General features: G+C 67.7%; 61 protein-coding genes (2 of these 61 only partly in view). 41 read left to right on the top strand and 20 right to left on the bottom strand.

The features are described from left to right. Positions 1-124 carry the start of a DMT family transporter gene (locus N792_RS04315; RefSeq protein ID WP_191150501.1) on the bottom strand. 827 nt of this gene lie to the left of the window's left edge, so the window shows 124 of its 951 coding nt (coding positions 1-124); it begins with the start codon at positions 122-124; the stop codon falls past the left edge of the window. A gap of 270 nt (positions 125-394) precedes the next feature. Between N792_RS04315 and N792_RS04310 the strand changes: the two genes are divergently transcribed. Continuing rightward, a complete protein-coding gene (locus tag N792_RS04310; protein ID WP_036192795.1) occupies positions 395-1,261 on the top strand; it encodes a DMT family transporter in 867 nt (288 codons plus the stop codon). Between the two features lie 7 nt (positions 1,262-1,268). Here the strand turns inward: N792_RS04310 and N792_RS04305 are convergent, their stop codons facing one another. The 3 genes from N792_RS04305 to N792_RS04295 form a co-directional block, all read right to left on the bottom strand. Next, positions 1,269-2,150: a DUF72 domain-containing protein gene (locus N792_RS04305; protein ID WP_084105378.1), complete on the bottom strand. Its 882-nt coding sequence runs from the start codon at positions 2,148-2,150 to the stop codon at positions 1,269-1,271. A gap of 286 nt (positions 2,151-2,436) precedes the next feature. Then, on the bottom strand, positions 2,437-2,943 hold the full coding sequence (locus N792_RS04300; RefSeq protein WP_052103429.1) for a VOC family protein: 507 nt from the start codon (positions 2,941-2,943) through the stop codon (positions 2,437-2,439). 3 nt (positions 2,944-2,946) lie between these two features. Further along, the gene (locus tag N792_RS04295; RefSeq protein WP_036192794.1) at positions 2,947-3,252 is read right to left on the bottom strand and encodes a hypothetical protein; all 306 of its coding nucleotides are present in this window, start codon (positions 3,250-3,252) and stop codon (positions 2,947-2,949) included. Positions 3,253-3,361: 109 nt separating this feature from the next. Here N792_RS04295 and speG point away from each other — a divergent pair, with 109 nt between their 5' ends. Next, positions 3,362-3,922, top strand: coding sequence for a spermidine N1-acetyltransferase (gene speG, locus N792_RS04290; protein ID WP_036192792.1), 561 nt, complete (start codon positions 3,362-3,364; stop codon positions 3,920-3,922). A gap of 18 nt (positions 3,923-3,940) precedes the next feature. Here the strand turns inward: speG and N792_RS04285 are convergent, their stop codons facing one another. From N792_RS04285 to N792_RS04275, 3 genes are all read right to left on the bottom strand, one after another. Then, complete coding sequence (locus N792_RS04285) at positions 3,941-4,879, bottom strand: peptidylprolyl isomerase (protein ID WP_036192791.1); 939 nt, start codon at positions 4,877-4,879, stop codon at positions 3,941-3,943. Positions 4,880-5,101: 222 nt separating this feature from the next. Further along, a complete protein-coding gene (locus N792_RS04280) occupies positions 5,102-6,346 on the bottom strand; it encodes a polyhydroxyalkanoate depolymerase (protein WP_036193022.1) in 1,245 nt (414 codons plus the stop codon). Between the two features lie 94 nt (positions 6,347-6,440). Further along, positions 6,441-7,049: a class I SAM-dependent DNA methyltransferase gene (locus N792_RS04275; RefSeq protein ID WP_036192789.1), complete on the bottom strand. Its 609-nt coding sequence runs from the start codon at positions 7,047-7,049 to the stop codon at positions 6,441-6,443. A gap of 87 nt (positions 7,050-7,136) precedes the next feature. Here N792_RS04275 and N792_RS04270 point away from each other — a divergent pair, with 87 nt between their 5' ends. Next, positions 7,137-7,589 (top strand): CopD family protein, encoded by a 453-nt coding sequence (locus N792_RS04270; RefSeq protein WP_036192788.1) that lies wholly within the window; start codon positions 7,137-7,139, stop codon positions 7,587-7,589. A gap of 121 nt (positions 7,590-7,710) precedes the next feature. On the opposite strand, the gene N792_RS04265 is transcribed toward N792_RS04270, so the two are convergent. Further along, complete coding sequence (locus tag N792_RS04265; RefSeq protein WP_084105376.1) at positions 7,711-9,414, bottom strand: alkaline phosphatase family protein; 1,704 nt, start codon at positions 9,412-9,414, stop codon at positions 7,711-7,713. A 153-nt stretch (positions 9,415-9,567) separates the two neighbouring features. On the opposite strand from N792_RS04265, the gene N792_RS04260 reads away from it, so the two are divergent. After that, on the top strand, positions 9,568-10,875 hold the full coding sequence (locus N792_RS04260) for a dicarboxylate/amino acid:cation symporter (protein ID WP_036192786.1): 1,308 nt from the start codon (positions 9,568-9,570) through the stop codon (positions 10,873-10,875). Positions 10,876-10,935: 60 nt separating this feature from the next. Here the strand turns inward: N792_RS04260 and N792_RS04255 are convergent, their stop codons facing one another. Both N792_RS04255 and N792_RS14080 read right to left on the bottom strand, forming a co-directional pair. Further along, positions 10,936-11,424, bottom strand: coding sequence for an NUDIX hydrolase (locus N792_RS04255; protein ID WP_036192785.1), 489 nt, complete (start codon positions 11,422-11,424; stop codon positions 10,936-10,938). After that, positions 11,424-11,564, bottom strand: coding sequence for a hypothetical protein (locus N792_RS14080; RefSeq protein ID WP_191150502.1), 141 nt, complete (start codon positions 11,562-11,564; stop codon positions 11,424-11,426). Before N792_RS14080 ends, N792_RS04255 begins: the two co-directional genes overlap by 1 nt. 264 nt (positions 11,565-11,828) lie before the next feature. Between N792_RS14080 and N792_RS04250 the strand changes: the two genes are divergently transcribed. Beyond that, entirely contained in the window at positions 11,829-12,320 is a 492-nt protein-coding gene (locus N792_RS04250) for an acyl-CoA thioesterase (RefSeq protein WP_036193020.1), read from the top strand. 117 nt (positions 12,321-12,437) lie between these two features. On the opposite strand, the gene N792_RS04245 is transcribed toward N792_RS04250, so the two are convergent. Next, positions 12,438-13,073 (bottom strand): C40 family peptidase, encoded by a 636-nt coding sequence (locus tag N792_RS04245; RefSeq protein WP_224743913.1) that lies wholly within the window; start codon positions 13,071-13,073, stop codon positions 12,438-12,440. A 144-nt stretch (positions 13,074-13,217) separates the two neighbouring features. Beyond that, a complete protein-coding gene (locus N792_RS04240) occupies positions 13,218-13,718 on the bottom strand; it encodes a C40 family peptidase (protein ID WP_052103424.1) in 501 nt (166 codons plus the stop codon). A gap of 162 nt (positions 13,719-13,880) precedes the next feature. On the opposite strand from N792_RS04240, the gene N792_RS04235 reads away from it, so the two are divergent. The 4 genes from N792_RS04235 to hutG all read left to right on the top strand — a co-directional run bounded on the left by N792_RS04235 (position 13,881) and on the right by hutG (position 18,121). Next, on the top strand, positions 13,881-14,360 hold the full coding sequence (locus N792_RS04235) for an FKBP-type peptidyl-prolyl cis-trans isomerase (protein ID WP_036192784.1): 480 nt from the start codon (positions 13,881-13,883) through the stop codon (positions 14,358-14,360). Positions 14,361-14,594: 234 nt separating this feature from the next. Next, on the top strand, positions 14,595-15,851 hold the full coding sequence (locus N792_RS04230) for an NAD(P)/FAD-dependent oxidoreductase (protein WP_036193014.1): 1,257 nt from the start codon (positions 14,595-14,597) through the stop codon (positions 15,849-15,851). A gap of 82 nt (positions 15,852-15,933) precedes the next feature. After that, entirely contained in the window at positions 15,934-17,286 is a 1,353-nt protein-coding gene (gene gorA, locus N792_RS04225; RefSeq protein ID WP_036192782.1) for a glutathione-disulfide reductase, read from the top strand. Between the two features lie 52 nt (positions 17,287-17,338). Further along, positions 17,339-18,121 carry an N-formylglutamate deformylase gene (gene hutG, locus N792_RS04220; protein WP_036192780.1) on the top strand — a complete coding sequence of 261 codons (783 nt, stop codon included), beginning with the start codon at positions 17,339-17,341 and terminating at the stop codon, positions 18,119-18,121. A gap of 199 nt (positions 18,122-18,320) precedes the next feature. Here hutG and parE read toward each other — a convergent pair whose 3' ends face one another. Beyond that, positions 18,321-20,240, bottom strand: a complete 1,920-nt coding sequence (gene parE, locus N792_RS04215) for a DNA topoisomerase IV subunit B (RefSeq protein WP_036192779.1) — start codon at positions 20,238-20,240, stop codon at positions 18,321-18,323. 182 nt (positions 20,241-20,422) lie between these two features. Here parE and N792_RS04210 point away from each other — a divergent pair, with 182 nt between their 5' ends. The 10 genes from N792_RS04210 to N792_RS04165 all read left to right on the top strand — a co-directional run bounded on the left by N792_RS04210 (position 20,423) and on the right by N792_RS04165 (position 29,187). Further along, a complete protein-coding gene (locus tag N792_RS04210; RefSeq protein ID WP_036193012.1) occupies positions 20,423-20,839 on the top strand; it encodes a globin in 417 nt (138 codons plus the stop codon). A 149-nt stretch (positions 20,840-20,988) separates the two neighbouring features. After that, positions 20,989-21,267: a hypothetical protein gene (locus N792_RS13390; RefSeq protein WP_052103423.1), complete on the top strand. Its 279-nt coding sequence runs from the start codon at positions 20,989-20,991 to the stop codon at positions 21,265-21,267. A gap of 266 nt (positions 21,268-21,533) precedes the next feature. After that, on the top strand, positions 21,534-23,207 hold the full coding sequence (gene pyrG / locus N792_RS04200; protein ID WP_036192775.1) for a CTP synthase: 1,674 nt from the start codon (positions 21,534-21,536) through the stop codon (positions 23,205-23,207). Between the two features lie 172 nt (positions 23,208-23,379). After that, entirely contained in the window at positions 23,380-24,213 is an 834-nt protein-coding gene (gene kdsA / locus N792_RS04195) for a 3-deoxy-8-phosphooctulonate synthase (protein WP_036192773.1), read from the top strand. An 18-nt stretch (positions 24,214-24,231) separates the two neighbouring features. Then, entirely contained in the window at positions 24,232-25,518 is a 1,287-nt protein-coding gene (eno, locus tag N792_RS04190; protein ID WP_036192772.1) for a phosphopyruvate hydratase, read from the top strand. A 9-nt stretch (positions 25,519-25,527) separates the two neighbouring features. After that, positions 25,528-25,848 (top strand): cell division protein FtsB, encoded by a 321-nt coding sequence (ftsB, locus tag N792_RS04185; protein WP_036192770.1) that lies wholly within the window; start codon positions 25,528-25,530, stop codon positions 25,846-25,848. Positions 25,849-26,152: 304 nt separating this feature from the next. Next, the gene (gene ispD, locus N792_RS04180) at positions 26,153-26,875 is read left to right on the top strand and encodes a 2-C-methyl-D-erythritol 4-phosphate cytidylyltransferase (protein WP_036192769.1); all 723 of its coding nucleotides are present in this window, start codon (positions 26,153-26,155) and stop codon (positions 26,873-26,875) included. A 363-nt stretch (positions 26,876-27,238) separates the two neighbouring features. Next, positions 27,239-27,718: a 2-C-methyl-D-erythritol 2,4-cyclodiphosphate synthase gene (gene ispF, locus N792_RS04175; protein WP_036192768.1), complete on the top strand. Its 480-nt coding sequence runs from the start codon at positions 27,239-27,241 to the stop codon at positions 27,716-27,718. Further along, positions 27,715-28,785: a tRNA pseudouridine(13) synthase TruD gene (gene truD, locus N792_RS04170; protein ID WP_036192767.1), complete on the top strand. Its 1,071-nt coding sequence runs from the start codon at positions 27,715-27,717 to the stop codon at positions 28,783-28,785. Before ispF ends, truD begins: the two co-directional genes overlap by 4 nt. A 141-nt stretch (positions 28,786-28,926) precedes the next feature. Further along, complete coding sequence (locus N792_RS04165; RefSeq protein WP_036192766.1) at positions 28,927-29,187, top strand: SGNH/GDSL hydrolase family protein; 261 nt, start codon at positions 28,927-28,929, stop codon at positions 29,185-29,187. Positions 29,188-29,222: 35 nt separating this feature from the next. On the opposite strand, the gene N792_RS04160 is transcribed toward N792_RS04165, so the two are convergent. Together N792_RS04160 and N792_RS04155 are read right to left on the bottom strand one after the other, a co-directional pair. After that, the gene (locus N792_RS04160) at positions 29,223-29,777 is read right to left on the bottom strand and encodes a Smr/MutS family protein (RefSeq protein WP_036192765.1); all 555 of its coding nucleotides are present in this window, start codon (positions 29,775-29,777) and stop codon (positions 29,223-29,225) included. A 45-nt stretch (positions 29,778-29,822) separates the two neighbouring features. Then, positions 29,823-30,023, bottom strand: a complete 201-nt coding sequence (locus N792_RS04155; RefSeq protein WP_036192764.1) for a hypothetical protein — start codon at positions 30,021-30,023, stop codon at positions 29,823-29,825. Between N792_RS04155 and surE the strand changes: the two genes are divergently transcribed. From surE to N792_RS04135, 4 genes are read left to right on the top strand one after another with little or no spacing between them, the layout of a single operon-like run. Beyond that, positions 30,022-30,816, top strand: a complete 795-nt coding sequence (gene surE / locus N792_RS04150; protein WP_036192762.1) for a 5'/3'-nucleotidase SurE — start codon at positions 30,022-30,024, stop codon at positions 30,814-30,816. The genes N792_RS04155 and surE overlap by 2 nt on opposite strands. Further along, positions 30,813-31,490 carry a protein-L-isoaspartate(D-aspartate) O-methyltransferase gene (locus tag N792_RS04145; RefSeq protein ID WP_036192761.1) on the top strand — a complete coding sequence of 226 codons (678 nt, stop codon included), beginning with the start codon at positions 30,813-30,815 and terminating at the stop codon, positions 31,488-31,490. Before surE ends, N792_RS04145 begins: the two co-directional genes overlap by 4 nt. A gap of 34 nt (positions 31,491-31,524) precedes the next feature. Beyond that, a complete protein-coding gene (locus N792_RS04140) occupies positions 31,525-32,199 on the top strand; it encodes an exopolysaccharide biosynthesis protein (RefSeq protein ID WP_052103421.1) in 675 nt (224 codons plus the stop codon). 59 nt (positions 32,200-32,258) lie between these two features. Further along, a complete protein-coding gene (locus N792_RS04135) occupies positions 32,259-33,002 on the top strand; it encodes a peptidoglycan DD-metalloendopeptidase family protein (RefSeq protein WP_036193008.1) in 744 nt (247 codons plus the stop codon). A 442-nt stretch (positions 33,003-33,444) separates the two neighbouring features. On the opposite strand, the gene N792_RS04130 is transcribed toward N792_RS04135, so the two are convergent. Both N792_RS04130 and yhbY read right to left on the bottom strand, forming a co-directional pair. Then, a complete protein-coding gene (locus N792_RS04130) occupies positions 33,445-33,819 on the bottom strand; it encodes an Mth938-like domain-containing protein (RefSeq protein WP_036192760.1) in 375 nt (124 codons plus the stop codon). 54 nt (positions 33,820-33,873) lie between these two features. Then, entirely contained in the window at positions 33,874-34,179 is a 306-nt protein-coding gene (yhbY, locus tag N792_RS04125) for a ribosome assembly RNA-binding protein YhbY (RefSeq protein WP_036192759.1), read from the bottom strand. Positions 34,180-34,257: 78 nt separating this feature from the next. On the opposite strand from yhbY, the gene rlmE reads away from it, so the two are divergent. From rlmE to N792_RS04070, 11 genes are all read left to right on the top strand, one after another. Next, positions 34,258-34,890 (top strand): 23S rRNA (uridine(2552)-2'-O)-methyltransferase RlmE, encoded by a 633-nt coding sequence (rlmE, locus tag N792_RS04120; protein WP_036192758.1) that lies wholly within the window; start codon positions 34,258-34,260, stop codon positions 34,888-34,890. An 81-nt stretch (positions 34,891-34,971) separates the two neighbouring features. Beyond that, positions 34,972-36,891 carry an ATP-dependent zinc metalloprotease FtsH gene (ftsH, locus tag N792_RS04115; protein ID WP_036192756.1) on the top strand — a complete coding sequence of 640 codons (1,920 nt, stop codon included), beginning with the start codon at positions 34,972-34,974 and terminating at the stop codon, positions 36,889-36,891. A gap of 81 nt (positions 36,892-36,972) precedes the next feature. After that, complete coding sequence (gene folP / locus N792_RS04110; protein ID WP_036192754.1) at positions 36,973-37,872, top strand: dihydropteroate synthase; 900 nt, start codon at positions 36,973-36,975, stop codon at positions 37,870-37,872. Positions 37,873-38,085: 213 nt separating this feature from the next. Next, positions 38,086-39,594, top strand: coding sequence for a sodium/proline symporter PutP (gene putP / locus N792_RS04105; protein ID WP_036192753.1), 1,509 nt, complete (start codon positions 38,086-38,088; stop codon positions 39,592-39,594). A gap of 86 nt (positions 39,595-39,680) precedes the next feature. Beyond that, on the top strand, positions 39,681-40,661 hold the full coding sequence (gene miaA, locus N792_RS04100; protein ID WP_425478838.1) for a tRNA (adenosine(37)-N6)-dimethylallyltransferase MiaA: 981 nt from the start codon (positions 39,681-39,683) through the stop codon (positions 40,659-40,661). 156 nt (positions 40,662-40,817) lie between these two features. Beyond that, complete coding sequence (hfq, locus tag N792_RS04095) at positions 40,818-41,105, top strand: RNA chaperone Hfq (RefSeq protein ID WP_036192751.1); 288 nt, start codon at positions 40,818-40,820, stop codon at positions 41,103-41,105. A 155-nt stretch (positions 41,106-41,260) separates the two neighbouring features. Further along, a complete protein-coding gene (hflX, locus tag N792_RS04090; protein WP_036192750.1) occupies positions 41,261-42,568 on the top strand; it encodes a ribosome rescue GTPase HflX in 1,308 nt (435 codons plus the stop codon). A gap of 99 nt (positions 42,569-42,667) precedes the next feature. Then, a complete protein-coding gene (gene hflK, locus N792_RS04085) occupies positions 42,668-43,813 on the top strand; it encodes an FtsH protease activity modulator HflK (RefSeq protein WP_036192749.1) in 1,146 nt (381 codons plus the stop codon). Beyond that, positions 43,810-44,673 carry a protease modulator HflC gene (gene hflC, locus N792_RS04080; protein ID WP_036192748.1) on the top strand — a complete coding sequence of 288 codons (864 nt, stop codon included), beginning with the start codon at positions 43,810-43,812 and terminating at the stop codon, positions 44,671-44,673. The genes hflK and hflC overlap by 4 nt, the downstream gene beginning before the upstream one ends. Before the next feature lie 253 nt (positions 44,674-44,926). Beyond that, positions 44,927-45,121, top strand: a complete 195-nt coding sequence (locus tag N792_RS04075) for a DUF2065 domain-containing protein (RefSeq protein WP_332248768.1) — start codon at positions 44,927-44,929, stop codon at positions 45,119-45,121. Between the two features lie 218 nt (positions 45,122-45,339). Then, on the top strand, positions 45,340-46,632 hold the full coding sequence (locus N792_RS04070) for an adenylosuccinate synthase (protein ID WP_036192747.1): 1,293 nt from the start codon (positions 45,340-45,342) through the stop codon (positions 46,630-46,632). Between the two features lie 106 nt (positions 46,633-46,738). Here N792_RS04070 and N792_RS04065 read toward each other — a convergent pair whose 3' ends face one another. Together N792_RS04065 and N792_RS04060 are read right to left on the bottom strand one after the other, a co-directional pair. Next, positions 46,739-47,179, bottom strand: a complete 441-nt coding sequence (locus tag N792_RS04065; protein ID WP_036192746.1) for a type II toxin-antitoxin system death-on-curing family toxin — start codon at positions 47,177-47,179, stop codon at positions 46,739-46,741. A 12-nt stretch (positions 47,180-47,191) separates the two neighbouring features. Next, a complete protein-coding gene (locus tag N792_RS04060; RefSeq protein WP_036192745.1) occupies positions 47,192-47,413 on the bottom strand; it encodes an AbrB/MazE/SpoVT family DNA-binding domain-containing protein in 222 nt (73 codons plus the stop codon). A gap of 198 nt (positions 47,414-47,611) precedes the next feature. Here N792_RS04060 and N792_RS04055 point away from each other — a divergent pair, with 198 nt between their 5' ends. Then, the gene (locus N792_RS04055; protein ID WP_036192744.1) at positions 47,612-48,109 is read left to right on the top strand and encodes a glycine zipper domain-containing protein; all 498 of its coding nucleotides are present in this window, start codon (positions 47,612-47,614) and stop codon (positions 48,107-48,109) included. A 901-nt stretch (positions 48,110-49,010) separates the two neighbouring features. On the opposite strand, the gene N792_RS04050 is transcribed toward N792_RS04055, so the two are convergent. Continuing rightward, positions 49,011-49,481, bottom strand: a complete 471-nt coding sequence (locus tag N792_RS04050) for a hypothetical protein (protein ID WP_036192743.1) — start codon at positions 49,479-49,481, stop codon at positions 49,011-49,013. 367 nt (positions 49,482-49,848) lie between these two features. On the opposite strand from N792_RS04050, the gene N792_RS04045 reads away from it, so the two are divergent. The 6 genes from N792_RS04045 to N792_RS04020 form a co-directional block, all read left to right on the top strand. After that, complete coding sequence (locus N792_RS04045; RefSeq protein WP_036192742.1) at positions 49,849-50,163, top strand: hypothetical protein; 315 nt, start codon at positions 49,849-49,851, stop codon at positions 50,161-50,163. A 51-nt stretch (positions 50,164-50,214) separates the two neighbouring features. After that, positions 50,215-51,699, top strand: coding sequence for a type I restriction-modification system subunit M (locus tag N792_RS04040; protein WP_036192741.1), 1,485 nt, complete (start codon positions 50,215-50,217; stop codon positions 51,697-51,699). After that, a complete protein-coding gene (locus N792_RS13700) occupies positions 51,696-52,886 on the top strand; it encodes a restriction endonuclease subunit S (protein ID WP_084105374.1) in 1,191 nt (396 codons plus the stop codon). Before N792_RS04040 ends, N792_RS13700 begins: the two co-directional genes overlap by 4 nt. A gap of 3 nt (positions 52,887-52,889) precedes the next feature. Continuing rightward, positions 52,890-53,879, top strand: a complete 990-nt coding sequence (locus tag N792_RS04030) for a Fic family protein (protein ID WP_036192740.1) — start codon at positions 52,890-52,892, stop codon at positions 53,877-53,879. Between the two features lie 83 nt (positions 53,880-53,962). After that, positions 53,963-54,379, top strand: a complete 417-nt coding sequence (locus N792_RS04025; RefSeq protein ID WP_156969287.1) for a hypothetical protein — start codon at positions 53,963-53,965, stop codon at positions 54,377-54,379. Next, positions 54,379-54,620, top strand: the start of a protein-coding gene (locus tag N792_RS04020; RefSeq protein ID WP_156969286.1) for a hypothetical protein. 403 nt of this gene lie beyond the right edge of the window; 242 of the gene's 645 nt are visible here — the first part of the coding sequence; its start codon is at positions 54,379-54,381; the stop codon falls past the right edge of the window. The genes N792_RS04025 and N792_RS04020 overlap by 1 nt, the downstream gene beginning before the upstream one ends.

Here is a 54,620-nt window from a genome sequence, read left to right as displayed (position 1 = left end):
TCCGCCACCACACCAGCGGCAGCGCGGGCAAGGTGATCATCTTGCCGAGGATGGCGGTGAAGCCCCACAGCACGACGCAGAAATGAATCTGCAGGAAGGCCTTGCTGGTCTGGGGCATGGACATCGCGACAGTGTGCAGAATCCGGCGGGTAAAAGACGAGTACCTGTTTCGTCCTTTCGCGGGCATCCATTGGCAGGCAGGCGTGTGGGTCGATCGTGGCCGGGCCTCTGGCACTTGCGCGGGCAAGTCGCTCGCGGACAATGATGGGCCGTGACGAGCCGAGCTTCTTCCGTGTCCTCCCCGCATAGCTGCACCGAACCCTGCGCCGGCCCCGATGCCGGCCCCAATGCCGGTTTCGCCGCTGCCGTCTCCGCTACCGATGAGGCCATCCCGATGGTTGCCCGCACCCGCGACTGGGTGACGCCGTTGGAGATCACCGCGCTGGGTGCGGTGTGGGGCGTGTCCTTCATGTTCCAGCGGGTGGCCTCGCCGGAGTTCGGCGCGGTGGCGCTGGCCGAGTTGCGGCTGTTGTTCGGGGCGCTCGTGCTGCTGCCGTTCCTGTGGCAGGCGCGGGCGGTCTTCACCGCCGGCAGGTGGCCGATGCTGGTGCTGCTGGGGCTGGTCAATTCCGCGGTGCCGTTCGCACTGTTCGCCTGGGCGACCCAGCAGGCGCCGGCCGGCATCAGCGCGATCACCAATGCGATGGCGGTGCTGTTCACCGCGCTGGTGGGATTCCTGTTCTACGGCGAGAAGGTCGGGCTCGGCCGGGCCGGGGCGTTGCTGGCGGGTTTTGCCGGGGTGGTGGTGCTGGCCAGCGGCAAGACCGCCGGGGCGAACATCGGCTGGGCGGTGGTGGCTGGGTGTTCGGCGGCGTTCCTGTACGGCGTCGGGGTGCATCTTCTGCGCCGGCATCTGTCCGGCCTGCCGCAGGCGGCGGTCGCGGCGGCGACGCTGGGAACATCGGCGTTGCTGATGCTGCCGTTTGCGCTCGCTCAATGGCCGCAGCAGCCGGTGTCAGGCAAGTCCTGGGCCTCCGCGGTGGTCCTGGGCGTGCTGTGCACCGGGATCTCGTATGCGATGTATTACCGCCTGGTGCAACGCGTCGGCCCCGCGCGTGCGGTGGTGACGACCTACCTGGTGCCATTGTTCGCGGTCGGCTGGGCGTGGTGGCTGCTGGACGAGCCGTTGACGCTGTCGATGGGCATCGCCGGGGTCCTGATCCTGGGCAGCGTGGCGGCCAGCCAGCGGCTCGGGAAGTAGCCGCGGGTCAGCGGCGTAGACGTTCTATCAGCGCCATCGCCGCGGCCGGATTGCGTTCCTTGGCGGCACTGATGAAGTAGACGAACACGTCGCGCGACGGCCTGGTGTGGGGTTTCGCCGGCTCCACTGGCGGGACGATCCGCGGCAGGTCGTCGGGTTCGCCGCCGTCGGCCCAGCATCGAGCGCGGGCGGCCCAGCGCTCGAGGTCGGCCGGGGCGTAGCCGGTGGCGATGTCGCTCTGTGATCGCATCAGCCGCGCGTAGACGAAATCGCCGGTGACATCGGCAAACGACGGGTACCGGGTCGAGTCGGTGAACACCGTCGCCATCGCGTGCCGGCGGATGAGGGCGAGGGCGTCGGCATCCATGAAATCGGGGTCGCGCACATCCAGCACATGGCGCAGGGCGTGGCCGTCCACCGTGGCCGGCAGCAGGTCGAGGAAGGCGGCGAAGTCGTCACGGTCCAACGTGATGCCGGCATCGAACTGCCAGACGATCGGCCCGAGCCGGTCGCCCAGCGCGGTGATGCCGCCGAGGAAGTCATCGACCTGTCCGCCGGTCCGGGCGAGCACGCGCGACTGCATGATCCGGCGCGGCGCCTTGGCCGAGAACAGGAAGCCCGCCGGCGTCTCCGCCGCCCAGCGCGCATAGATGTCCGGCTTCTGGGTGCCGTAGTAGGTGCCGTTGATCTCGATGGTGCTGAGCCGGCGGCTGGCGTATTCCAGTTCGCGGCGCTGGACCAGACCGTCGGGATAGAAGTTCTTGCGCCACGGCACGTAGGTCCAGCCGCCGATACCGACGCGGATGCCGTCCACGGCGGCGACGCCATTGGTGGTGGTTTCGTCTGCGGGGGTGTCGGAACTGTCGGAGAACAGGTCGTTGGGGGTCATCGGGGGCTGGCAGTTGAGAAAGCGGAGAGCGGCTCGGGACAGGACGCGTGGTGGGAGGCGGGGACCGGGGGCGATTGCTGCACCCCTCGGTCAGGGCGTCCTGCCCTGGCTCGGGGACGCAGACCCGCTCCGCGGTCCGGCCCGGCGCAGCGCGCCGGGCGTTCACGCGACCCGCGCGGCAATGCCGCGCAAACGGGTCATGCTCACCCAGGGTCTGCTTTCCGCAATACCCCCGGTCCCCGGCTCCCACGCGGAGTTCCGAATTTTCTGGACCGAAGGTCAAGGGCTAGGTGGTCGATGTAGATGTGGGTGTGGATGTGGATGCGAGCGCCTGGCCGTCCGTATCGCGCCAGGGATCGTAACTGCCGAACCACCACAGGTGGCCTTCGATGTCCCGGCAGGCGTAGCCACGGCCGCCGTAATTCTGGTCGCTGATGCCGATGACGATCTCGGCACCGGCCGCCGTGGCGATGGCCTGGTGTGCATCAGGGTCACGGACGATGACGCAGCAGACCTGGGTCTCGCTGCCACCGATTTCGTCGGGCTGCACGATCAGTTGGCCCCATTGGCGCTGGCTCTCGATCGGCCGGTCATCGATGGCGCGGCTGTCGGCCGAGCTCAGCATCACCATGCCGCCATCGAACACCAGCTGCGCGTGATGGACGACGCGTTCGTCGGCGTGCACCACCCGGCGCTGGAAGCCGAACGCCTCGCACAACCAGTCGATGGCCACGTGGGCGTTGCGATACCGCAGGCAGGGGATGATCGCGCTGTTGCCTCGCTCGCTGCTCATCGGCTACTCCCGGACATCGTCCTCGTCGGTTTCAAATTCGACCAGGACATCCAGGTCGAATGCCAGCGACTCGACCAGTTCGCGGACCCGCGTGACGGCGGTCTCGTTGGGCGCTTCCACCTCGATGAGGTGCATGCCCGGACCTTCGTCGTCGCTCAATCCTGCCGAGCTGGAATCGGGGTCGTCCATGTGCGGCATCAGGTCGTCGATTTCCTCGACATGCTCGATGCCCGGCACGCTGGTCAGCAGGTCGCTGATGGCGCGGACGGCGTCGTCACTGCCGGTGATCCGGATGCGTAGCTGCGGCATGGGGGCGGACCTGGGTGTGGGGACTGTCAGGCTAGGCGGGGGCCGGCCAACGCGACGTGACGGCGCGGACGTCACGTCGCACTGGCAGGGCCGGCGTTATCGTGCGTTTATGGAATCCGACACGCCCATCGTCAGCCTGCGTCCGCTGGAACGCAGCGACCTGCACTTCGTCCACGTGCTCAACAACAACCGCAGCGTGATGGGCTACTGGTTCGAGGAGCCGTTCGAGTCGTTCGTGGAGCTGGAGGAGCTGTACCGCAAGCACATCCACGACCAGTCCGAGCGGCGCTTCATCGTCGAACACGAGATCCTGGAACCGCCCAGCCACGAGCGGGTCGGGCTGGTCGAACTGGTCGAGATCGACCACCTGCACCGGCGCGCGGAGTTCCTGATCATGATCTCGCCGGAACACCAGTCCCATGGCTTCGCCAAGGCGGCGACGCTGGCGACCATCCATTACGCGTTCCGGGTGCTCAATCTGTACAAGCTGTACCTGCTGGTGGACGTCGACAATGCGGTGGCGATCCACATCTACGAGGCCGCCGGATTCAAGCGCGAAGGCGTGCTGGTGGACGAGTTCTTCAGCGATGGCCGCTACCGCAGCGTGATCCGGATGTGCCTGTTCCAGCACGAGGTGCTGGGCAGCGACGAGGCGCGGCGCAACGCCTGATCAGGTGCGCCGTAACACCTAGGGTTTTACCGTCGGCGCGCGAGAGGGCAGCGGCACGTTGCACAGGTCGATGTGTCCGGCCGGAACCTTGTACCAGTCGTCGCGACGGTTGCGGCGTGCTTCGGTGACGGCATCGAAGGTCGCGCTGTCGGTGCGCAGCAGTTCCAGCTGGATGCGCTCGGCTGCGGGCACCTCGCTGGCGAGACGGATCGCCTTGATCGGAGTGCGCTGACCGGGGTCGTCGTACATGCCCATCGGTTCCGGGCCACGCCGGATCACCGACAGCAAGGGCATGCCCTGGATGACGCGCCCGACCAGGGTGATGTTGCGGTCGAGCTGGCGCGGCGACTGGCCGGTGACGACGTAGAGTTCGGCGCCGTTGCTGGAGTCGGCGGCCATGTCGCGGCCGGTACCGAGCGCGCCGTAGCAGTGCGCCATCCACGTCGTGCCGGTGGCCGGGTCGCGCGCCGCGGCGAAGCCGTCGACGAAGCCGACCTGCGGCGCCCAGCCGTCGGTGTCGGGCAGTGCGTGGAAGTTCAGCGCGGGATCGACTCGCTCGAACTCGGCCGGCAGGTGGGCCTTGGCGCCGCCAAGTGACTTGCGTGTCGCCTCGTCCCCGGTGGGATCGCCGAACTGGACCACGAAGTTGTCCTGCGAGCGGTAGATGCTCAGGCCGTCCCAGAACCCTTCCTTGGCCAGCGTGCGGATATTGGCGACGTGTTCCGGGGCGAACTGCGGTGCGAGCTCGATCACCACGCGGCCCGCATCGAGGTCCATGTAGAGGGTGTTGTCAGGATCGGGCGCGCGCCAGTCCGAGGCTGGGGAGGCGTCCAGGATCTGCTGCACCGAAAGCGGCTTGGCGGACTCGTCGGTGGGCTCCGGCGCGGCGGCCGATGTCGCGGAAAAGGCGATCAGGGCGGGCAGCAGGGCACACAACAGCAGGCGCGGGTTCGGCATGGACGGCTCCAGATCGGCAAGGTCGCTCGATTCTGGCGGAAGCCGCGTGCTGGAGCCAGACGCGCCGGTTCCCGCCCCGGCGGTCATCCGGTGCCGAAGCCACTCCGCCCCCGGAGCGACATCAGTCGCGACAGCACGGCGAAACCGGACGTCAGTGCATTCGCGACTGGCGTCGCTCCTGCCGTCAGGGCTGCCCCGCGATGCCCGTCGACCAGGTCGGCTTCAGCCCGCGTATCTGGCGATGAAGTCGCGCACCTGCGGATACACCTGCCCGCGCCAGCGGCGGCCGCTGAAGATGCCGTAATGGCCGGCGCCCTCGACGGTGAGGTGGTGCCGGTCGGGGGTCGCGATGCCGGTGCACAACGCATGCGCGGCGTGGGTCTGGTCTTGGCCGGAGATGTCGTCCAGCTCCCCTTCGATGGTCAGCAATGCGGTGCCCTTGATCGCGGCGGGATCGACCCGCTCGCCGGCCACGTCCCACAGGCCACGCGGCAGCAGGTGCTCCTGGAACACCACCTTGATGGTGTCCAGGTAGTAGCTGGCCGGCATGTCCAGCACCGCGTTGTATTCGTCGTAGAAACGGCGGTGCGACTGGGCGTCGTCAAGGTCGCCGTTGAGCAGGTCCTGGTAGAAGTCCCAGTGCGATTGCGCGTGGCGCTCAGGGTTCATCGCCATGAAACCGCTGTGCTGCAGGAAGCCCGGATAGACCTTGCGGCCGCGGCCCGCGTAGTTCGCCGGCACCTCGTGGATCAGGTAGTCGCGGAACCACGACAACGGCTTGTGGGTCGCCAGATCGTTGACCTGGGTCGGGCTTTCGCGGGTGTCGATCGGGCCGCCCATCATCACCATCGAGCGTGGGGTGGTTTCGCCGCGCGAGGCCATCAACGAAACCGCCGCCAATACCGGCACGGTCGGCTGGCAGACGCTGATCACGTGCAGGTTTTCCGCGCCGATGGTACGGATGAACTCCTGGATGTAGGCGACGTAGTCGTCGAGCGTGAAGTCGCCCTCGGTGGCCGGCACCATGCGCGCGTCGGTCCAGTCGGTGATGTAGACCTTGTGGTCACGCAGCATCGTGCGCACGGTGTCGCGCAGCAGGGTGCTGTGGTGGCCCGACAGCGGCGCGACGATCAGCACCGGCGGCTGGCCCTTGAGCTCGGTGATGTTGCCGGCATCGTCGGCGTATCGCTTGAAGCGCAGCAGCCGGCAGAACGGCTTGTGCAGCATCTCGCGCTCGATCACCGGGTAGGCCGCGCCGTCGATGTCGACCGAATGGATGCCGAAACGGGGTTTCTCGTAGTCCTTGCCGATGCGGTACATCAGCTCGTAGCCGGCGGCCAGTTGGCCCGCCCCGGGCAGTTTGCCGAGCCAGGTGCCGGATGCGCCGAATATCTTCGCGTTGGCGTCGGCCCAGTACGTCATCGGAGCCATCCAGGCGCGGCCGAGCTCATGCATCTGGTAAAGCAACATAGAAGGCCCTGACAGAAATTGGTGCGCTGCAGCGTAACGGATCGGATCGCGGTGCGCGTGAATCGGGGCCTCGCCCGTCAGCCGGCCGGTTTCAACCGGCGGACTCCAGTGCGGCCAGGCCTGCATGCAGACCGGGCCCGAGCCACAGGTGCGAGCCCAGCGGGTGCAGGCCGATGCGGGCGAAACGCTCGCGGTAGAACTTCGCCGGTCGCGCATGGAAGCCGACCGTATCGCCGTCGATGCCGTCGCTGCGGGTGAAGGTTTCCAGGAACGCGCTCCCGCCGCACAGCTCGCCCAGCGCCGGCAGGCCGCGGTCGAGCTCGCGCGTGGGCAGGTAGTGCAGCACGTCGCTGCAGACCAGCAGGTCGACCGGCGCGCAGGGGCGCAGGTATTCGAAGTCGGCAAACGCCGCGTAATGCAGGTTGCGCCGGCTGCCGAAACGGGTGATCGCGTATTCGCTGTTGTCGAAGCCCAGGTACTGCAGCTTCGGCCGCAGCTTCAGCAGCGGTGCGCGCCACGCACCTTCGCCGCAGCCGATGTCGAGCACGCTGCGGATCGGACGTTCCAGGTGGTATTCCGCCGTGGCCACCGCCAGCGCAACCTTGCGTGCCAGCCTCGCCGGACCGCCGATCGCCGCGCTGCGGGCCGCGGGCGCGCGGTACCACTGGTCGAAATAGGCCTGGTCGTATTGCTTGGTCATGGATCGCTCTTTGGGATTGAGGCTCGGCGCGTGTCGCGCGGCGTGCCATCCTAGCGCGCGAATCATTTGCCGAAGGACCCCGACCGCATGAATGCCTACCTCTGGACCAAGACCTTCCACCTCGTGTTCGTGATCGCCTGGATGGCGGCGGTGTTCTACCTGCCGCGGATCCTGGTCAACATCGCCGAGGCGGGAGAAGCGCCGGACGTGCGGTCTCGCCTGACGCTGATGGGACGCCGGCTGTATCGCTTCGGCCACATCATGTTCGGCCTGTCGGTGCTGCTGGGCGTGGTGCTCTGGCTGGGCTACCGCGTCCTGCCGGACTTCCCGACGATGGTCGCGCAGGGCAGCGGTTGGCTGCACGCCAAGCTGGTGCTGGTGGCGGTGTTGTTTGCCTATTACATCTTCAGCGGGCGCTGGCTGAAGGCGGTGGACGCGGGCAAGCCGCTGGCATCGTCGAAGGCCTTGCGCTGGTTCAACGAAGTGCCGGTGCTGCTGTTGGTGATGATTGTCTGGCTGGTGCTTGCCAAACCGTTCTGAGGCGGGGGGCCGGGCCGCCTTCCACGGGAATTGCCTTGATGTAGGAGCGACGTGAGTCGATTGCACGGCGAAACCGGGGCTCGGCGCGTTCGCGACTTACGTCGCTCCTGCATGGGTGACGTCAGGGGCGCTTGGCGGGTATCGCTGCCGGCAACTCCACCGGCACGCCGTCGGCGTTGCAGCTGCCGGCGTCGCATACGGCCTGGCGCAGGAACGGGGTGGACTGCAGCAGGAAGTGGAAGATCACGTTCTGCTCCACGCTGCCGCGCACGGCCTCGCTGCCGGGGCCGCGGGCCCAGATGCCGACGTCATCGCCGCCGTGGGATTCGGCGGTGGTCGGCACCAGCGCTTCCTGCATGTAGTCCGGTGCGGCGGTGTCGACCCGGGTCAGGTCGGGGCGGCCGATGGCGGCCTGGTAGTCCTTCGGCTTGTGCGGGAAGGTCTTCGGCCCGGCCGGCTGGCTGGCGCTGGCACCGGTATAGCCGGGGCCGTTGGCGTAGCTGAGGGTGGTGTAGGGCATGCCGCGTGCGTCCTTCGCCAATGCCAACGTGCCGTCCTTGCCGGTTTCGCGGACCTTGTCGAGGATCGGGTTGCCGCGCGCCGGGTAGCCGACAAAGCTGAGCGTGTGGGCGTGATCGGCGGTGACCAGGATCAGGGTGTCGTCGGCGGAGGTCAGCGCGTTGGCCACCTCGACCGCCTCGCTCATCGCGATGGTGTCGTCCAGTGCGCGGTAGGCATTGCCGTCGTGGTGGGCGTGGTCGATGCGGCCGCCTTCGACCAGCAGCACGTAGCCGTTGGGGTTGTTGGCCAGGCGGGTGATCGCGGCGCGGGTCATCTCGGCCAGGCTCGGCTCGCCGGCCGGATCATCGGGGCGGTGGTGCTCGTACTGCATGTGGCTGGGCTCGAACAGGCCCAGCAGCGGCGCATCGGCCGGTGCGGCGGCGAACTGCGCCGCGTTCCACACGTAGGCGCCGCCCGGATGGCGCTGCTGCCAGGTGGCGATCAGGTCGCGACCGTCCTTGCGGCGGCCGGACTCTTCCGGGTATTCGGGATCGACCTGGTCGGCCGGCATGAAGTTGGTGCGGCCGCCGCCCATCAGCACGTCCAGGCCGTTGCCGTATGGCGACTCGATCATCTGCCGGGCGATGTCCACGCAACCGGCGGCGAGTGCCTCGTCCGGCATCGCGGCATCGCTTTCCCAGTTACGGCTGGCCGAGTGGCTGAAGGTGGCGGCGGGGGTCGCATGGGTGGCGCGGGCGGTGGTGACCACGCCGGTCGCCATGCCGCTGCCGGCCGCGAGTTGCCACAAGGTGGTCATCGGCGCGGCCAGTGCGCCCGCGCAGTCACCGAATGCGGCGGACTGGCCGATGCTGATCACGCCGGCGCGGGTCTTCACTCCGGTCGCCATGGCGCTCATGGTGCCGGCCGAATCCGGGGTCTGCATGTCGGTGTTGTAGGTCTTGCTCAGCGCCGTGGACGGGAAGTGTTCCCAGCTCAGGCGGTGGTTCTCGCCGGGGCCGCCCTTGCGTTGGCCGTCGAGGATGCGCGCGGCGGCCACGGTCGGCAGGCTCATGCCGTCGCCGACGAACAGGATCACGTTCTTCGCCTGCCCGGCCAGTGCACCGCGCTCGGCCGCCTGGGCGGCGCCATCACGGAACCACCAGGCGGCGGTCTCGTCCTGCGGGTGCTCGATCACCGGCACGCTGACGTGGATGGCGTGGCTGGCTGCCGGGACCAGGGACGTGGCAGTCGGCGCGGTGGTCGCGCAGGCGGCGGCGAGCACGGTCGGGAAGAACACGAGCAGGGCGGTGCGCAATGGGGACATCGGCAATGGGGTCATCAATCGGGAGCCTCTGAAGCGGAGCCGCCGATTATGCCGCGCAACTGTTGCGTCGATGCGACCCCGGTGTTGCGGTGATGCGGTGTTTGCGGGCGGTCGTCTCGGCTATCGTGCGGTTCGCTCTGAAAAGGCTTCCCGATGGATCTGGTTTCCCGCTGGTTGCGTATTCCGTTCTGGCAGCGCGTGCTGGCCGGCTTCGTGCTGGGCGCGCTTGCGGGCTGGGCGTTCGGCCCGGCGGCGGAGACGTGGTTCGGGCCACTGGGGGCGGTCTACGTCACCCTGATCAAGATGATCGCGGTGCCGCTGGTGCTGTTCGCGGTGATGAATGCGGTGGCCTCGCTGCACGGCCAGAAGTCGGTGGCGGCGCTGGGCGGACGGACGTTTGCGTGGTTCGCGGCCACGGCCGCGCTGGCGGTCTGCGTCGGCCTGGGCATCGGCTGGCTGCTGCAGCCCGGCCAGGGCGTCACCGGGTTGACGATGGCGGCCGATTACAGCGTGCGCGAGATCCCCTCCGTGGTGCAGGTGCTGCTGGACGTCGTACCGGGCAATCCGTTCAAGGCGCTCAGCGAGGGCAAGATCCTGCAGGTGATCGTGTTCGCCGGGCTGGTGGGGTTCGCGCTGGTCAAGCTGGGCGACAGGACCGCCGCGCTGCGCAAGCTGGTGGGCGAGTCCAGCGAGGTGATGATCCAGGTCACCCGCTTCGTGCTGGAGATGACCCCGCTGGGCACCTTCGGCCTGATCGCCGCGCTGGTCGGGGCGTACGGCTTCGAGAAGCTGCTGCCGCTGGGGATGTTCGTGTTCGCGCTGTACCTGGCGTGCGCGGTGCACATCGTGTTCGTCTATGGCGGGTTGTTGCTCACCCACGGACTCAACCCGGTCAAGTTCTTCCGTGGTGCGGCACCGGGCATGCAGGTCGCGTTCGTGAGTTCGTCGAGCTTCGCCTCGATGCCGGCGGCGATCCGCTCGGTCACCCACAACCTGGGCGTCGACAAGAGCTACGCGTCCTTCGCGGTGCCGCTGGGCGCGAGCATCAAGATGGACGGTTGCGGGGCGATCTACCCGGCGCTGACCAGCCTGTTCGTGGCCCAGTACTTCGGCCTGGACCTCGCCCCGACCCAGTACCTGGTGATCCTGCTGGCCTCGGTGCTGGGCAGTTTCGGCACCGCCGGCGTGCCCGGCACCGCGATCGTGATGGTGACCCTGGTGCTGTCGGCCGCCGGCCTGCCGCTGGAGGGCATCGGCTATCTGGTCGCGATCGACCGGGTGCTGGACATGGCGCGCACGATGACCAACGTCACCGGGCAGATGCTGGTGCCGGTACTGGTCGCCAAGGAGACCGGGATGATCGACATGGCGGTCTACAACGAGGCGTCCAGCAATGTCGGCATTGCCGAGGGCGATGAGTTGCCGGAGCGCGAAGGATTGCCGGGGCGCGAGGCGGCCTGACCCACGCCCTCGCGGGCGCCGGGTTTCACCGGCAGGCGTGCCGCGCGATGCAACAGGCGATCAGGCCCGCGAATACCGCCAGGACACCATCCGGCCGTCGCGGTAGGGCATCACGCCGTGGAACGGCCGCGGGTCGTCGTCGAACACCAGCGGCAGGAATTCGCGGTCGCCTTCCCACATCGGCAGCTCGTACAGGCGCGCCAGCGGCACCCACTCCAGGCTGCCTTCGTGGTTGCTGGTGTGCGCCGTCCCGCTGTAGCGCGTGATCAGGAACACGAAGCCGAACCAGTCCTCGCCCTGCTTGCCGAATCCGGGCCAGTTGATGGTGCCGCGCAGGCTGAGCTCGTCGCAGGTGATGCCGGCCTCCTCGAAGATCTCGCGCTGCATCCCGGCCACCACGTCCTCGTCGCTTTCCACCTTGCCGCCCAGGCCGTTGTACTTGCCCAGGTGCTGGTCGTCGGCACGGGCGTTGCGGTGGATCAGCAGCACGTCGCGGCCGTCGGGCGAGAGCACGTAGCCCAGGGTGGCGACGATCGGGGCGTAAGGCATCAACGGGCTACCTTCTGTCGGGCCGGCTTGCGTCCGGGGAGTTGCCGGTCGAACGCCTTCCCGGACGCGTCGGCACAGGACGTCACGGCGACGGCCGGCAGGGCGGCAATCAGCAGGGTGGTCAGTCGGGAACGGGGCATCGGCGCTGGCAGGAAAACGGATCGACAGTGTCCATGATCGTGCCGGCCGTTGCCATGCAACAACCCTTACACGCGATTCCATGGCCAGACAGAATCCCGGAACCCGTGCGTCCGCCCCGAAAGCAGCGTCGCATGTCGCCGGCAGGCCCGCAGGCGCCGTCCGGCTGCGCATAATCGGCCCATGCCGCCCAGGAGGATTTCGATGACCACATCCACTTCATGCCGCCGCGTGTCCGCCATCGCCGGTTGCGGGCCGGTGTCCGCATGAGCGGCCACCAGCGTGAGCTGACCCTGCGTTTCCTCGCCGAACCGGCCGACGTCAACTACGGCGGCAAGGTGCACGGCGGCGTGGTGATGAAGTGGATCGACCAGGCCGGCTACGCCGCGGCCGTCGGCTGGAGCGGTACCTACAGCGTGACGGTGGCGGTGGGCGGGATCCGGTTCGTCGCGCCGATCCGCATCAGCGACCTGGTGACCGTGCGCACCAAGCTGGTCCACACCGGCACCAGCAGCATGCATTTCGCGGTCGATGTCAGCGCGCGGGACCCGATGGGCGGCGAGACGCGGTTGTGCACCCACTGCGTGATCGTGTTCGTCGCCCTGGACGGGGTGGAAGGCAAGCCGACCGCGGTGCCGGCCTGGGAGCCGGTCAGCCAGGACGATCGTCACCTGGCGGAGTACGCCATGCAGGTGATGGAGTTGAGCAAGGGGATCGAGCAGACCGTGCAGCGTTACCGCGCGGCGGGCGAGTTGTAGCCCGCAGGTCCGTGCCGGATACGAAACAGCCGCCCATCAGGCGGCTGTGCGTGGAATCGTGGTGTACCGGACGGTACGTGAACCGCTCCGGCCCGCGTCATGTTGACCGGTGTCGGCTCAGCTGCCGGCCAGCCGGCGCGCCTGCAGGTACTTGCCGCTCCAGTAGCCCTTCTCCAGGCTGGACACCATCACGTCCTTGCCATTGCTCGGGGCGTGCACGAAACGGCCTTCACCGACATAGATACCGACGTGGTCGACCCGGCCCTTGCGGCCGAAGAACACCAGATCGCCCTCGGCCAGGTCCGCCTTGTCGGCAACCAGTTCACCGGATTTGGCCTGCTCCTTCGAGACGCGCGGCAGGTCGATGCCCAGGGCGCTGCGGAACACGTAGCTGACCAGCCCGCTGCAATCGAAACCCTTGTCGGGCGAGGTGCCGCCCCAGCGGTAGGGCGTGCCAAGCAAGGTCAGCGCGCGCTGGAGGATGTTGCGGGTGCTCTTGTCGGGCGGGGTGTAATCCTCGGCGACTGCAGCGGTCTTGCCCGACGCCAGCATGCCGCTGATGTCGCTGGCCAGGCTCAGTGCCCGGTCCGGCATGCTCATCGCGTCGGGCATCAGCACCGGCAGGTCGGCCATGACGGCCGGCTCGGCCGTCTGGGTGGCGAATGCCGGTGCGGCCGGAACGGCCAGCAGACAGGCAAGAAGGAAGGAGAAGCGTACCGGCCCGAATCGGGAAACGATGGCAGCTGTGCGCACTGGGCGGCTGGTCTGGGTTGTCGTCACGCGCTCGTCACTGTTTCAACACCGGGCGATCATGCACGTCGAATCCGGTGTGTTGGTTCATATTCCGTTAAAAAATAGTTAATTTCCGGAAGGATTTGCCCGGAATTGGGCGGTTGGTCAGTTAACGACCCGTTTTGCGCCGCTGTAGTTGTCCCGCCAGTAGGCCGCATCCAGATGGTCGAGTCGGACCGTGCCGCCCGTACTCGGCGCATGCACGAAACGGCCGCCGCCGACGTAGATGCCGACGTGGCTGACCTGGCCCCCGCGGCCAAAAAAGACCAGGTCGCCCGCGGTCAACTGCTGTGGCTTGATCCGCGGCCCCTGATACGCGGCCAATGCGCTGGAGCTGCGCGGCAGCTTGACCTTGAGCATGTCGTCATAGACGTAGTTGACCAGCCCGCTGCAGTCGAAGCCCGACTCCGGGGTGTTGCCGCCATAGCGGTAGGGCGTGCCGACCAGGCTGATGGCGCGCATCAGCACGGCATTGGACGCGGCGGGATTGGCGGGGGCGACCATCGCCCAGTCGCGTGCATGGGTGGGCGGCGGTGAGCTCCGGACCGCCTCGTGGCCGCCACCGCAACCGGCCAGCAGCGTGCCGGTCAGCAACAGGGGGAGCATCCATCGCAGGCACGCAGGCAAGGGTTGCGCTGGCGCGTGGGCGATGATGCCGGGATAATGCGCGGCCTTCGTCACGGCGCATAGCTTCGCCGCTCCGGCCGATGACGGCAACCTGCCCCGCCGGCGTGCCCCTGTTCCGCCCGGCCCCCAACGAGTCCCGCCATGAAAATCGAGAAAGACCGCGTCGTCAGCTTCCACTACTCCGTTGCCGAGCAGGGCAAGGAATCGCTTGAGACCTCCGAAGGCCGCGAACCGCTGATGATCCTGGTCGGTCACGGCAACATCATCCCGGGTCTGGAAAAGGCGATGGAAGGCCGCCAGGCGGGTGACAAGTTCAGCGCCGAGGTCTCCGCCGCCGAGGCCTATGGCGAGGTCCAGCCGGGCATGATCCAGCGCGTGCCGAAGAAGTACTTCAAGGGCTCGAAGCTGGCGCCGGGCATGCAGGTCGTCCTGCAGACCAAGTTCGGCCCGCGTCCGGTGACGGTGCAGAAGGTCGGCATGAGCGTGGTGGATGTCGATCTCAACCATCCGATGGCCGGCAAGGACCTGAAGTTCGATATCGAGATTGTCGATGTGCGCGAAGCCCAGGCCGAGGAGATCGATCACGGCCACGTGCACGGCGACGGCGGTCACCAGCACTGACAGCCCGCGCTGCAATTGGTGTTGCCGATGGCCCGCTGACGCGGGCCATCTGTTTTGCGGGATGTAGTCTCGGGACATGCCGCTGTGTAGGGCATCGTGTTGGGGCGGTCGCCTCGCTGGTGGGCAGGCCGGTGTTCCATGTCGACGTTCCCCGGGGGGATGGCGCGCGGGATGGATCGTCCGTCGTCGCGGGGCATTCGTCGTAGGGGACCGGTCGGAGCAATAATGCCGGCCATGGACCGACGGGATGACGTGGCCGTGGTGGGTGCCGGGGTGATCGGGCTGGCCACGGCGCTTGCGCTGCTGGAAGCCGGCCGCGGCGTGCATGTCATCGATGCCGGCCGGATTGGCGGCGGCAGTTCGCATGGCAACTGCGGCACCATCACTCCCAGTCACGCGCCGCCGCTGGCGGCACCGGGCATGGTCGTCAAGGCCCTGGCGATGATGCTGCGCCCGGATGCGCCGCTGTACATCCCGCCGCGCATCGATCCGACCTTGTGGCGCTGGCTGTGGCGATTCGCCCGTCGCTGCAACCTCGCCGACTGGCAGGACAGCGCCCGGGCCAAGTCCGCGTTGCTCAACGACTCGCGTGCGCGACTGGCGCAATGGGTGTCGGCCTACGCGATGGACTGCGAATTCGCCGAGTCCGGCGAGGATTATGTCTACCGCGATCCACGGGCGTTCGGGCACGGCCGGCTGGAGCTGGACCTGCTGCGCGAGCTGGGTGTGGGAGTCGAGGTGATCGACGGCCCGGCCTACGAGGCCCTCGAGCCTGCGGTGAAACCCGGCGTCGCCGGCGCCATCCGCTTCAGCGGCGATGCGGTGCTGCGGCCCGACCGCTACGTGGCGGAACTGGCACGCGCGGTGCGCGAGCGCGGCGGCGTGATCGACGAGCAGCGCGGGCTGGTGTCGCTGGAGCGGGACCGCGACGGTTTCCACCTGCAGACCGCGCAAGGGGCGCTGGATGCGGTCGAGGTGGTGATCGCCACCGGTGCGTGGTCGCCGCGGCTGGCCGAGATGATCGGCGTGCGCAAGCTGGCGCGCGCAATGCAACCCGGCAAGGGGTATTCGATCACGACCTCGCCACCGGCGCTGGTGCCCAGGCGTGCGCTGGTGCTGCGCGAGCGTTCGGTCTGCGTGACCTCGTGGGCGAGCGGATTCCGGCTCGGCAGCACGATGGAGTTCTCCGGGTTTGACGACAGCCTCAACCCGACCCGGCTGGCGGCGCTGGAGCGCGGCGCGCGGGAATACCTGCGCGAGCCCTTGGGACTGGAGATACGCGAGCGCTGGTGTGGCTGGCGACCGATGAGTTGCGACGACATCCCGATCATCGGTCGTGCGCCCGGCCATCGACGGCTGTGGCTGGCGACCGGCCACGGGATGATGGGCGTCAGCATGAGCGCCGGGACCGGCCAGCTGCTGGCCGACCTGATCGGTGGCCGCACGCCGGCACTGGATCCGGCACCGTTCCGACCGGATCGCCTGGTGTGACGGTGGCGGCGGCGTCATTTCGCTGACGCGCCTTTGGCACCGCCTGCTGCACCATGACGGCTTCTTCGACACGGAGTGATCCATGCACCAGGACTTCGATCTGATCGTGATCGGTGGCGGTTCCGGCGGGTTGGCAGCGGCCTTCCGTGCTTCAAGCCATGGTGCGAAGGTGGCGATGCTGGAACCTGCATTGCTCGGTGGCACCTGCGTCAACCTGGGCTGCGTGCCGAAGAAGGCGATGTGGCTGGCGGCCGACATGGGGCTCAGGCTGGGCGTGGCCAGGACCCTCGGCTTCCCGGTGCCGCCGATGACGCTGGACTGGCAGGCGTTCGTCGCCCACCGCCAGCGCTACATCGCCAACATCCACGACAGTTACCGCAAGCGCCTGGACGACGCCGGCATCGCCTGGTTGCCGCTGCGCGGCACCTTGCGGGACGCGCACACGGTCGAGTGCGAGGACGGTGTCCGCCTGCGCGCACGACGGTTGTTGATCGCCACCGGGGCGCACCCCCGCAAACCCGATATTCCGGGGGCGGAGCTGGGCGGCGTCTCGGATGACTTCTTCCATTGGGTCGCGCCGCCGCCGCGGGTGGCGTTGGTCGGTGGCGGCTACATCGCGGTCGAACTGGCCGGCGTGCTGCAGGCGTTGGGCAGCCAGGTCGACGTGTTCGTGCGCGGGCACCGGCTGATCACCTCGTTCGACGCCGAGCTGGCCGGGCAGTTGGCCGAGGACTACCGCCAGGCCGGCGTGCGCGTGCATGTCGATTGCAAATTGACCGCGTTGAAGCGGGTCGGTGGCGAGGATCCCGGCATCCGCGTGCACGGCGATGGCGCACCTGAACATCACTTCGACCAGGTGATCTTCGCCACCGGCCGCCGTCCGAACACGGCGTCGCTGGGGCTGGATGCCGCCGGCGTTGCCGTCGACGAGCTGGGGTATGTCGTCGTCGATGGGCGCCACGCGACCAATGTCGACAGCGTGTTCGCAGTGGGCGATGTCACCCGCGACCCGGCGCTGACACCGGTCGCGATCGCCGCCGCGCGCCGGCTGATGGACCGGTTGTACGGCGGCCGCGACGAGCCGCTCGACCGCGACCACATCCCGAGCGTGGTGTTCAGCCATCCGCCGATCGGCATGGTCGGATTGACCGAGCAGGCCGCGCGCGAGCGTCATGGCGATGCGGTCAGCACCGTCCGCGCGAGTTTCCGGCCGATGCTGCACGCGCTGGCCGACTCGCCGCAGCGCAGCCTGTTCAAGCTGGTCTGTGTCGGTGCAGAGCGCCGGGTGGTCGGCATCCACCTGCTGGGCGAGGCGGCCGACGAGATCCTGCAGGGTTTTGCGGTGGCGCTGAAGCGCGGCATCACCCTGGACGACCTGCACGACACCGTCGCCATCCATCCGACCAGCGCCGAGGAAGTCGTGTTGATGCGGTGAGGTGGCGGCGCATCGGCGATCTGCACGACACAGAACAAATACACTGGCCTGCATGGATACCTTTGAACTTCATCGCGGCACGCGGCCGCTGCTGGTCAGCCTGCCGCACGATGGCAGCGCGATTCCGGCTGATCTGGCCTTGCGCATGACCCCGGCGGCACGCCGTGCGCCCGACACCGACTGGTACGTGTCGCGCCTGTATGCGTTTGCGCGAGAGCTGGGCGCGTCGGTACTGGTACCGAAATACTCGCGTTACGTGGTCGACCTGAACCGGCCGTCCGACGACACCTCCCTGTACCCCGGGCAGAACACCACCGGCCTGTGCCCGGCGGTGCGCTTCAATGGCGAGCCGGTGTACCTCGACGGCCAGGCCCCTTCGGCGGCTGAGATCGGCGAGCGGACCGGGCGCTACTGGCGGCCCTACCACGATGCGTTGCGTGGGGAGCTCGACCGCATCCGCGCCGCGCACGGCCGCGCGCTGCTGTGGGATGGCCATTCGATCCGGGGCAGCGGGCTGCCGTTCCTGTTCGATGGCCGCCTGCCGGACCTGAACCTCGGCACGGCCGGCGGCAGCAGCTGTTCGGCTGCGCTGCAGCAGCGTCTCGAGTCCGTGCTGGCCGCACAGACCGGTTACGACTGGGTCGCCAACGGCCGTTTCAAGGGCGGCCATATCACCCGCCACTACGGCGCGCCGCAGGACGGCATCGATGCGGTGCAGCTGGAGATCAGCCAGCGTTGTTACATGGACGAGGATTCGGGCGAGTACGACGAGGCGAAAGCGGCGCAGCTGCAGGTGTTGTTGCGCCGACTGCTCGAGGTTGCCCTGGTGGAATGAAGGTGTATTACGCCGTTGGCTAATACACCCTACGTCTCTGAGGTGGCGGTGGGTCGTTGTCGGGGCGGGCTTGGTGCAATACGCCGCCGGTGGCGGCTATTGCACCTTACGACCGCCGGGCAATGCCGCGCCGTCGGCCCGACGTAGGGCGCAACAAGCAAAGCGCATTGCGCCGTGACACTCACGCCCGCCGTGACACTCACACCTCCAGCGTCGCCAGGTCGCCCTTGTCTTCCAGCCACGCCTTGCGGTCGCCGGCGCGTTTGCGCGCCAGCAGCATGTCCATCAATGCGTGGGTCAGCTTGGCGTCGTCGACGGTCAGCTGCACCAGTCGGCGGGTGTCGGGATGGACGGTCGATTCGCGCAGCTGGGACGGGTTCATCTCGCCCAGTCCCTTGAAGCGGGTGACGTGGACGGCACCGGCGGAGCCCTTCTTGCGCTCGGCCTTTTCGCGCTCGATCTTCTCCAGCAGGATCCGCTTCTCCTCCTCGTCCAGTGCGTAGAACACCTGTTTGCCCAGGTCGATCCGGAACAGCGGCGGCATCGCCACGAACACGTGGCCGGCGGCGACCAGCGCGGGGAAGTGCTGCAGGAACAGCGCGCACAACAGGGTCGCGATGTGCAGGCCGTCGGAATCCGCGTCCGCCAGGATGATGACCTTGCCGTAACGCAGGCCGGTGATGTCGTCCTTGCCGGGGTCGCAGCCGATCGCGACCGCCAGGTCGTGCACTTCCTGCGAGGCCAGCACGCTGCCCGAGGCGACTTCCCAGGTGTTCAGGATCTTGCCGCGCAGCGGCAGGATCGCCTGGAAGTCCTTGTCACGCGCCTGCCGTGCGCTGCCGCCGGCGGAGTCGCCCTCGACCAGGAACAGCTCGGTGCGCGACAGGTCCTGGCTGATGCAGTCGGCCAGCTTGCCGGGCAGGGCGGGGCCCTGGGTGACCTTCTTGCGGGTGATCTGCTTCTCGGTCTTGAGCCGCGCACTGGCGCGCTCGATCGCCAGCTGGGCGATCTTCTCACCGAGCTCGAAATGCTGGTTCAACCACAGGGTGAACGCGTCCTGCGCGGCGGCCTCGACGAAGCCGGCGGCCTGGCGCGAACTCAGCCGCTCCTTGGTCTGGCCACTGAACTGCGGGTCGAGCAGCTTGATGCTGAGCACGAAGGCGACCCGGTCCCAGACGTCCTCCGGGGCCAGCTTGACCCCGCGCGGCAGCAGGTTGCGGAAGTCGCAAAAGGCCCGGAGCGCATCGGTGAAGCCGCTGCGCAGGCCGTTGACGTGGGTGCCGTGCTGCGCTGTCGGAATCAGGTTGACGTAGCTTTCCTGCACCAGCTCGCCGTCCGGCGCCCACGCCACCGCCCAGTCGACGGTTTCGGTGTCCTTGGTGAGCCGGCCCAGGAACAGGTCCGGCGGCAGCAGCTCGCGCTGGGGCTGGTCGGCGCGCAGCTCGTCGAGCAGGTAATCGCTCAGACCGTCCTGGTAATGCCACTGCTGGCTCTCGCCGCTGGCGACGTCGAGCAGCTTCACGGTCAGGCCGGGGCACAGCACCGCCTTCGCCCGCAGCAGGTGCTTCAGCGAGCGCAGGTTGAATCTGGGCGTGTCGAAGTACTTCGGGTCGGGCCAGAACTGCAGCCGGGTGCCGGTGTTCTTGCGGCCGACGCTGCCGACCACTTCCAGCGCGGAGGCGCGGTCGCCATCGGCGAAGCTCATCCGGTGTTCGCTGCCGTCGCGCTTGATGTGGACCTCCAGCCGGGTCGACAGCGCATTGACCACACTCACGCCGACGCCGTGCAGGCCGCCGGAGAACGCATAGTTCTTGTTGCTGAATTTTCCGCCCGCGTGCAACCGGGTCAGGATCAGCTCCACGCCGGGGATGCCTTCCTCGGGGTGGATGTCGACCGGCATGCCGCGGCCGTCGTCGCTGACCTCGCAACTGCCATCGGCATGCATCACCACCTCGATGGTCTTCGCATGGCCGGCCAGGGCCTCGTCCACCGCGTTGTCGATGACTTCCTGCGCCAGGTGGTTGGGGCGGGTGGTGTCGGTGTACATGCCCGGGCGGCGCTTGACCGGGTCCAGCCCGGAGAGGACTTCGATGTCGGCGGCGTCGTAACGGTTGTTCATCAGGCGGGCAGGACGGTCAGTCGGAGGCAGGGAGCGCGCCAGAATGCGGGCCGCGACCGGCGATGGTCAAGGCGAACACCCTCCCCAGCGGTGGGCATTGGCGCGGGCGCGCATTGAGCACGATCAAGGAACCCTTCGCCGCAGCGGCCGATGATCCGCCCCCATTCACCAGGAGGGGCGTCGTGTCAGATCCGTATTCCGACCTGCAACAAAGCTATGGCCGCTGCCTGCGCGGCAAGGGGTTCATCGAGCGCTTCTACGAAGTGTTCATGGCCAGCAACACCGAGGTGGCGGCGATGTTCGCGCGCACCGATTTCCAGAAACAACGTCTGGCCCTGCGCCGCGGCATCAGCGTGGCGATCTTCCATGCGGCGGGCAGCAGTGTGGTCAAACGCAGCATGGAGCAGATGGCCGCGGTGCACAGCCAGGGCGGTCGCTGCCCGGTCGCACCGCACCTGTACCCGTACTGGATCGACAGCCTGATCACGGTCATCGCCGAGACGGACGAGCAGGCCGATGAGGCGTTGCTGACCCGCTGGCGCGAGGCCATGGACGTGGCGATCGGCACGTTCGTGCAGGGCTACCGCACGGTGCAGTGACCGGGCGCGGGGTGGCGCCACGCCCTGCGGTGGTTCAGGCGCGAGCAGGGCGGTGCGGGTTAGGGTCGGCGGCGTCGCTGAGGGGAGCGGCCGATATGCACTTTGGACGAGGTTCCTGTCCAGCCAACCGTTCATGGAGATCCACGTTGATGAATATCCGCAAACTCCTGCTGCCGACCGTGATTGCCGCATTGATGACCGCTCCGGCGGCCTTTGCCCAGTCGGTCGATACCGATGCCCAGGCCAAGGCGGCCGCGGCCGCCCAGGCCGAAGCCGCCGAACAGACGCCTGCTCCGGCGGCGACTGCCGACAGCGCCGATACGGCATCCGCCACCGACGCCACGGCCGCGCCGCAGACCAGCGCCGATGCGAATGTCGACGATGAGGCCCAACCGGTCGAGCCGGAAGAGGAAGACGGTCGCCGCTGAGCGCCGACTGTCGCGTGACCCCGAACGCCCCGGCCTGCCGGGGCGTTCGTCCATCTGGCAGTTCGATGCCGGACAGCGATCGCCGGACATTGGTGGATGCGCACCGGACGGGAGATGCTCCGGGGGCATGAAGGCCTCGCACCCGGTGAGCGCCGCCAGCGCTTTCGCATCCTGCCATTGCCGTTGCCTGCCTGCGGCCCGTCGTCAAGCGGTCGCGGCCGGCGCGCGCAGCCGGTAAACTAGGGCTTTCCAGTGGCAGTAAAACCATGACTCCCCTGATTTTTGTCACCGGCGGCGTGGTGTCCTCGCTTGGCAAGGGCATTGCGGCGGCCTCGCTGGCGGCCATCCTCGAAGCGCGCGGCCTGCGCGTGACGATGATGAAGCTCGACCCGTACATCAACGTCGATCCGGGCACGATGAGCCCGTTCCAGCACGGCGAGGTGTATGTCACCGACGACGGCGCCGAGACCGACCTCGACCTCGGCCATTACGAGCGCTACGTCCGCACCCGCCTGGGCCGCAAGAACTCGATCACCACCGGCCGCATCTACGAGAACGTGATCCGCAAGGAGCGCCGTGGCGATTACCTCGGCGGCACCGTGCAGGTGATTCCGCACATCACCGACGAGATCAAGCGCGGGATCTTCGACGCCACCGACGGTTTCGATGTCGGTCTGGTCGAGATCGGCGGCACCGTGGGCGACATCGAGTCGCTGCCGTTCCTGGAGGCGATCCGCCAGATCCGCACCGAGCGCGGGCCCGACAAGGCGCTGTTCATGCACCTGACGCTGGTGCCTTTCATCGCTGCCGCCGGCGAGCTGAAGACCAAGCCGACCCAGCATTCGGTCAAGGAACTGCGCTCCATCGGCATCCAGCCCGACATCCTGATCTGCCGTTCCGAGCAGCCGCTGCCGGATTCCGAACGGCGCAAGATCGCGCTGTTCACCAGCGTTTCCGAGCGCGCGGTGATTTCCGCGGTCGACCTGGACAACATCTACAAGATGCCGGCCCGCTTCCAGGAGCAGGGGCTGGACGACCTGATCGTGGAGCGCCTGAAGCTGGATGCCGGTCCCGCCGACATGGCGGAGTGGGACGCGGTGGTCGATGCCGCCGAGCATCCGGTCGACGAGGTCACCATCGGCATCATCGGCAAATACGTCGACCACCAGGACGCCTACAAGTCGGTCGCCGAGGCGCTCAAGCACGGCGGCCTGCGCCAGCGCACCAGGATCAACCTCAAGTGGCTGGAATCCAGTGATGTCGAGCAGCGCGGGGCCGACGTCGCGCTGGAAGGCGTCGACGGCATCCTGGTGCCGGGCGGCTTCGGCGATCGCGGTTTCGAAGGCAAGGTCGCCGGCGCCCGCCATGCGCGCGAGAGCGGGATCCCGTACTTCGGCATCTGCTACGGCATGCAGGCGGCGGTGGTCGACTACGCCCGCGCCGTCGCCGGGCTGGAAGGCGCCAACAGCACCGAGAACGACAAGGCCACGCCGCACCCGGTGATCGGCCTGATCACCGAATGGCGCACCGCCTCGGGTGAGGTGGAGCGCCGCAACGAGGACAGCGACCTCGGCGGCACCATGCGCCTGGGACTGCAGGAGCAACGCCTGAAGCCGGGTACGCTGGCGCGCGAGCTGTACGGCAAGGACGTGGTCGGCGAGCGACACCGCCATCGTTACGAGTTCAACAACCGCTACCGCACCCAGCTGGAGGACGCCGGCCTGGTGATCAGCGCCAAGTCGATGGACGACCTGCTGGTGGAGATGATCGAGCTGCCGCGCGACGTGCACCCGTGGTTCCTGGCCTGCCAGGCGCATCCGGAGTTCCTGTCCACCCCGCGCGACGGCCACCCGCTGTTTGTCGGCTTCATCCGCGCCGCGCGCGAGTACAAAGCCAATGCAGGCCAGGCCGGCGGGTTGCTGAAAGAGGTCCAGGCATGAAGTCTTGCTGTTGTAGGAGCGACGTCAGTCGCGACCTGCTGACCCCCGGACCTGCGGCGAGTAGCGCGGTTCTGCGTCCGCACGAGTGTGAAAACGCGTTTGTCACGATGTTTTCGATTTGCCAGTGGGTCGCGACTGACGTCGCTCCTGCGCAGACACCAGGAGCAATGCGATGAACCTGTGTGGCTTTGAAATCGGCCTCGACAAGCCGTTCTTCCTGATCGCCGGCCCCTGCGTGATCGAGTCGATGCAACTGCAGCTCGACACCGCCGGCACGCTGAAGGAGATCACCTCCGCGCTCGGCATCCCCTTCATCTTCAAGTCCAGTTTCGACAAGGCCAACCGCACCTCGGTGTCGGGCTTCCGCGGCCCGGGCATCGAGGAAGGGCTGAAGGTGCTGGCCGAGGTCAAGCAGCAGATCGGCGTGCCGGTGCTGACCGACGTCCACGAGTACACCCCGATGGACGAGGTCGCCTCGGTGGTCGACGTGCTGCAGACCCCGGCGTTCCTGTGCCGGCAGACCGACTTCATCCAGAAGGTCGCCAGCGCCGGCAAGCCGGTCAACATCAAGAAGGGCCAGTTCCTGTCGCCGTGGGAAATGAAGCACGTCGCCGACAAGGCGCTGGCCACCGGCAACCGCGACATCATGGTCTGCGAGCGCGGCGCCAGTTTCGGCTACAACAACCTGGTCAGCGACATGCGCAGCCTCGCGGTGATGCGCGACACCGGCTGCCCGGTGGTGTTCGATGCCACCCATTCGGTGCAGCTGCCCGGCGGCGCGGGCGGCAAGAGCGGCGGCCAGCGCGAGTTCGTGCCGGTGCTGTCGCGCGCGGCCATGGCGGTGGGCATTTCCGGCATCTTCATGGAGACCCATCCCCGGCCCGAAGAAGCCCTGTCCGACGGCCCCAACGCCTGGCCACTGGGCAAGATGCGCGCCCTGCTGGAAACACTGATGGCCATTGACGAAGTCACCAAGCGCCACGCGTTCCTCGAATCCCAACCCTGAGACCTGCACAGACCCGACATGACCGAAATCGCCAAAGTCCACGCCCGTGAAATCCTCGACAGCCGCGGCAATCCGACCCTTGAGGCCGAAGTCACCCTGAGCGACGGCAGCTTCGGCCGCGCGATGGTGCCGTCCGGCGCGTCCACCGGTTCCAAGGAGGCGGTGGAGCTGCGCGACGGCGACAAGACCCGCTACCTCGGCAAGGGCGTGCGTACCGCGGTGGGCAACGTCAACACCGTGATCGCGAAGGCCTTGACCGGCATGGATGCGGCCGACCAGGCCGGCATCGACCGCCGCCTGATCGACCTGGACGGCACCGACAACAAGGGCCGGCTGGGTGCGAACGCGCTGCTGGGCGTGTCGATGGCGAACGCCCATGCGATGGCCGCCTCTCGGAAACTGCCGCTGTGGAAATACCTCGCCGGTGACCGCCCGGGCGTGCTGCCGGTGCCGATGATGAACATCATCAACGGCGGTGCGCACGCCGACAACAACGTCGACCTGCAGGAGTTCATGATCCTGCCGGTCGGCTTCGACAGCTTCTCGGAAAGCCTGCGCGCCGGAACCGAGGTGTTCCATTCGCTGAAGTCGGTGCTCAAGGGGCGCGGCCTGTCGACGGCCGTCGGCGACGAGGGCGGTTTCGCGCCCGACCTGCGCAGCAACGAGGAAGCGCTGGAAACCATCCTCGAGGCGATCGGCAAGGCCGGTTACCACGCCGGCGAGGACATGCTGCTCGGCCTCGACGTGGCTTCCAGCGAGTTCTACGAGAACGGCAAGTACAACCTCACCGGCGAAGGCAAGCGGCTGACCAGCGAGCAGTTCGTCGACTTCCTCGCCGGCTGGTGCGCGCAGTACCCGATCATCAGCATCGAGGACGGCATGGACGAGGGCGACTGGGACGGCTGGAAGCAGCTGACCGGGAAGCTGGGCAGCAAGGTGCAACTGGTCGGCGACGACCTGTTCGTGACCAACCCTCGCATCTTCCAGCAGGGCATCGACCAGCACGTCGCCAACGCGATCCTGATCAAGGTCAACCAGATCGGCACCCTGACCGAGACCCTGGAGGCGATTGCGATGGCCGACCGGGCGGGCTACGCGGCGGTCGTCTCGCACCGTTCCGGCGAGACCGAGGACACCACCATCGCCGACATCGCGGTGGCGACCACGGCGACCCAGATCAAGACCGGCTCGCTGTGCCGCAGCGACCGGGTGGCCAAGTACAACCAGCTGCTGCGGATCGAGGAGCAGCTGGGCGCGGCCGCGCGTTACGCCGGCCGCGATGCCTTCGTGTCGCTGAAGCGCTGACCCCGGGCCATGCGCTGGTTGGCAGGACTGCTGGTGGTGCTGGTCGTGATGCTGGCGTTCCTGCAGGACCGCCTGTGGGTCGGCGAGGGTGGCCGCGGTTCGGTGGCCGCACTGGAACAGCGCGTGGATCAGCAGGCCCGTGAAAACGCGGGCCTGCAACAGCGCAACGATGCGCTCGCCGCGGAAGTCGAGGACCTGAAGTCCGGCGAGGCCGCGGTCGAGGAACGGGCGCGCAGCGAACTGGGCATGATCAAACCGGGCGAGACGTTCTACCGCGTGGTCGAACCCGAAGCGATGAAGGTTTCCCCACCGGCGGCGTCGGACGATTGATCCTGCGGCCCCGACCGGATGTTCCGGCATTGCCCGCGTCACGCCGGCCGGCGAATCCAGATTCGATACGGATCAACGCGCGAGGTGGCGACGGGGCATTCCTGCGCGAGGATGAAACACCGGGCCTGGCCCGGCGGAGGCGAGACGTGGTGAAGCCCGATACGGCGAAGCGTGACTGGACCAAGGCGTGCGTCGCGCGGTGTGCTGCGATGGCGCTTGCTTCGATAACGAACGCGTCGACGCCCAGCACCGCGCGGTGCAACCCGCGGCGTCTGCGGGACACGCTTCGACGGAGTCTGTCCGGATGATCTGGGCAGTGATTCCCGCCGCCGGCCGCGGAACCCGTTTCGGCGGCCCGCTGCCCAAGCAGTACATGGAAATCGCCGGCCGGCCGCTGCTCGGCCACGCGCTGGACGCCCTGTTCGCCGACCCGCGCGTCGATGGCGCGATGGTCGCGCTGGCGGCGGATGACGACCGCTGGCCGGGTTGGACCTCGTTACATGGCAGGCCGGTGTTGTCCTGCGTCGGGGGCGGTGAGCGCGCCGACTCGGTACTGGCCGCACTGCAGGCGCTGCCGGCGGATGTGGGCGACGATGCGCTGATCCTCGTCCACGACGCCGCGCGTCCGAACCTGCACGCGCTGGATCTGCAGCGACTGATCGATGCGGCCAGTGCGGATGCGGACGGCGCGATCCTCGCCGCCCCCGTGCGCGACACCCTCAAGCGGGCCGATGCCGGTGCCGATGCCGGTGCCGATGTGCGGATCCTCGCCACCCAGCCGCGCGACCATCTCTGGCGTGCGTTGACCCCGCAGGCATTCCGGCGCGGGGACCTGACGGCAGCCCTCCTGCGCGCGCGCGCCGATGACGTGGCGGTGACGGACGAGGCGATGGCGATGGAGCGTACCGGCGCGCGTCCGCGACTGGTCGAAGGCCGCGAGGACAACCTCAAGGTCACCACCCCCGCCGACCTCGCCCTTGCCGAGTTCCTGCTGTCGCGCCGCGGGCAGGCGCGCGGCAAGCGTTGATCCAACCGGTTTTCTGAGGGTGATTCAGCTGCTGGTTGCGCCGGAGTTGAGCCAGGACCTGTGTCGGAAGTCGCGACTTACGTCGCTCCTACGAGTCAGCCCGAAGAAGCAACCACCGACCAACCCTCATAGCGGCCGGCGGGTGCCGTTTCCACCAAGCGAGTATCGGGGAGCGACTGGAAACGGTACCCGCCGGCCGCCTCCATGCCTGGTCCGCCGCTTCTGTTGTTGCTGTTGCGCCAGAACGCGTTCGCCTTCGGGCCGCATCCGTGCCGGTACCGCACAACCTGATGCAGCGCCCGCGCCACTGCGCCTGAGCGACAATGCCCTCCCACACATGTCACAAAAACAGGTTCGCGCAGCATGAACATCCGTATCGGCCAGGGCTATGACGTCCACGCATTCGGCGAGGGCGACCACGTGGTCATGGGCGGCGTGCGCATACCGCACGAGCGCGGCATGCTGGCCCATTCCGACGGCGACGTGGTGATCCACGCACTGTGCGATGCGATGCTGGGCGCGCTCGCGCTGGGCGACATCGGCCGGCATTTTCCGCCCAGCGATCCACAGTGGAAAGACGCCGACAGCCGCGCCTTCCTGCGCCACTGCAATGCGCTGATCGGCGAGCGCGGCTGGCAACTGGGCAATGCCGATATCACCGTGATCTGCGAGCGCCCCAAGGTCGGCCCGCACGCGCAGGCGATGCGTGAGTTGCTCGCGAGTGATCTGGGGTGCGAGGTGGATGCCATCAGCGTCAAGGCGACCACCAGCGAAACCCTCGGCTTCACCGGACGTGGCGAGGGCATCGCGGCGATGGCGGCCTGCCTGCTGGTCCGCGCATGAGCGAGCGTGCGGCCGGTCCGGCCACGACAGCGTCGCCCTGCGCGCTCGGGCCGCCCGTCCTGAGTGCGCGCATCCGCACGTCGCCCGAGGATTTTTTCGTCGAGGAACTGCCCGGTTTCGAGCCCGGCGGCAGCGGCGAACACCTGCTGCTGACGGTCGAGAAGCGCGGCATGAACACCGCTTTCGCGGCCAGGCGCATCGCGCAATGGGCCGGTGTCGGCGACATGGCCATCGGCTATGCCGGCCTGAAGGACCGCCACGCGGTGACCCGGCAGCGGTTCAGCGTGCACCTGCCGAAAAAGATCGCGCCGGATCTGGCCACCCTGGGTGATGAGGACCTGAAGGTTCTGGAGCATCACTGGCACGGCCGGAAACTGCCGCGCGGGGCGCTGGCCGGCAACCGTTTCGTACTGGTGTTGCGCGACGTCGAGGGCGAGCGGGACGCGATCGAATCGCGACTGGCCGACATCGCCGCGCGGGGCGTGCCCAATTATTTCGGAGAGCAGCGTTTCGGCCACGGCGGCGACAACATCGGCCAGGCATTGGCGATGTTCGCCGGGCGCCGGGTGCGGCGCGAAGAGCGCGGGATGCTGCTGTCGGCGGCGCGTTCGGCGTTGTTCAACCAGGTGCTGGCGGCGCGGGTCGCCGGCGGCTGCTGGGACACGCCACTGGAGGGCGAGGTCTGGATGCTCGACGGCAGCCGCAGCGTGTTCGGCCCGGAGCCGTTCAACGACATCCTGGCGCAGCGTCTGGCAGCGTTCGACATCCATCCCAGCGGACCGCTGTGGGGATCCGGCGAACTGCGCAGCGCCGGTGAGTCGGCGGCGCTGGAGCGGGCCGCGGTCGCCGACGAGGTGTCGGCGCAATTGCGCCAGGGGCTGGAGCATGCGGGCCTGAAGCAGGAGCGCCGCGCGCTGCGCCTGCACCCCGGCAACCTCGCGTGGCGCTGGCCGGATTCGGCGACGCTGGAGCTCGGGTTCTCGCTGCCGCCGGGCACCTACGCGACCGTCGTGCTGGCCGAGCTGGGCGCCATCCGCGAGTCGACACCCCCGTCTGTGCGGGCCTGATCGCCGAGCGGCCGGCCGTTCGTCGGAAGTTGCCCGAAGCGGCTGACGGCGCTGCGGGGCAGGGGTATACAGGGAGTGACCCGGTATCAGCCGGGCGCGGATCGCCGTCGCGGTCCGCATGATCGTGAGGAGGCATCCGCCATGAAGCTGTCATTACTGGCCGCATTGGTGTCGTTGTCGCTCATCGGGCTGGGTGCCTGCGCGAGCATGGACCGGCAGTCCGACACCGCCGCGATGCAACCGGGGTTGTCGGGATCGGCGGTGACCGGCCAGCCCGATATCAGCCAGCTCTATATCTCGAAGGTCGAACGGATCGCCCAGCGTCGCGGCATCGAAGTGGTGTGGGTCAACCCGCCGGTATTCCCGGAAAAGCAGCCGATGGAAGGGCAGGTGCGCGAATAGCAGCCGATGCCGGCTCCTGGTTCATGGACGCCGGATCAGCGCCGTCCGGGTGGCTTCAACAGCACCAGCACCGCTCCTGCACCGCCCTGCGCAGGAGGTGGCGAGTGGAAGGCGACCACGCTCGCGCGCTGGCGCAGCATCCGGTCGACCAGGTTTTTCAGGATCGGCGCGCCGCTGCTGCCGATCTCGTTCCGGCCGCGTCCGCCCTTGCCATGGATGATCCGCACGCAGCCCAGGCCATGGCGAACGGCATCGCCGAGGAAGGCGCGCAGCAGGGCTTCGGCGGTGCGGGCGTCTGCGCCGTGCAGGTCCAGTTCCTCCTGGGCGGAGATCTCGCCGTGGCGCAGGCGTTGCCATGCCGCGCTGGTGACATCCGGGCCGCGGTAGGCGAGGGGATCTTCGGCCTCCAGCAACTGGGCCGCCAATGGATGGCGAAACTCCTCCCGCGCGTTCGCTTCGTCGCGTTCGGCCATGCGGGCGCGCGGTTTCGGTTTCGGCGCGGCCGGTGGCGCGGCGCGTTCGGGCAGTTTGCGCACCGGCCCGATCGCACTGCGGAATAGCGCGGCATCGTCGTCGTGCGGTTCTTTCATCGATGCCTCCGGGATTCCATCGCCAGAGCCTAACCCGCCAAAGCGTCAGCGCAAGCGTGACGTGCCAGCGCCGCCGAGGCCGGTTGTCTGGCTGAGCGCAACGTTGCCTTCGGCTATCATGGCCGTCTGTCGAAGGATCCGGACGGCCTGCATGGTCGCCACTCGTCCTTCACCGTCATCGGCCGCTTCCGTCGGCCTGCCCACCATCTTCAAGGCGCCCGTGCGGCGCTCGCCAAGGGAGTTCATGCGAGTCCTGGTCAGCAACGACGACGGCGTCGACGCCCCCGGTATCCGGATCCTCGCCGAGGGCCTGCGTGCCGCCGGCCATGAGGTGCTGGTGATCGCCCCCGACCGTGACCGCTCCGGGGCCAGCAATTCGCTGACCCTGGACATGCCGCTGCGCGTGGTCCAGCGGGATGATGCGACATGGCAGGTGTTCGGCACCCCGACCGACTGCGTGCACGTGGCGATCACCGGGATGCTCGACAAGGAACCGGACATGGTGGTGTCGGGCATCAACAACGCCGCCAACCTCGGCGACGACGTGATCTATTCGGGCACGGTGGCGGCGGCGATGGAGGGGCGTTTCCTCGGCCTGCCGGCGGTCGCGGTGTCGCTGGTCACCGCCGACCATGTCGGCCGGCATTACGAAACCGCGGCGCGCGCGGCGGTCGAGATCATCGCGCGGCTGGTCACCGATCCGCTTCCGGCCGACACGATCCTCAACGTCAACGTGCCCGACCGGCCGTGGGAGCAGATCGAGGGCTTCCAGGTCTGTCGGCTCGGCAATCGCCATCGCGCCGAAGCCTGCATTCCCCAGCAGGACCCGCGTGGACGCCAGTGGTGGTGGATCGGTGCGGCGGGTCCGGAGCAGGATGCCGGCCCGGGCACGGATTTCCATTCGGTGCGTACCGGCCACATCTCGATCACGCCGATCAAGGTCGACCTCACCCGTTACCAGGCGCTGGAACAGGTGGCGAACTGGGTGGACGGCCTGGGCGCGTCGCTGGTACCCGCCATGCCGGGGAGGACGCGATGAGCCTGCGGATGCGCCTGCAGCCCGAGGCACTGGGTTCGGGCATGACTTCCCAGCGCGTGCGCGACCGGCTGGTCGAGCGTCTGCGCGGCAACGGCATCAGCGATGAGCGCGTGCTCAATGCGATCCGTACCGTGCCGCGCCACCTGTTCGTCGATGAGGCGCTGGCGACCCGCGCCTACGAGGACACCGCGCTGCCGATCGGCCACGGCCAGACCATCTCCCAGCCGTGGGTGGTGGCGAAGATGACCGAGGCGCTGATGCAGGTCGAGCCGACCCGCGTGCTGGAGATCGGCACCGGGTCGGGCTATCAGGCCGCCATCCTCGCGGCGCTGGGGCTGGAAGTGCATACCGTCGAGCGCATCGGCGAGTTGCTGCGCACCGCGCGCAAGCGGTTCCGCCAGCTCGGCATGAACATCCGCAGCAAGCACGACGACGGCCGCATCGGCTGGGCCGAGAACGGCCCGTTCGATGCGATCCTGGTCACCGCCGCCGCCCCGGCGCTGGTCGATGCGTTGACCGAGCAACTGGCGCCCGGCGGCATCCTGGTCGCGCCGGTGGGTCCGGCCTCGTCGCAATCCCTGCTCCGGCTGCACAAGGACGCCGATGGCCGGATCACCCAGCAGACGCTCGGGCCGGTGGTGTTCGTTCCGTTGCTGTCGGGGATGATCGATTGAACCGGCCGATGAACTCTCGCGGGACCCGGACCCGATGAGTGGATCGAACGACACCCCGGACATCGGTACGTCGCGCCCGCCGCTCGACACGGACGCACCGCTGGGCGAACAACTGGCCGCGATCATCGGGCATCTTCCGCCGGACAAGCTCAGCCTGGGCGAACTGCTCGACGTGTTCGGTGACGAGGGGCTGTTGCTGCTGACGACGCTGCTCACGCTGGTGTTCCTGATCCCGGTGTCGATCCCCGGGGTCAGCACGGTGTTCGGCGCGGTGATCCTGCTGATCGGCATCAGCCGCCTGATCGGCCGGCCGTTGTGGCTGCCGGGCAAGCTCCGCGACCGGGCGCTGCCCGCCGCCAGGCTGCGGCCCGGTCTGACCCGTGGTCTGGTGTGGGTGCGGCGTCTGGAAAGGATCAGCCGCCCGCATCGCCTGCGCGGTTTTGCCGAAGGGCGTTTTCCCGACCTGTTCAACAACCTCGCGTTCATCCTCGCCGCGTTGCTGCTGATGATGCCGTTCGGGTTCATACCGTTCAGCAACACCCTGCCGGGCCTGGCGCTGCTGTTCTATGCGCTGGGCCTGCTGCAGCGCGACGGCGGCGCGGTGGTGCTGGGCCATCTGGCCAACATCGCCACGATCATCTACTTCGGTATCCTCATCGGCGGTGGCGGTTTCGCCGCGCACGAACTGTTCCAGCGGTTCGTCGGTTGACCGGTCTGCCGATCCCGACGCCGCGACTCCTGGTCGACCTGGAAGGCAAAGCACGACGCATGAGCAAAAACATCTCCCGCATCCTTCTCTCCATCGCCGTGATGCTTGCCGTGGCGGCATGTTCGAGCACGGTAACCCGTGAAAGCGGGCCGGTATCGACGCCGAAATACGGTGCTACCGCAGTGGTCCAGCGCGGCGACACGCTGTACCGGATCGCGACGGAAAACGGCATCGCGATGCGCGACCTGGCCGCGTGGAACGGGATTGCCGCGCCTTACACGATCTATCCCGGGCAGCGCCTGGTGCTGTATCCGAAGTCCGGTGCCGCCGCGACCCGGCCGGTGGCGACTGCTCCGTCCAAGGCAGCCAGCACGAGCAAGCCGACGACTTCTCCGGCGGCGACTGCGCCGAGCGCTGCGCCGTTGAGCAGCGGCGTGGCATGGCGCTGGCCGGTGGACGGCGCGTTGCTGAGCCGCTTCGTGGCCGGTGAACCGACCAAGCAGGGTATCGACATCGCCGGTACCGCCGGTGCTCCGGTGCGCGCCGCGGGCGATGGGGTCGTGGTGTATTCCGGCTCCGGGCTGGTTGGTTATGGCGAGCTGGTCATCATCAAGCACAACGAGCAGTGGCTGTCCGCTTACGGCCACAACCGCAACCGGATGGTCAATGAGGGCGCGGTGGTGAAAGCCGGCCAGCAGATCGCCGAACTGGGCCGTACCGGCGCGGCGCGCGACATGCTGCATTTCGAGATCCGCTACAACGGCAAGCCGGTGGATCCACTGCAATACCTGCCACGGAAGTAGGACTTCCTCCTGTCGTCCGACTGGACTTCATTCGGTAGTAGGAGCGACGTGAGTCGCGACCTCGCAGGCCGTTCGACGTCGGGCCGTCACGATAGCCGTGATCGCCCACCGGCCCGGACGTGACGTACAGGTCGCGGCTGAAGCCGCCCTGCAGGAGCCTGGGCCGCGACGATCGGATTGTTGTAGGAGCGACGTGAGTCGCGACCTCGCAGGTCGTTCGACTGCGTCGGGCCGTCACGATAGCCGTGATCGCCCACCGCCCGGATGTGACGTACAGGTCGCGGCTGAAGCCGCACCTGCAGGAGCCTGGGCTGCGACGATCGGATTGTTGTAGGAGCGGCTTCAGCCGCGACCGGCGAATGCTGGATGTGATGGTCAGGTCGCGACTCGCCGGCGAAGGCGTGCCTCCGCCACTCCTACCGGGCGCGCGGCCTGCTGGTGCTCAGCCGGGAAACACGAACCCCGCGACGACGCGGCGGTTTTCGCCGGCCAGCACATTGAAGGTGCGGGCGGCGGCGGCGTTGGTCATGACCTCGATGCCCACGCCGCGGCGCAGGCAGGCGGCCATCGCCGCAGCGGGAGGAAATATCTGCGTACCACCGCTGCCGAGCAGGATGACTTCCGGCTCCAGGGCCATCAGGGGTTCGAGGTCCGCGGCCTGCAACAGCGCCACGTCGGTCACGCCCCAGTCATCGCCCAGGTGGTTCGGGGTGATCACGAAACTGCGGCTCAGCCGGCGCTCGTTGACCAGCGCCATCGTGCCGTCGGCACCGCGCAGGAAGAACTCGTAATCGGGACGTTCGAGGGTCAGTTCCATCGGGGCATGCTAGCAACCGGGGTGACGGTGACCAAGCGCCGGCGGGGGCCGGTCTCAGTTGCGCGGCAACACGATCTGGCGCTTGTCCTGGCTGGGCCGGTACAGCACGGCGGTATGGCCGATGCGTTGTACCAGGGCGGCCTGGGTGCGGGTGGCGAGCTGGTCGATCATCGCATCGCGGGTTTCGCGGTCACCCGCGCCGACCTTGATCTTGATCAGTTCGTGGATTTCCAGCGCCTGTTCGACCTCGGCCACCAGGGCGTCGGTGATGCCCTTGCCGCCGACCTGGAGCATGGCCTTGAGGTCGTGCGCCTGGCCGCGCAGGAATCGGGTCTGAGCGCTGGTCAGGACAGTAGCCATCAATGCACACGAATGAGGTTGGGGAGGGCACGCAGGGTATCATGGCGGCCCCTTCGTCCCGCGGTTTCCGCCCCGTCAATGGCCACCCGCAGCAAGAGCAGCCAGCGCTGGCTCAAGGAACACCACTCCGACCCCTTCGTGAAGAAGGCGCGTGCGGAGGGCCTGCGCTCGCGTGCCGCCTACAAGCTGGAGGAGCTGGTCCAGCGCGACCGCCTGCTCAAACCGGGCATGGTGGTGGTGGACCTGGGCGCCGCGCCGGGTGGCTGGTCGCAGTGGGTGCGGCAGGCGCTGGGCGACAGCGGCCGGGTCATCGCGCTGGACATCCTGGAGATGCCGTCGCTGGCCGGAGTGGAGTTCCTTCATGGGGATTTCAGGGAGGATGCGGTCTTATCCGAGCTCGTGCGTACCCTCGACGGCAAGCCGGTCGACCTTGTGCTATCGGATATGGCCCCCAATAAGAGTGGGGTGGACGCGGTCGACATGCCGCGTGCGCTGTACCTGGCGGAACTGGCGATGGACTTTGCCGACCACCATCTCCGCGTCGACGGCACGTTCCTGATCAAGCTGTTCCAGGGCGTGGGTTTCGATGATTACGTGCGCGAATTGCGGCGGCGTTATGCCAAGGTCGCGATCCGCAAACCGGAGGCGTCGCGCAAACGCTCTCCGGAGGTCTACGCCCTCGCACAGGGCAAACGCGCGGAAATGAAATGATGTGCTGCTGCGACAGAGTGTTCCCCGCTATTCGACGCCCGGTGTTCCGGGCCTTCTGCACAAAAACGTGAACCTTATTAAATGAACGATTTGGCCAAGAATCTGCTGCTCTGGGTAATCGTCGCCGTGGTGCTCATGGTGGTGTTCCAGGCATTCGGTCCGCGCGGCGCGGCCGGCCCCGCCGGTCCGCTGGACTACGACCAGTTCGTGCAGCAGGTGCAGGCCGACCGCATCGAGCAGGTCAAGATCGCCGAGGACCGAACGACCATCACCGGCAAGCGCAAGGACGGTTCGACGTTCACGACGATCAGCCCAGGCGACAAGGACCTGGTCAACGACCTGCTGCAGCACAAGGTGAAGATCGAGCAGGTGCCGCCGGGCGGCCCGTCGTTCTGGTCGATCGTGCTCAACTTCCTGCCGATCCTGCTGATCATCGCGTTCTGGATCTTCGTGATGAAACAGATGCAGCAGGGCGGCGGCAAGGGCGCGATGAGTTTCGGCAAGTCGCGCGCCAAGCTGCAGGGCGAGGACCAGATCAAGGTGACCCTGGCCGATGTCGCCGGTTGTGACGAGGCGAAGGAGGAGGTCGGCGAACTGGTCGAGTTCCTGCGCGATCCGAGCCGGTTCCAGAAGCTCGGCGGCAAGATCCCGCGCGGCGTGCTGATGGTCGGCCCGCCGGGCACCGGCAAGACCCTGCTGGCGCGTGCGATCGCCGGCGAGGCGAAGGTGCCGTTCTTCGCGATCTCCGGTTCGGACTTCGTCGAGATGTTCGTCGGTGTCGGCGCCAGCCGCGTGCGCGACATGTTCGAGCAGGCCAAGAAGAGCGCGCCGTGCATCATTTTCATCGATGAGATCGACGCGGTCGGCCGCCATCGCGGCGCCGGCCTGGGCGGCGGTCATGACGAGCGCGAGCAGACCCTCAACCAGTTGCTGGTGGAGATGGACGGCTTCGAGGGCGGCGAGGGCGTGATCGTGATCGCCGCGACCAACCGTCCCGACGTGCTCGACCCGGCCCTGCTGCGTCCGGGCCGTTTCGACCGCCAGGTCGTGGTCGGCCTGCCCGACGTGCGTGGCCGCGAGCAGATCCTGCGTGTGCACATGCGCAAGGTGCCGCTGGCCGATGACGTCGAGCCGATGACGATTGCACGCGGGACGCCGGGCTTCAGCGGCGCCGACCTGGCCAACCTGGTCAACGAGGCCGCGCTGTTCGCCGCGCGCGAGAACGCGAAGGAGGTCCGCATGGACCACTTCGACAAGGCGCGCGACAAGATCATGATGGGCGCCGAGCGCCGCTCGATGGCGATGAGCGAGGACGAGAAGAAGCTCACCGCCTACCACGAGGCCGGCCATGCGATCGTCGGTCGTCTGATGCCGGAGCACGACCCGGTCTACAAGGTCACCATCATTCCGCGTGGCCGCGCGCTGGGCGTGACCATGTACCTGCCCGAGGGCGACAAGTACAGCTACAACCGCACCGCGATCGAGTCGCAACTGGCCTCGCTGTATGGCGGTCGGGTCGCCGAGGAACTCATCTTCGGTGCCGACAAGGTCACCACCGGCGCATCCAACGACATCGAACGGGCGACCAAGATGGCCCGCAACATGGTCACCAAGTGGGGCCTGAGCGACGAGATGGGGCCGATCGCCTATGGCGAGGAGGACGACGAGGTATTCCTCGGCCGTTCGGTGACCCAGCACAAGAGCGTGTCCGACGACACCGCGCGCAAGATCGACGAGGTCGTGCGCGGCATCCTCGACAAGGCCTACCAGCGCACCACCGAGATCCTCACCAAGCACCTGCCCGAGCTGCACGTCATGGCCGACACGCTGCTGCAGTACGAGACCATCGACGCGCACCAGATCGACGACATCATGGCCGGGCGCACGCCGGGCCCGCCGGCCGACTGGGGCAAGACCGGCACCAAGCCCGGCCCGCTGCCGCCACCGAAGGACGGGGCCAACACCCCGGGCACGATCGGCGGAACCGCCGAGCAGACCTGAGGCGAGGCACACTGCAGCGGCTTGCCGCACCCTGCCGAAAAGGCCAGAGTCCGCTCTGGCCTTTTTTTATCGAGCACACCCATGTTTGACACCGCCCCGACCCTGGATTGCAACGGTCGCCTGCTGCGGCTCGACCGGCCGCGCGTGATGGGCATCGTCAATGCAACGCCGGATTCGTTCTCCGGCGACGGCACCTGCAACTCGGTGGACGCGACGGTCGCGCAGGCACTGCAACTGGTCCGCGAGGGCGCCGACATCCTCGACATCGGCGGCGAGTCGACCCGGCCGGGCGCGGCGGACGTGGAGGTCGAGGAAGAACTGCGGCGGGTGCTGCCGGTCATCGAGCGGCTGGTGGCCGAGACCGGCGTGCCGATCAGCATCGATACCTCCAAGCCGGAGGTGATGCGCGCGGCGGTCGCCGCCGGCGCCGGGATGATCAACGACGTGTATGCCCTGCGCCGCGAAGGGGCGCTGCAGGCGGTCGCCGAGCTCGGCGTGCCGGTGGTGTTGATGCACATGCAGGGCGAGCCGCGCAGCATGCAGGCCGACCCGCGATACGACGACGTGGTCGACGAGGTGCACCGCTTCCTCGCCGAGCGCGTGTTCGCGGCCGAGATGGCGGGCATCGCCAAGAAATCCATCGTGCTGGATCCCGGCTTCGGCTTCGGCAAGAACCTGCAGCACAACGTGATGTTGCTGGCCCGGTTGACGCGTTTTTCCGACCTCGGCCTGCCGCTGCTGGCGGGCCTGTCGCGCAAGCGCTCGATCGCCGAACTGACCGGCCGCGAGGCGATGGCGGACCGGGTCTCCGGCTCGGTGGCCGCGCACCTGATCGCAGCGCAACGTGGTGCCTTGCTGTTGCGCGTGCACGATGTCGCCGCGACGGTCGACGCACTCAAGGTCTGGCAGGCGGTGGCGGCGGAACCCTTGCCGAAGGCCTCGCCGGCACAGCCTGCCATCCGCTGGCCGGACGAGGATTGACCTGGCCGGTCGAGCGGGTTTTTCCGGGGCCGCAACGCGTGCTGGTCAAAATTTGTCCAACCCGACTCCGCCCCTTGCGGGGCCGACCGCTGCGGTACTTGTCCACAGCTTGATGCCGATGGTTGTCCACAGCTTCTGTGAACAACCCGGGGCTGAACCGTGTCGACAGGTGCGTTAGGCTGCCCGCTTCGCCCGCCCCGAGTGCCCCAGCCCATGACCGCCAGCCTGCCGCTGATCATCACCTTCTCGATCTATCTGGCGGCCATGGTGTTGATCGGTTTCATCGCCTGGCGTTCGACCAAGAGCTTCGACGACTACATCCTCGGCGGCCGTTCGCTGGGGCCGGTGGTGACCGCGTTGTCGGCCGGCGCGTCGGACATGAGCGGCTGGCTGCTGATGGGGCTGCCCGGCGCGATGTACCTGGGCGGGTTGTCGGAATCGTGGATCGCGATCGGTCTGGTCATCGGTGCCTGGCTCAACTGGATCTATGTCGCCGGCCCGTTGCGCGTCTACACCGAGCGCGCCAACAACGCGCTGACCCTGCCGGACTACTTCACCCACCGCTTCGGCGATACCAGCCGCATCCTGCGGGTGCTGTCGGCGGTGGTGATCCTGGTGTTCTTCGCGGTGTATTGCGCCTCCGGCGTGGTGGCCGGTGCGCGCCTGTTCGAGGCGGTGTTCGCGATGCCCTACGCGCAGGCGCTGTGGTGGGGCGCGGCGGCCACCATCCTGTACACCCTGGTCGGTGGCTTCCTCGCGGTGAGCTGGACCGACACGGTGCAGGGCAGCCTGATGTTCTTCGCGCTGCTGCTGACGCCGGTCGTGGTGATCATGACCAACGGCGGCTACGAGGCCAGCGTGGCCCTGATCGCGCAGGCCGATCCGGTCAAGCTGACCTGGTTTGGTGGCGGCGAGCTGGGAATCATCGGGGTGGTGTCGCTGATCGCGTGGGGGCTGGGCTACTTCGGCCAGCCGCACATCCTGGCGCGCTTCATGGCGGCCGACAGCGTCGCCACCATTCCGAAAGCGCGGCGCATCGGCATGGCCTGGATGATCCTGTGCCTGCTGGGTTCGGTCAGCGTCGGCCTGTTCGGCATCGCCCATTACACCGCCAACCCGGGCAGTGCCGGCCCGGTGGAGGCGAACGCCGAGCGGGTGTTCATCGCCCTGGCCGAGCAGCTGTTCAATCCCTGGGTCGCGGGCATCCTGTTGTCGGCGATCCTGGCGGCGGTGATGAGCACGCTGTCGTGCCAGTTGCTGGTGTGTTCCAGCGTGCTGACCGAGGACCTGTACCGCGGCTTTTTCCGCAAGCGCGCCAGCCAACGCGAGCTGGTCTGGATCGGTCGCCTGTCGGTGTTCCTGGTGGCCCTGCTGGCGTTGTGGATCGCGCGCGATCCGGACAGCCGTGTGCTCGGCCTGGTCAGTTATGCGTGGGCGGGCTTCGGCGCCGCGTTCGGGCCGGTCGTGCTGCTGTCGCTGTTCTGGCAGCGCATGACGCGCAATGGCGCGCTGGCCGGCATCGTGCTGGGAGCGGTCACGGTGATCGTCTGGAAGCAGGTGGCGGTCGGCCATTACGGCTCGGCGCTGTACGAGATCATCCCGGGCTTCATCGTCGCGACGGTCGGGATCATCGTGGTCAGCCTGCTGGACCGCGAGCCGTCGGCGCAGATCCAGACCACCCACATGCAGGTGCGGCAGAGCCTGCGCGAGTCCGGCTACTGAGCAGTCTGTCCAGAGCAGTCTGTCCTGGGCAGCCGGTCCGACGGCATTCCGATGGCCCGGCGGCAGGCGGGCGGAGAGGCATGGCAATGAACGATCCGCGTCCGCTGGCGATCGCGCTGATGGGACCGACCGCATCGGGCAAGACCGCGCTCGCGCTGGACTGGGCGCAGCGCCTGGGTGGGGAGATCGTCAGCGTCGACTCGGCACTGGTATACCGCGGCCTGGACATCGGCGCGGCCAAGCCCGACGCCGATGAACTGGCGCGCGTGCCGCATCACCTGATCGACCTGCGCGAACCGTGGCAGCCGTATTCGGCGGCCGAGTTCGCGACCGCCGCGCGTGCGGCGCTGGACGACATCGCCGCCCGTGGCCGGTTGCCGATCCTCGCCGGCGGCACCGGCCTGTACTTCCATGCATTGCTGCACGGCCTGTCGGCAATGCCCAGCGCCGACGACGCCACCCGCGCGCAGCTGGCCGAAGAGGGCAGGCAGCGTGGCTGGGCCGCCTTGCATGCCGAACTGGCGGCGATCGATCCCGTCGCCGCCGCGCGCATCCACACCACCGACGCGCAGCGCATCCAGCGCGCGCTGGAGGTGTACCGGCTGTCGGGGCGCACGATCAGCGACTGGCGCGCGCAGCCGCCGGCCTCGCGACTGCCGTTCCGGGTGCTCAAGCTGGTGCTGGCCCCGGCCGACCGGGCGGTGCTGCACCAGCGCATCGAGCGCCGCTTCGACCTCATGCTCGACGCCGGCTTCCTCGACGAGGTGCGCCGCCTGCGCGCGATGCCGGAACTGCAGGCGCACCCACGGCCGCTGGATCTGCCCGCGCTGCGCGCGGTCGGCTACCGGCAGGCCTGGGAACATCTGGACGGCCTGACCGACGCCGCCGAATTCCGCGCGCGCGCCATCCATGCCACCCGCCAGCTGGCCAAGCGCCAGCTCACCTGGTTGCGCGGCGAGCTGGATGCGCGCTGGTTCGATCCGGCCACCCGGCGCGACGGGCTCGAATCGGCACTGGCCGGGTTCCTGCCCGCCGCCGGCAGCCGTGGACTGCGTCACAACACCTGACCGGTGGGCGCCATCCGGGCAGGGACCGCACGCTTGCGCCGGCGTCTTTGCGCTACCATCGGCCGGTCGTCGATCCGGGGAAAACGGTCGGCGATGCAGGCGTCCTGCCAGGCAGGGCGCACGCCCATAACTAGAAAAACCAAGTGGGGAAATTCGATGTCCAAGGGACAGTCTTTGCAGGATCCTTTCCTGAATGCATTGCGCCGCGAGCGCATACCGGTGTCGGTCTACCTGGTGAACGGCATCAAGCTGCAGGGCACGATCGAGTCGTTCGACCAGTTCGTGGTGCTGTTGCGCAACACCGTCAGCCAGATGGTCTACAAGCATGCGATCTCGACCGTGGTGCCGGCGCGCAACGTGCGCGTGGGACCCAGTGGCGGCCACGCGTCGTCCGCCGACAGCGCGGGCGAGCGCGAATCCGGCGAGATTGCCCGCGACGCCTGAGCGTGGGCCTGGCGGGTTTGTCGCCGGATGACGACGCCAGACGACACCCGATGACGACGGACCCCGGGCACCCGGGCAGCATGTCCGCCTTGTGTTTGCCCGGCGCGCACCCATCTCCGGGGGCATGAATCAATTGATACCCGAGGGCGCCCCCCTTGTTTGAACGCTCCCGCAAGGGTGAAAGCGCCCTGCTGATCCAGCCCCATGCCGGCGGTCCGCCGGACGAGGGGCAGGTCGAGGAGTTCGCCGAGCTCGCGCGCTCGGCCGGTGCGACCGTGGTCGCCGTCCTGAAGGCACGCATCGACCACCCCAACGCCGCGATCCTGATCGGCAGCGGCAAACTGGAGGAGGTGCAGGCCGCCGTCGCCGCCACCGGTGCCGACCTGGTGCTGGTCAACCATCCGCTCAGCCCGGTGCAGGAGCGCAACCTGGAGCGCATCCTGGAGTGCCGCGTGGTCGACCGTACCGGCCTGATCCTCGACATCTTCGCCCAGCGCGCACGCAGTCACGAAGGCAAGCTGCAGGTCGAGCTGGCCCAGCTCCGGCACATGTCGACCCGCCTGATCCGCGGCTGGACCCACCTGGAGCGCCAGCGCGGTGGCTCGATCGGTCTGCGCGGCCCCGGCGAGACCCAGCTGGAAACCGACCGCCGGCTGCTGCAGAAGCGCCTGGAACAGTTGCAGAAGAAGCTCGACAAGGTCGAGGTGCAGCGCGACCAGATGCGCCGCGCCCGCGTCCGCAGCGAGCTGCCGCGGATCGCCCTGGTGGGCTACACCAACGCCGGCAAATCGACCCTGTTCAATGCCTTGACCGGCGCCCAGGCCTACGCGGCCGACCAGTTGTTCGCGACCCTGGACCCGACCGTGCGACGGATCGAACTGGGCGGGCACGGCGTCGTGCTGGCCGATACCGTCGGCTTCGTCCGCGACCTGCCGCATGAGCTGGTGGCGGCGTTCCGTTCCACCTTGTCGGAAGCGCGCGAGGCGGACCTGCTGCTGCACCTGGTGGATGCGGCGGACCCGCTGCGGGAGGAGCGCATCGCCCAGGTCGACGAGGTGCTCGCCGAGATCGGCGCCGGCGAGATCCCCCAGTTGCTGGTGTACAACAAGATCGACCAGCTGGAGCAGTCGCGTCCGCGGATCGACCGCCCGGCCGAGGGACATCCGCGGGTTTGGCTGTCGGCGCGCGACGGGCAGGGGCTTGAACTGCTGCCCGAGATCCTCGGCGAGATGCTGGATCTGCGCCGCGTGAGCGGCACCATCCACCTCCCTTCGCGCGCCGGGAAGTTGCGCGCGCGTCTGCACGAGCTCGGCGCGGTGCGCAGCGAGGAGCCCGCCGAGCATGGCTGGCAGCTGCAGGTCGACCTGTCCCACGCCGACGCCGAACGTCTCCACGCCCAGCCGCACGGCGACGCCTTGCACGCCCTGCTGCCGCCGGCGGACCCCGATCACGATGCCGGCTGACACCCGGCTTTGCTTGAGGCAATCAGCACCCCCCCCTAGAATCATCCGTCGCCCGGCGAACACGCCGGGTCGCGCTTTTACCTTCCTTTAGGAGCAGGCATGGCCTGGAACACCCCTGGCAGTAACAATTCCGGTGGCGGCCGACCGCCGCGGCAACGGCGATCGGGTGGCAATGGCCTGGACGACATCCTGGACCGGCTGCGCGGCCTGTTCGACGGCCAGGGCGGCGGTGGCGGGGGCGGCATTGGCCGCTGGGTGCTGCTGGTGCTCGCCCTGTGGCTGGTGTTCAACAGCTTCCTGCTGGTGAACGAGCAGCAGCGTGCGGTGGTGCTGCGCTTCGGCCAGTTCGCGCGCATCCTGCAGCCCGGCCCGCACTTCAAGTTGCCGTGGCCGATCGAGACTGCGATCAAGGTCAACGCCACCGAGATCAAGACCTTCGGTACCAGCGTGCCGGTGCTGACCAGTGACGAGAACATCGTCCAGGTCGAGATCAACGTGCAGTACCGCGTGAGCGACCCGGAGAAATACGTGTTCGGCAGCCGTGACGCCAACTCGATGCTGCAGCAGGCCGCATTGAGCACCGTGCGCGAGCAGGTCGGCCGCTCGACCCTGGATACGGTGCTGGGCGCGCGCAACGCGCTGGCGGTATCGGCGCGCGAGCAACTGCAGAACTCGCTGGATGCCTATCGCACCGGACTGGTCGTGACCGAACTCAACCTGCCCAACGCGCGTCCGCCGGAGGAGGTCAAGCCGGCCTTCGACGACGTCAACAGCGCCCAGCAGGACAAGGATCGCCTGATCAGCGAGGCCGAAGCCTACGCCGCCCAGGTCGTGCCGGAAGCCCGTGGCCAGGCTGCGCGCGTGCGCACGGTCGCGGAGGGTTACAAGGATGCGTCGGTGTCGCGCGCCGAAGGTGACGCCGACCGGTTCTCGCTGCTGGTCGACCAGTACAAGAACGCGCCGGAGGTGACCCGCAAGCGCCTGTGGCTGGAAACCGTGCAGCAGGTGCTGTCGGGCAACCGCAAGGTGGTGGGCGGGGATTCGCGTCAGCTCATCTACGTGCCGATGGATGGCAAGGGCGAGGGCGGCGGTCAATCGTCGTCGACCGGAACCTCGTCGGCCCCGTTGCTGACGCCGGAAATACTGAGCCCGGAGCCGAACGCCAATCCGTCCGGGAGCGTGCCAACGTCCACCCGTGGTGAGCGCACGACCCGGCCGACCGGCCGACCGGAGACAAGCCGATGAAACATTCCGTATGGATCGCGATCGCCGTCGCCGTCTTGCTGGGCCTGATGGGCTCCACCTATGTCGTCCGTGAAGGCCAGGTCGGCATGGTGCTCAACCTGGGTCGCGTGGCGCGCACCGGCATCGGCCCCGGGCTGCACTTCAAGGTGCCGCTGGTGGAAACCGCGCTGGTGTTCGACCGGCGGTTGACGGTGTTCAACGCCGAGCCCGAGCGCTACCTCACCTCCGAGCGCAAGGACGTCAGCGTCGACTTCTTCACCGTCGGCATGATCGAGGACGTGCGTGCGTTCTATCGCGCCACCGGCGGCGACGAAAGCCTGGCGGTGGATCGCCTGGCCCCGATCATCAAGGATGCGCTGCGCAACGAGATCAACTCGCGCACCTTGAAGGAGCTGGTATCCGGCGATCGCGCCGAGATCATCGACCGCCAGCTCAACGCCATCAACAAGGGTGCGAGCACGGTGGGGGTGAAGATCGTCGACCTGCGCCTCAAGCAGATCGACCTGCCCACCGACAGCCAGGTGATCCAGGACGTGTACCGGCGCATGCGCGCCCAGCGCCACCAGGTCGCCAGCCGCCTGCGTGCGGAAGGTGCCGAGCAGGCGCAGACCGTGCGCGCGGAAGCGGACAAGCAGCAGGCGGTGATCGTCGCCGAGGCCGAGCGCGACGCCCAGCGCCTGCGCGGCCAGGGCGATGCGGAAGCCGCGGCGATCTATGCCACGGCCGCCAACAAGGACCCCGCGTTCTATGCGTTCCAGCGCAGCCTGGAGGCATACCGCGCGGCCTTTGCCGACGGCCAGGGCGTGATCATGCTGGAGCGCAACGACGACTTCCTGAAGTACTTCGGCAACGACCGGTGATCCTCGCCCACGGCGCGCCGGCCGCAAGCAATGGGGCCGGGCGCGCCGCTATCGCGCGCCCCGCACCCCGCACGGCATCGCCGGACTTCCTGCCCGACCGCACCCCGCGCGGCTCTTCTGCCCTGCGCCGATCGGCATCCCGTCGGCCGGCTGTGGCCTCTCCGACCGCGCGGATCCCGCGCGGCTCTTCTGCCTTGACCGGATCGGCATCCCGCGTGCCGGCTGTGGCCTTTCCGACCGCGCGGAACCGGCCTTGATCGCCGAACTGCTGTCGGCGTTGTGCCTGGTAGCGGTGCTGGAAGGCCTGTTCCTGTTCGCCTCGCCGGACGGCTGGCGGAAAGCGGCCGAACAGCTGCGCGCCCTCGACGACCGCCAGCTGCGCATGGTCGGCGCCGCGATCCTGTCCTGCGGCCTGGTGGCCCTGCTGCTCGTCCGCCAGTTTCTGTAGCAACGCCACGTAGGAGCGACGTGAGTCGCGACCCGCACATCAGAGCCGGTTCCGGACATCAAACCGGCCTGCCGCACCCAAGGCTGGCCCCCGGCCCCCGAAACCCGGATAATGCGCAAAAGCCGGAGGGACGATCCCTTCCGGCTTTTTCTGTGCGCGGAGCTTTCCGCCCGGGCCGGCCCCCGCCGGTCCCCCTAATGCTTCAGGAGCGTATGTAAATGGGCCAGTCAGTCGTTGTTCTCGGTGCCCAGTGGGGCGATGAAGGCAAGGGCAAGATCGTCGACCTGCTGACCGAGCAGATCGGTGCGGTGGTGCGTTTCCAGGGCGGCCACAACGCCGGCCACACCCTGGTCATCAACGGCAAGAAGACGGTGCTGCACCTGATCCCGTCGGGCATCCTGCGCGAAGGTGCGCTGTGCCTGATCGGCAACGGCGTGGTGCTGCATCCCGGCGCGCTGCAGAAGGAGATCGCCGAGCTCGAGGCCGAAGGCGTCGAGGTGCGCTCGCGCCTCAAGATCAGCCCGGCCACGCCGCTGATCATGCCGTACCACATCGCCCTGGATCAGGCGCGCGAGAAGGCCGCCGGCGGCAAGGCCATCGGCACCACCGGCCGCGGCATCGGCCCGGCCTACGAGGACAAGGTCGCCCGCCGCGGCATCCGCGTGGCCGACCTGCATTACCCCGAACAGCTGGCCGAACTGCTGCGCAGCGCGCTGGATTACCACAACTTCGTGCTGACCAGATACCTCGGCGTGGACGCGGTGGACTTCCAGCAGACCCTCGATGAGGCGCTGGCCTTCGGCGACTACGTCGAGCCGATGAAATCCGACGTCGCCGGCATCCTTCACGACCTGCGCAAGCAGGGCAAGCGGGTGCTGTTCGAAGGCGCGCAGGGCTCGCTGCTGGACATCGACCACGGCACCTACCCCTACGTCACCTCCAGCAACACCACCATCGGCGGCGCGATGGCCGGCACCGGCGTCGGCGCGGACGCGATCGACTACGTGCTCGGCATCGCCAAGGCCTACGCCACCCGCGTCGGCAGCGGCCCGTTCCCGACCGAGCTGCACGACGACGTCGGCCAGGCCCTGCGTGACAAGGGCCAGGAATACGGCGCCACCACCGGCCGCCCGCGCCGCTGCGGCTGGATCGACATCGTCGCGCTCAAGCGCGCGGTGGCGATCAACGGCATCAGCGGGCTGTGCATCACCAAGCTCGACGTGCTGGACGGCATGGAGAAGCTGAAGGTCTGCATCGGCTACCAGTACCGCGGCAAGCAGACCGAATACGCCCCGCTGGACGCGCAGGGCTGGGACGAGTGCGAGCCGATGTACCTGGAGCTGCCGGGCTGGCAGGAAAGCACCCACGGCGTCACCCAGTGGGACAAGTTGCCGCCCGCCGCGCGCGCCTACCTGCGCACGCTGGAAGAGCTGGCCGGCTGCCCGCTGGCGATCGTCTCCACCGGCCCGGACCGCGACCACACGATGATCCTGCAGGATCCGTGGGGCTGACACCCCGGTCAGGTCGGTAGGAAAAAACCCCGCTTCGGCGGGGTTTTTTGTGCGGTTGCAGTGATCGGCGCGCTCGCCATCGGCCCGGTGGGCCATGGAAGCGTTGTCAGCCTGCCGCCTGCTTGCCGTAGCGGGCGCGCGGCTCATGCACCTCGTCGCCTGGTTTCAGTTCGATGTGACGACGCAGCCAGGTGGCGAACTCGGCTTCCGGAAGAGAACCTTCGGCGAGCGCGACATACATCGGATAGAGCTCAAGGTCGCTGGCTTTGAGGACTCCGTTGTTGAGCACGATGAAGGCTTCGCAGGCGACGGCGGCGGTGCGCTTGTTGCCGTCAAGGAACGGGAGGTTGCGTGCCAGGCCGAACGCGAGGCTCGCGGCCAGGTCCGCCAGATCGGACGGTGGGTCGCCGTAGGTATGCAACTGCAGCGGTCGGGCCAGCGCGGAATCCAGCAGGCTTTCATCGCGCACACCGGGGATGCCACCGTGCTCGGCGAGCTGGCGGTCATGGATGGCGAGGGCGAACGGCTTTTCGATCCAGATGATCATGGCCGTCTCCCGCTACTGCGCCAGCTTGTGCAGCAGGGTGCGGCGCTCGCGCATGATCTTCTCGGCCACGTCCATCTGCGCGGCCAGCTTGGGGTCGAACACGCTCAGGCGGATGCCGTCGGGCGTTTCCAGCGCGTGCAGCTCGTCGCCCTTTTCCAGCCGCAGGCGGGCCAGCAATTCCTTGGGCAGGATCACGCCGGCGGAGTTGCCGATGGTGGTGATTTTCAGCTTCATGGGGGCCTCGGGTCAGTCGGACGTTATAACAGTAGTGTATACGCCGCCGGGCGCGCGGTACAACGCGCGGGGCATGACCCGCCGCGCTGAACCGATGAATGGAAGCAACGCGCCGCGACCGGGTGCTGCACGCTCAGTTCACTGCGCCGGGCGCACCTTGAAGGTCGGCACTTCGCCGATCTTCAAGGAGCCAGGACCATGACCAACGAGAAGCACGACCCCAATCGTGACCCGATCACCGGCGCGCCGGGCGCACACCCGGTCGGGACCGGCGTCGGCGCAGCTGCTGGCGGCCTCACTGGTGCCGCCGTGGGTTCGGCAGCAGGTCCCGTGGGTACCGCCGTGGGCGCCGTTGTCGGTGCAGTGGCGGGCGGCCTGGGGGGCAAGGCCGTGGGTGAAGCGGTGAACCCCACCGCCGAGGACGCCTACTGGCGGGACAACTACAAGAACGAGCCGTACTACAACACCCAATACAGCTACGACGATTACTCCCCCGCGTACCGCACCGGTTACGAGGCCCGTTCGCGCTACGCCGATCGCAAGTTCGACGAGGTCGAAAACGACCTGCGTTCCGACTACGAGCGTGCCAGGGGCAAATCGCAGCTCGCCTGGGACGACGCCAAGGACGCGACCCGCGCCGCCTGGCACCGGGTCGAACGCGCGATCCCGGGCGACGCCGACCGCGACGGCCGCTGATCCACGCGACGGCTGATCCCCCCAGCCACACCGATCCGGCCCGGTCCGGATGCGCTTGATGCAGTCGTTCGTGCCCCGCTTGCGGGGCACGATTGCGTTTACGCACCCCGCTGGCGAGATCCGATTGCGTTTTATGCCCCCACTGCGGGGTCCGATTGCGTTTGCGGCCCCACTGGCGGGGTCTGATTACGTCCACGCCCCGCGCTTGCGGGGTCCGGTTGCATCGGCGCCTGCAGCGATGCCGTCTGCCGCCGCAGCGCTGCCATTTGCAGTGACTCCGCCACCGCTTCCGGCCGACGCGTTGCCGCTTCAGGCGGCTCCGTCGCCGTCCCAAGCGACGGTGTTGCCACGTCCGGCCGATCCGCCGCCGTCTCAGGCGACGGCGTTGCCGCGCGGGGCGAGCCGGCTGGCAGGGAATGCGGGACGGTCGCCGTTGCGGGTCGCGCTGGCGCCGCGCAAAGTGCGACGCGTGCCGCTTGAAGCGGCGGCAGTGGCGAAATGTGCGGCATCGTTGCCGGCCTGAACCGCACGGCTGCCGCCGGAAGCCGCACCCGTGCCGCGCTGCGCGGCACGACTGCCATGGGACGGGGCATCGTTGGCGAAAGTTTCGGCATCGTTGCCGCTTGGCCGGGCATCGCAGCCGCTTTGTCCGGCGCCGTTGCCGCGGCGACTGTCAACGCTGTCGCTTCAACCCGCATCGTTGCCGTCTTGCTGGGCATCGCAGCCGCTTGGGCCGGCACCGCTGCCGTGGCAACCGTCAACGCTGTTACTTCAACCCGCATCGTTGCGGATTTCCCACCGGCACGAAAAAGGCCGCCCGAAGGCGGCCTGGGGTGCGCGGGCGGGCGCAGATGCAACAGCGACCACGAGGCGATACCGCCGCCCGCGTGGTCGCCGTCCGTCACGCCATTTCCGGCTTTTCCTCGGCCGCGCGTCCCTTGGCGAAGCGCGTGCCCAGTTCCTTGCGCAGCCCTTCCAGGCCCTGGTTGCGGCCGGCCACCTTCAGCAGCGCATAGCCGTCCAGCGCGCAACGCATGATGTCGCTGCCCAGCGCGGTTTCGCTGTCGGCGCCGCGCTCGGCCAGACGCTGCAGCCGCTGCAGGCGCGGGCGCAGGCGGTCCAGCGCGACCAGGTCCGCCTGCGCCTCGGCCACCTTGATGCTGGGCGGTACCACCTGCGGGTTCTGCGCCAGCACGCTCAGCGTCTGCCGGCAGAACGCCTCGGACTTGTCGCCCATGCGCGCCAGCTTGCGGCGCTGGGTCGCGTTCATCGCCACCAGTGCCACCAGCTGCGTCTCAAGGTCGGTCAACGCCTGGTCCACGGCGTCCAGCTGCGCGTCGGTCAGGGTGAGGTTGATCAGGTTCTGGCTCATTGCAACTCCTTTGCATTCGATAGGAGGCGCCGGGGCCGGCACGCGTCGCGTGCCTGCAAGTCCACCGGCACCGCTCCGCCGCAATCCCTGTGGCGTGAGGTGTGTTCGCCGGCAGGCCGGCGGCTGGAGCGGGGACAAGTGTGACTGATGCGGGGATGATTTCGGGGGCGCGGGCGTTCGGACTTTTCCGCATAGAGGGGCAGGGGAATCGCGCACGGGTGTATCGGCAGATGAGACCGGGAGCGGGCATCATGGCGTTGGGGCAGCGGTAGCGTGGGGCGCGGGCTCGTCCCAGTCGCGCGAGGTCGCCGAAGGGGCACCCTCCCACCGCGCGGGTGCAGCGACATTGATCAATGGAGACCACGCTATGTCCGACCGACGAACGAGACCCGGCAGGCTCGAGTCCATCAGCCGGCGGTTCTGGTTTGAACACGAATCCGGCCATCGCCTTTATCCGTACAGGTCCGTCGAACGCAACAGCGGTCGTTGGGCGTTCCGCGTCGCGCCGCCGGGCACAGGCGCCAACAAGACGATCAACCAGACCCTGCTGGACGATGAAGAGGAGGTTTATCGCCATGTTTTCAGCAAGGGCTGGTCGGTGCGTCTGTGCGACGCCGAAGGCAAGCGCGACGGCCTATACAACAAGGATGGCTACAGTATTGTCCGTACCTCCGAGTCCTGACTCCCGGCATTGCCAGGAGTCTGTCAGTCACAACCACGGCAGCAGTACCCAATGATCACCGGCACCATCAAATCCCAAGTCGACAGCATCTGGAACGCGTTCTGGAGTGGCGGTATCTCCAACCCGATGGAGGTCATCGAACAGATGACTTACCTGCTTTTCATCAAGCGTCTGGACGAGCTGCACACGGTCAAGGAAAAGAAGGCCAACCGCCTCAAGCGGCCGATCGAAGCCCCGATCTTCAGCGAGGGCCAGCAGCACTTGCGCTGGTCGGTGTTCCGCCAGCTGGGCGATCCGGCGGAGTTGTACCGCACCGTGTCCGAGGAGGTCTTCCCCTTCATCAAGTCCATCGGTGGCGGGGCGGAGGAGTCGACCTACGCCACCCACATGAAGGATGCGCGCTTCACCATCCCCACGCCGGCGCTGCTGGCGAAGGTGGTGGACATGCTCGACGCGATCCCGATGGACGACCGCGACACCAAGGGCGACCTCTACGAGTACATGCTCGGCAAGATCGCCTCGGCCGGGCAGAACGGGCAGTTCCGCACGCCGCGCCACATCATCAAGCTGATGGTCGAGATGGTGGCGCCCAAGCCGTCCGACACCATCTGCGACCCGGCCTGCGGCACGGCGGGCTTCCTGGTTGCGGCCAGCGAGCACCTCAACGCGCACCACGGGCAGGAGATCTACGCCACGCCCGAGGCTGCGCGCCGCTTCAACCACGACACCTTCCACGGCTTCGACTTCGACAGCACCATGCTGCGGGTCGGCTCGATGAACATGCTGCTGCACGGGGTCGAGAACCCGGCGATCGAGAACCGCGACAGCCTCAGCGAGGGCCATGCCGGGGTCGCCGGACAGTTCAGCCTGATCCTCGCCAATCCGCCGTTCGCGGGGTCGCTCGATTACGAGAGCACTGCCAAGGACCTGCTGCAGGTCGTCAAGACCAAGAAGACCGAGCTGCTGTTCCTGGCCTTGTTCCTGCGCCTGCTCAAACCCGGCGGCCGCGCGGCGGTGATCGTGCCCGACGGCGTGCTGTTCGGGTCCAGCAAGGCGCACAAAACGCTGCGCCGGATGCTGGTGGAGGAGCAGAAGCTCGACGGCATCGTTTCCATGCCCTCGGGCGTGTTCCGGCCCTATGCCGGCGTGTCCACCGCGATCCTGCTGTTCACCCGGACCGACTCGGGCGGCACCGACAACGTCTGGTTCTACGACATGCAGGCCGACGGCTACTCGCTGGACGACAAGCGCAATCCGCTAGCTGCCGACAAGCACGAGTGCAACAACCTGCCCGACGTCCTGGCGCGCTGGCACAACCGCGACGCGGAACAAGGCCGCGCGCGTACCGAACAGAGCTTCCTGGTGCCCAAGGCCGAGATCGCCGGCAACGACTACGACCTGTCGATCAACCGCTACAAGGAAGTGGTGCACGAGGCGGTCGAGTACGACCCGCCTTTGATGATCCTGGCCGAGCTGAAGGCGCTGGAGGCGGAGATCATGCGGGGCGTGGAGGAGTTGGAGGGGATGTTGCAGTGAGCGTCGCGACTGCTGCGCTTGCCGAAGTCGCAGAAATAAATCCGCGCTTTGATCGCGCTGGATTTGCCAATCAGGGGGAAGTCGTCACGTTCGTTCCGATGGCCAGAGTTTCCGAAGTGTCGGGTGTGATCACCAGCGAGGATCACCGCCCGCTCGGTGAGCTGCTAAAGGGCTTCACACCGTTCGCCGATCGAGATGTTCTGGTCGCGAAGATCACGCCATGTTTCGAAAACGGAAAGATTGCGCATGCACGAATCAGTAAGCGCGCTGGGTTTGGCTCCACGGAGTTCCATGTCGTTCGCGCCGATGCGCAACGGCTTGACGACCGATACCTATTCCACTTTCTGCGGCAGCCCCTGATTCGCGTTGCGGGTGAAAAGCGGATGACAGGTAGCGGCGGGCAGCGCCGCGTGCCCAAGGCATTCTTGGAAAGCTTGAAGATTCCACTTCCGCCGCTTGCGGAACAACGCCGCATCTCGGCGATCCTGGACAAGGCCGACGCGCTGCGCGCCAAGCGCCGCGAAGCCATCGCCAAGCTAGACCAGCTGCTGCAGTCCGTGTTCCTCGACATGTTCGGCGACCCCGTTGCCAACCCAAAAGATTGGCCGGTTGGTGCGATAGCGCAGCATGCAAGCAAGATCGGCAGCGGCGCGACTCCAAGAGGCGGCGAGAGTGCATACAAGGCCGAAGGGACATCGTTAATTAGAAGTATGAATGTGCGTGACGGACAGTTTCGCCACAAGAATCTTGCGCGCATTGATGACGAACAGGCGGCAAAATTGGATAACGTGGTCGTTCAATCCGACGACGTTTTGCTCAACATCACTGGTGCATCCGTCGCGCGTGTCTGTCGTGCTCCAAGCGACGCACTGCCGGCGAGAGTGAATCAGCACGTTGCGATCATTCGCTGCAAGAGCACACTTTCGCCGGTCTATCTTGAACGGGTCTTGTTGGCCATGAAGCAGTCATTGCTGATGGTTGCAGGCGGCGGCGCAACTCGCGAAGCGATTACCAAGCAGCAGATCGAGGACTTCCGGATTCCAATTCCTGCAGCCGGCGTGCAAGAGCGCTTTACCCTCATTGCGGAAAGAATCAAGGTGCAACTCATCCAGATGCAGCAGAGCGCGGATGGGTTCGAAGAGCTTTTCAGCAGCCTCCAACACCGCGCCTTCACCGGCACCCTCTGACCCATGCCCGCCTACCAGCCGCCCTTCCAGCTCACCCACCGCATGACCGCGCTGGTGGCGGACATCGCCGAGCGGCTGGGCGCATGGAAGGCCGCCAACCGGGGCGCGCTGGTGCCGGCGCTGCGCCGCGGCAATCGCATCCGCACTCTGCAGGCTTCGCTGGCGATCGAGCAGAACACGTTGAGCGTGGAGCAGGTCACCGCGGTGCTGGCCGGCAAGCCGGTGCTCGGTTCGCCCAGGGAAATCCAGGAGATCCGCAACGCCTTCGCCGCCTACGAGGCGATGGAGCACTGGCAACCGCACCGGCTGGGCGACCTGCTGCAGGCCCATGGCCTGCTGATGGCCGGTCTGGTGGACCGTCCCGGCCAGCTGCGCGGCGGCGATGTCGGCATCTGGCGCGGCGACAAACTGCTCCACATGGCGCCGCCGGCCAGTCGTGTGTCGGCGCTGGTCAAGGACCTGCTGGGCTGGGTGCGGAAAACAGACGCGCACCCGCTGGTCGCCTCGGCGGCGTTCCACTACGAGTTCGAGTTCATCCACCCGTTCCCGGACGGCAATGGCCGCATGGGGCGCCTGTGGCAGACCCTGATCCTGGCGCACTGGCAGCCGATGCTGGCCTGGCTGCCGGTGGAAACGGTCATCCGCAGCCGCCAGCAGGACTATTACGCGCAACTGGCCCGGGCCGATGCATCCAGCGACTGCAGCGGCTTCATCGAATTCATGCTGCAGGCGATCGACGACAGTCTGGGCGAGGCGATCGCGGCAGAGATGGCGGTAGAAGCGCCGGTAAAAACGCCGGTAGAACGGCGGGAGCGGACGCCCGAGCAGGTGCTCGCGGTACTGCGCCGGCAGCCAGAACTCACCCTCGCAGAGGTATCGCGCGTCATCGACCGCTCCCTGCGCACGGTGGAGCGGGCTGTCGCCAAACTGCAGGCGGAGGGAAAACTTCGTTACCTCGGCCCGAAAAAGAGTGGGCACTGGGAGGTCCTGTGATTGCTGTGAGTAGCCGAACGACGTTTCGACCGTTCTTTCCCGAAGCGATGATGCGGCGTGGCGAACTCGCCAAGGCGCGTCGTATGTTGCGCAAGCTGGATTGCATCAATGATCAATCCCGCTCAGACGAGCAATTGCCCAAGTCGGAACGAAAAGGGTACGCGGCTTTCTCCCAGCGGCGTCAGCCAGTGTGGGCGGAGATGGATTCATTGGCCGCGGATGTCTGGAGGCGCGAAGTCGGGCTGGAGCGGTACAGCGTCGTCCGGATCCAACGGGAAGATGCCGAGTACGAATTGCAGGTGCTGTCGTTTTCGTTTCGCGATGGCCTTCCCTGGGAACTGCGTTGGATGTGGGAGCTGGAAGGGCGTGTTTTGCGCAAGGATGGGACGTTGGGTTCCAAGGGTGCCACCAGCATCGGCTTTCGACACGGCAACCTGTATCGCCGACATCTCGATGGTCTCTGGCGGGAGCTGCGTTGGTTCGATGAAGGGGCTGGGTGATGCATCTTCTTCCCGGCCAACCGATGTACGGAGTCGCACCGGCGCTGTTGATCGACTGCGCGCGCCAGATTCATGACTGGGGCTTGGGTGCCGCGAGGTGTGACTTCGATATCGATGATTTCAGCAAGGCACTGGGTGCACCTATCAGCGAGTCCATCCCGGTGTTGCAAGCCATGCTTGCGGACGGGGTCTTCACTATCGCTGAAGGAGTCCCGGACAGGTACGTGGCCAGCCAAAAGTT

Source organism: Lysobacter concretionis Ko07 = DSM 16239 (assembly GCF_000768345.1).
GTDB lineage: Bacteria > Pseudomonadota > Gammaproteobacteria > Xanthomonadales > Xanthomonadaceae > Novilysobacter > Novilysobacter concretionis.
This window is presented reverse-complemented; position numbering and strand designations above follow the sequence as displayed.

Excerpts from the sequence above, each read along its gene's own strand:
- N792_RS04270 (WP_036192788.1), top strand. The coding sequence starts at position 7,137 with ATGAATGCCTACCTCTGGACCAAGACCTTCCACCTCGTGTTCGTGATC.
- N792_RS14080 (WP_191150502.1), bottom strand. The coding sequence starts at position 11,564 with ATGCCCCGTTCCCGACTGACCACCCTGCTGATTGCCGCCCTGCCGGCC.
- hflC (WP_036192748.1), top strand. The coding sequence starts at position 43,810 with ATGAAACATTCCGTATGGATCGCGATCGCCGTCGCCGTCTTGCTGGGC.
- N792_RS04300 (WP_052103429.1), bottom strand. The coding sequence starts at position 2,943 with ATGAGCAGCGAGCGAGGCAACAGCGCGATCATCCCCTGCCTGCGGTAT.
- hutG (WP_036192780.1), top strand. The coding sequence starts at position 17,339 with ATGGATACCTTTGAACTTCATCGCGGCACGCGGCCGCTGCTGGTCAGC.
- folP (WP_036192754.1), top strand. The coding sequence starts at position 36,973 with ATGTTTGACACCGCCCCGACCCTGGATTGCAACGGTCGCCTGCTGCGG.
- kdsA (WP_036192773.1), top strand. The coding sequence starts at position 23,380 with ATGAACCTGTGTGGCTTTGAAATCGGCCTCGACAAGCCGTTCTTCCTG.
- surE (WP_036192762.1), top strand. The coding sequence starts at position 30,022 with ATGCGAGTCCTGGTCAGCAACGACGACGGCGTCGACGCCCCCGGTATC.
- N792_RS04285 (WP_036192791.1), bottom strand. The coding sequence starts at position 4,879 with ATGCCGAACCCGCGCCTGCTGTTGTGTGCCCTGCTGCCCGCCCTGATC.
- N792_RS04050 (WP_036192743.1), bottom strand. The coding sequence starts at position 49,481 with ATGAGCCAGAACCTGATCAACCTCACCCTGACCGACGCGCAGCTGGAC.
- N792_RS04135 (WP_036193008.1), top strand. The coding sequence starts at position 32,259 with ATGAGCAAAAACATCTCCCGCATCCTTCTCTCCATCGCCGTGATGCTT.
- N792_RS04260 (WP_036192786.1), top strand. The coding sequence starts at position 9,568 with ATGGATCTGGTTTCCCGCTGGTTGCGTATTCCGTTCTGGCAGCGCGTG.
- N792_RS04160 (WP_036192765.1), bottom strand. The coding sequence starts at position 29,777 with ATGAAAGAACCGCACGACGACGATGCCGCGCTATTCCGCAGTGCGATC.
- N792_RS04030 (WP_036192740.1), top strand. The coding sequence starts at position 52,890 with ATGCCCGCCTACCAGCCGCCCTTCCAGCTCACCCACCGCATGACCGCG.
- N792_RS04040 (WP_036192741.1), top strand. The coding sequence starts at position 50,215 with ATGATCACCGGCACCATCAAATCCCAAGTCGACAGCATCTGGAACGCG.
- ftsH (WP_036192756.1), top strand. The coding sequence starts at position 34,972 with ATGAACGATTTGGCCAAGAATCTGCTGCTCTGGGTAATCGTCGCCGTG.
- eno (WP_036192772.1), top strand. The coding sequence starts at position 24,232 with ATGACCGAAATCGCCAAAGTCCACGCCCGTGAAATCCTCGACAGCCGC.
- N792_RS04295 (WP_036192794.1), bottom strand. The coding sequence starts at position 3,252 with ATGCCGCAGCTACGCATCCGGATCACCGGCAGTGACGACGCCGTCCGC.
- truD (WP_036192767.1), top strand. The coding sequence starts at position 27,715 with ATGAGCGAGCGTGCGGCCGGTCCGGCCACGACAGCGTCGCCCTGCGCG.
- N792_RS04055 (WP_036192744.1), top strand. The coding sequence starts at position 47,612 with ATGACCAACGAGAAGCACGACCCCAATCGTGACCCGATCACCGGCGCG.
- putP (WP_036192753.1), top strand. The coding sequence starts at position 38,086 with ATGACCGCCAGCCTGCCGCTGATCATCACCTTCTCGATCTATCTGGCG.
- rlmE (WP_036192758.1), top strand. The coding sequence starts at position 34,258 with ATGGCCACCCGCAGCAAGAGCAGCCAGCGCTGGCTCAAGGAACACCAC.
- N792_RS04045 (WP_036192742.1), top strand. The coding sequence starts at position 49,849 with ATGTCCGACCGACGAACGAGACCCGGCAGGCTCGAGTCCATCAGCCGG.
- gorA (WP_036192782.1), top strand. The coding sequence starts at position 15,934 with ATGCACCAGGACTTCGATCTGATCGTGATCGGTGGCGGTTCCGGCGGG.
- N792_RS04155 (WP_036192764.1), bottom strand. The coding sequence starts at position 30,023 with ATGAACTCCCTTGGCGAGCGCCGCACGGGCGCCTTGAAGATGGTGGGC.
- N792_RS04305 (WP_084105378.1), bottom strand. The coding sequence starts at position 2,150 with ATGACCCCCAACGACCTGTTCTCCGACAGTTCCGACACCCCCGCAGAC.
- N792_RS04265 (WP_084105376.1), bottom strand. The coding sequence starts at position 9,414 with ATGTCCCCATTGCGCACCGCCCTGCTCGTGTTCTTCCCGACCGTGCTC.
- N792_RS04240 (WP_052103424.1), bottom strand. The coding sequence starts at position 13,718 with ATGCTCCCCCTGTTGCTGACCGGCACGCTGCTGGCCGGTTGCGGTGGC.
- N792_RS04060 (WP_036192745.1), bottom strand. The coding sequence starts at position 47,413 with ATGAAGCTGAAAATCACCACCATCGGCAACTCCGCCGGCGTGATCCTG.
- N792_RS04255 (WP_036192785.1), bottom strand. The coding sequence starts at position 11,424 with ATGCCTTACGCCCCGATCGTCGCCACCCTGGGCTACGTGCTCTCGCCC.
- miaA (WP_425478838.1), top strand. The coding sequence starts at position 39,681 with ATGAACGATCCGCGTCCGCTGGCGATCGCGCTGATGGGACCGACCGCA.
- hflK (WP_036192749.1), top strand. The coding sequence starts at position 42,668 with ATGGCCTGGAACACCCCTGGCAGTAACAATTCCGGTGGCGGCCGACCG.
- N792_RS04070 (WP_036192747.1), top strand. The coding sequence starts at position 45,340 with ATGGGCCAGTCAGTCGTTGTTCTCGGTGCCCAGTGGGGCGATGAAGGC.
- speG (WP_036192792.1), top strand. The coding sequence starts at position 3,362 with ATGGAATCCGACACGCCCATCGTCAGCCTGCGTCCGCTGGAACGCAGC.
- N792_RS04275 (WP_036192789.1), bottom strand. The coding sequence starts at position 7,049 with ATGACCAAGCAATACGACCAGGCCTATTTCGACCAGTGGTACCGCGCG.
- N792_RS04230 (WP_036193014.1), top strand. The coding sequence starts at position 14,595 with ATGGACCGACGGGATGACGTGGCCGTGGTGGGTGCCGGGGTGATCGGG.
- N792_RS04065 (WP_036192746.1), bottom strand. The coding sequence starts at position 47,179 with ATGATCATCTGGATCGAAAAGCCGTTCGCCCTCGCCATCCATGACCGC.
- N792_RS04165 (WP_036192766.1), top strand. The coding sequence starts at position 28,927 with ATGAAGCTGTCATTACTGGCCGCATTGGTGTCGTTGTCGCTCATCGGG.
- N792_RS04235 (WP_036192784.1), top strand. The coding sequence starts at position 13,881 with ATGAAAATCGAGAAAGACCGCGTCGTCAGCTTCCACTACTCCGTTGCC.
- ftsB (WP_036192770.1), top strand. The coding sequence starts at position 25,528 with ATGCGCTGGTTGGCAGGACTGCTGGTGGTGCTGGTCGTGATGCTGGCG.
- N792_RS04310 (WP_036192795.1), top strand. The coding sequence starts at position 395 with ATGGTTGCCCGCACCCGCGACTGGGTGACGCCGTTGGAGATCACCGCG.
- ispF (WP_036192768.1), top strand. The coding sequence starts at position 27,239 with ATGAACATCCGTATCGGCCAGGGCTATGACGTCCACGCATTCGGCGAG.
- N792_RS04250 (WP_036193020.1), top strand. The coding sequence starts at position 11,829 with ATGAGCGGCCACCAGCGTGAGCTGACCCTGCGTTTCCTCGCCGAACCG.
- hfq (WP_036192751.1), top strand. The coding sequence starts at position 40,818 with ATGTCCAAGGGACAGTCTTTGCAGGATCCTTTCCTGAATGCATTGCGC.
- N792_RS04140 (WP_052103421.1), top strand. The coding sequence starts at position 31,525 with ATGAGTGGATCGAACGACACCCCGGACATCGGTACGTCGCGCCCGCCG.
- ispD (WP_036192769.1), top strand. The coding sequence starts at position 26,153 with ATGATCTGGGCAGTGATTCCCGCCGCCGGCCGCGGAACCCGTTTCGGC.
- N792_RS04130 (WP_036192760.1), bottom strand. The coding sequence starts at position 33,819 with ATGGAACTGACCCTCGAACGTCCCGATTACGAGTTCTTCCTGCGCGGT.
- pyrG (WP_036192775.1), top strand. The coding sequence starts at position 21,534 with ATGACTCCCCTGATTTTTGTCACCGGCGGCGTGGTGTCCTCGCTTGGC.
- N792_RS04145 (WP_036192761.1), top strand. The coding sequence starts at position 30,813 with ATGAGCCTGCGGATGCGCCTGCAGCCCGAGGCACTGGGTTCGGGCATG.
- yhbY (WP_036192759.1), bottom strand. The coding sequence starts at position 34,179 with ATGGCTACTGTCCTGACCAGCGCTCAGACCCGATTCCTGCGCGGCCAG.
- N792_RS04025 (WP_156969287.1), top strand. The coding sequence starts at position 53,963 with ATGTTGCGCAAGCTGGATTGCATCAATGATCAATCCCGCTCAGACGAG.
- N792_RS13390 (WP_052103423.1), top strand. The coding sequence starts at position 20,989 with ATGAATATCCGCAAACTCCTGCTGCCGACCGTGATTGCCGCATTGATG.
- parE (WP_036192779.1), bottom strand. The coding sequence starts at position 20,240 with ATGAACAACCGTTACGACGCCGCCGACATCGAAGTCCTCTCCGGGCTG.